Annotated in this window: 58 protein-coding genes, 3 tRNA genes and 1 pseudogene (1 of these 62 only partly in view); 41 read left to right on the top strand and 21 right to left on the bottom strand. The window is 64.7% G+C overall.

Annotated features, from left to right (window positions below):
* Window positions 1-45 precede the first annotated feature (45 nt).
* Window positions 46-894, top strand: coding sequence for a pyrroline-5-carboxylate reductase (gene proC / locus QMK22_RS05995; RefSeq protein ID WP_283496707.1), 849 nt, complete (start codon window positions 46-48; stop codon window positions 892-894).
* A 7-nt stretch (window positions 895-901) separates the two neighbouring features.
* On the opposite strand, the gene QMK22_RS06000 is transcribed toward proC, so the two are convergent.
* The 3 genes from QMK22_RS06000 to QMK22_RS06010 form a co-directional block, all read right to left on the bottom strand.
* Window positions 902-2,311, bottom strand: a complete 1,410-nt coding sequence (locus QMK22_RS06000; RefSeq protein ID WP_283496708.1) for a MinD/ParA family ATP-binding protein — start codon at window positions 2,309-2,311, stop codon at window positions 902-904.
* Window positions 2,312-2,431: 120 nt separating this feature from the next.
* Window positions 2,432-3,097 carry a potassium channel family protein gene (locus QMK22_RS06005; RefSeq protein WP_283496709.1) on the bottom strand — a complete coding sequence of 222 codons (666 nt, stop codon included), beginning with the start codon at window positions 3,095-3,097 and terminating at the stop codon, window positions 2,432-2,434.
* Complete coding sequence (locus QMK22_RS06010; RefSeq protein WP_283496811.1) at window positions 3,090-4,472, bottom strand: TrkH family potassium uptake protein; 1,383 nt, start codon at window positions 4,470-4,472, stop codon at window positions 3,090-3,092. The genes QMK22_RS06005 and QMK22_RS06010 overlap by 8 nt, the downstream gene beginning before the upstream one ends.
* Window positions 4,473-4,608: 136 nt before the next feature.
* Here QMK22_RS06010 and QMK22_RS06015 point away from each other — a divergent pair, with 136 nt between their 5' ends.
* From QMK22_RS06015 to QMK22_RS06030, 4 genes are all read left to right on the top strand, one after another.
* On the top strand, window positions 4,609-5,055 hold the full coding sequence (locus QMK22_RS06015; protein WP_283496710.1) for an ArsR/SmtB family transcription factor: 447 nt from the start codon (window positions 4,609-4,611) through the stop codon (window positions 5,053-5,055).
* Between the two features lie 143 nt (window positions 5,056-5,198).
* Window positions 5,199-5,297 (top strand): 30S ribosomal protein bS22, encoded by a 99-nt coding sequence (locus tag QMK22_RS06020; protein WP_003792170.1) that lies wholly within the window; start codon window positions 5,199-5,201, stop codon window positions 5,295-5,297.
* Window positions 5,298-5,468: 171 nt separating this feature from the next.
* A complete protein-coding gene (locus QMK22_RS06025; RefSeq protein ID WP_283496711.1) occupies window positions 5,469-5,738 on the top strand; it encodes a glutaredoxin family protein in 270 nt (89 codons plus the stop codon).
* Window positions 5,735-6,034: a Dabb family protein gene (locus QMK22_RS06030; protein WP_283496712.1), complete on the top strand. Its 300-nt coding sequence runs from the start codon at window positions 5,735-5,737 to the stop codon at window positions 6,032-6,034. Before QMK22_RS06025 ends, QMK22_RS06030 begins: the two co-directional genes overlap by 4 nt.
* A gap of 66 nt (window positions 6,035-6,100) precedes the next feature.
* On the opposite strand, the gene aspS is transcribed toward QMK22_RS06030, so the two are convergent.
* Window positions 6,101-7,414, bottom strand: a complete 1,314-nt coding sequence (aspS, locus tag QMK22_RS06035; RefSeq protein ID WP_502857192.1) for an aspartate--tRNA(Asn) ligase — start codon at window positions 7,412-7,414, stop codon at window positions 6,101-6,103.
* Between the two features lie 91 nt (window positions 7,415-7,505).
* On the opposite strand from aspS, the gene QMK22_RS06040 reads away from it, so the two are divergent.
* The 5 genes from QMK22_RS06040 (at window position 7,506) to ccsB (ending at window position 12,310) form a co-directional block, all read left to right on the top strand.
* Window positions 7,506-8,150, top strand: a complete 645-nt coding sequence (locus QMK22_RS06040; RefSeq protein ID WP_283496714.1) for a histidine phosphatase family protein — start codon at window positions 7,506-7,508, stop codon at window positions 8,148-8,150.
* Window positions 8,147-8,782 (top strand): TlpA family protein disulfide reductase, encoded by a 636-nt coding sequence (locus QMK22_RS06045; protein WP_283496715.1) that lies wholly within the window; start codon window positions 8,147-8,149, stop codon window positions 8,780-8,782. The genes QMK22_RS06040 and QMK22_RS06045 overlap by 4 nt, the downstream gene beginning before the upstream one ends.
* On the top strand, window positions 8,779-9,540 hold the full coding sequence (locus QMK22_RS06050; RefSeq protein ID WP_283496716.1) for a cytochrome c biogenesis CcdA family protein: 762 nt from the start codon (window positions 8,779-8,781) through the stop codon (window positions 9,538-9,540). Before QMK22_RS06045 ends, QMK22_RS06050 begins: the two co-directional genes overlap by 4 nt.
* Complete coding sequence (gene resB / locus QMK22_RS06055) at window positions 9,524-11,209, top strand: cytochrome c biogenesis protein ResB (RefSeq protein ID WP_283496717.1); 1,686 nt, start codon at window positions 9,524-9,526, stop codon at window positions 11,207-11,209. The genes QMK22_RS06050 and resB overlap by 17 nt, the downstream gene beginning before the upstream one ends.
* A 69-nt stretch (window positions 11,210-11,278) precedes the next feature.
* A complete protein-coding gene (gene ccsB, locus QMK22_RS06060; RefSeq protein ID WP_283496812.1) occupies window positions 11,279-12,310 on the top strand; it encodes a c-type cytochrome biogenesis protein CcsB in 1,032 nt (343 codons plus the stop codon).
* Window positions 12,311-12,409: 99 nt separating this feature from the next.
* Here ccsB and QMK22_RS06065 read toward each other — a convergent pair whose 3' ends face one another.
* Genes QMK22_RS06065 through QMK22_RS06080 form a run of 4 tightly spaced genes read right to left on the bottom strand, consistent with a single transcriptional unit; the run spans window position 12,410 to window position 15,102 of the window.
* Entirely contained in the window at window positions 12,410-13,387 is a 978-nt protein-coding gene (locus QMK22_RS06065; RefSeq protein WP_283496718.1) for an o-succinylbenzoate synthase, read from the bottom strand.
* 48 nt (window positions 13,388-13,435) lie between these two features.
* Window positions 13,436-13,747, bottom strand: a complete 312-nt coding sequence (locus tag QMK22_RS06070; protein WP_283496719.1) for a hypothetical protein — start codon at window positions 13,745-13,747, stop codon at window positions 13,436-13,438.
* A complete protein-coding gene (locus QMK22_RS06075) occupies window positions 13,744-14,079 on the bottom strand; it encodes a DUF7882 family protein (protein ID WP_283496720.1) in 336 nt (111 codons plus the stop codon). Before QMK22_RS06075 ends, QMK22_RS06070 begins: the two co-directional genes overlap by 4 nt.
* A gap of 36 nt (window positions 14,080-14,115) precedes the next feature.
* On the bottom strand, window positions 14,116-15,102 hold the full coding sequence (locus QMK22_RS06080; RefSeq protein WP_283496721.1) for a sigma-70 family RNA polymerase sigma factor: 987 nt from the start codon (window positions 15,100-15,102) through the stop codon (window positions 14,116-14,118).
* 220 nt (window positions 15,103-15,322) lie between these two features.
* Here QMK22_RS06080 and QMK22_RS06085 point away from each other — a divergent pair, with 220 nt between their 5' ends.
* The 3 genes from QMK22_RS06085 to QMK22_RS06095 are packed head-to-tail and all read left to right on the top strand — an operon-like array spanning window position 15,323 to window position 18,458.
* On the top strand, window positions 15,323-16,234 hold the full coding sequence (locus QMK22_RS06085; RefSeq protein WP_283496722.1) for a 1,4-dihydroxy-2-naphthoyl-CoA synthase: 912 nt from the start codon (window positions 15,323-15,325) through the stop codon (window positions 16,232-16,234).
* Between the two features lie 20 nt (window positions 16,235-16,254).
* Complete coding sequence (locus tag QMK22_RS06090; protein WP_502857193.1) at window positions 16,255-17,469, top strand: AMP-binding protein; 1,215 nt, start codon at window positions 16,255-16,257, stop codon at window positions 17,467-17,469.
* The gene (locus tag QMK22_RS06095; protein WP_502857162.1) at window positions 17,424-18,458 is read left to right on the top strand and encodes a 1,4-dihydroxy-2-naphthoate polyprenyltransferase; all 1,035 of its coding nucleotides are present in this window, start codon (window positions 17,424-17,426) and stop codon (window positions 18,456-18,458) included. The genes QMK22_RS06090 and QMK22_RS06095 overlap by 46 nt, the downstream gene beginning before the upstream one ends.
* On the opposite strand, the gene QMK22_RS06100 is transcribed toward QMK22_RS06095, so the two are convergent.
* The gene (locus QMK22_RS06100) at window positions 18,435-18,779 is read right to left on the bottom strand and encodes a DUF4229 domain-containing protein (protein ID WP_283496724.1); all 345 of its coding nucleotides are present in this window, start codon (window positions 18,777-18,779) and stop codon (window positions 18,435-18,437) included. The genes QMK22_RS06095 and QMK22_RS06100 overlap by 24 nt on opposite strands.
* Before the next feature lie 72 nt (window positions 18,780-18,851).
* Here QMK22_RS06100 and QMK22_RS06105 point away from each other — a divergent pair, with 72 nt between their 5' ends.
* Together QMK22_RS06105 and menD are read left to right on the top strand one after the other, a co-directional pair.
* Complete coding sequence (locus tag QMK22_RS06105) at window positions 18,852-19,295, top strand: PLD nuclease N-terminal domain-containing protein (protein WP_283496725.1); 444 nt, start codon at window positions 18,852-18,854, stop codon at window positions 19,293-19,295.
* On the top strand, window positions 19,288-21,006 hold the full coding sequence (menD, locus tag QMK22_RS06110) for a 2-succinyl-5-enolpyruvyl-6-hydroxy-3-cyclohexene-1-carboxylic-acid synthase (RefSeq protein WP_283496726.1): 1,719 nt from the start codon (window positions 19,288-19,290) through the stop codon (window positions 21,004-21,006). The genes QMK22_RS06105 and menD overlap by 8 nt, the downstream gene beginning before the upstream one ends.
* 39 nt (window positions 21,007-21,045) lie before the next feature.
* On the opposite strand, the gene QMK22_RS17530 is transcribed toward menD, so the two are convergent.
* Together QMK22_RS17530 and QMK22_RS17535 are read right to left on the bottom strand one after the other, a co-directional pair.
* On the bottom strand, window positions 21,046-21,321 hold the full coding sequence (locus QMK22_RS17530) for an HNH endonuclease signature motif containing protein (RefSeq protein ID WP_502857195.1): 276 nt from the start codon (window positions 21,319-21,321) through the stop codon (window positions 21,046-21,048).
* A gap of 235 nt (window positions 21,322-21,556) precedes the next feature.
* Window positions 21,557-22,651: pseudogene (locus QMK22_RS17535) on the bottom strand (DUF222 domain-containing protein); the annotation flags it as partial.
* Between the two features lie 138 nt (window positions 22,652-22,789).
* Here QMK22_RS17535 and QMK22_RS06120 point away from each other — a divergent pair.
* Entirely contained in the window at window positions 22,790-23,662 is an 873-nt protein-coding gene (locus QMK22_RS06120; RefSeq protein ID WP_283496728.1) for a DUF4190 domain-containing protein, read from the top strand.
* Here QMK22_RS06120 and QMK22_RS06125 read toward each other — a convergent pair.
* Together QMK22_RS06125 and QMK22_RS06130 are read right to left on the bottom strand one after the other, a co-directional pair.
* On the bottom strand, window positions 23,637-25,121 hold the full coding sequence (locus QMK22_RS06125; protein WP_283496729.1) for a sensor histidine kinase: 1,485 nt from the start codon (window positions 25,119-25,121) through the stop codon (window positions 23,637-23,639). The two genes, QMK22_RS06120 and QMK22_RS06125, sit on opposite strands and share 26 nt — an antisense overlap.
* Window positions 25,118-25,813, bottom strand: coding sequence for a response regulator transcription factor (locus tag QMK22_RS06130; RefSeq protein WP_283496730.1), 696 nt, complete (start codon window positions 25,811-25,813; stop codon window positions 25,118-25,120). Before QMK22_RS06130 ends, QMK22_RS06125 begins: the two co-directional genes overlap by 4 nt.
* A 121-nt stretch (window positions 25,814-25,934) precedes the next feature.
* Between QMK22_RS06130 and QMK22_RS06135 the strand changes: the two genes are divergently transcribed.
* From QMK22_RS06135 to QMK22_RS06150, 4 genes are read left to right on the top strand one after another with little or no spacing between them, the layout of a single operon-like run.
* Window positions 25,935-26,357: a superantigen-like protein SSL4 gene (locus QMK22_RS06135; protein WP_283496731.1), complete on the top strand. Its 423-nt coding sequence runs from the start codon at window positions 25,935-25,937 to the stop codon at window positions 26,355-26,357.
* The gene (locus QMK22_RS06140; RefSeq protein WP_283496732.1) at window positions 26,350-26,748 is read left to right on the top strand and encodes a hypothetical protein; all 399 of its coding nucleotides are present in this window, start codon (window positions 26,350-26,352) and stop codon (window positions 26,746-26,748) included. The genes QMK22_RS06135 and QMK22_RS06140 overlap by 8 nt, the downstream gene beginning before the upstream one ends.
* Window position 26,749: 1 nt before the next feature.
* Window positions 26,750-27,730 carry an FAD:protein FMN transferase gene (locus QMK22_RS06145; protein WP_283496733.1) on the top strand — a complete coding sequence of 327 codons (981 nt, stop codon included), beginning with the start codon at window positions 26,750-26,752 and terminating at the stop codon, window positions 27,728-27,730.
* On the top strand, window positions 27,727-29,244 hold the full coding sequence (locus QMK22_RS06150) for a 2Fe-2S iron-sulfur cluster-binding protein (RefSeq protein ID WP_283496734.1): 1,518 nt from the start codon (window positions 27,727-27,729) through the stop codon (window positions 29,242-29,244). Before QMK22_RS06145 ends, QMK22_RS06150 begins: the two co-directional genes overlap by 4 nt.
* 30 nt (window positions 29,245-29,274) lie before the next feature.
* Here QMK22_RS06150 and QMK22_RS06155 read toward each other — a convergent pair whose 3' ends face one another.
* Window positions 29,275-30,507 carry an isochorismate synthase gene (locus QMK22_RS06155; protein WP_283496735.1) on the bottom strand — a complete coding sequence of 411 codons (1,233 nt, stop codon included), beginning with the start codon at window positions 30,505-30,507 and terminating at the stop codon, window positions 29,275-29,277.
* Between the two features lie 78 nt (window positions 30,508-30,585).
* Between QMK22_RS06155 and ubiE the strand changes: the two genes are divergently transcribed.
* The 3 genes from ubiE to QMK22_RS06170 are packed head-to-tail and all read left to right on the top strand — an operon-like array spanning window position 30,586 to window position 33,838.
* A complete protein-coding gene (gene ubiE, locus QMK22_RS06160; protein WP_283496736.1) occupies window positions 30,586-31,296 on the top strand; it encodes a bifunctional demethylmenaquinone methyltransferase/2-methoxy-6-polyprenyl-1,4-benzoquinol methylase UbiE in 711 nt (236 codons plus the stop codon).
* A gap of 30 nt (window positions 31,297-31,326) precedes the next feature.
* Window positions 31,327-32,397, top strand: coding sequence for a polyprenyl synthetase family protein (locus QMK22_RS06165; protein ID WP_283496737.1), 1,071 nt, complete (start codon window positions 31,327-31,329; stop codon window positions 32,395-32,397).
* A gap of 58 nt (window positions 32,398-32,455) precedes the next feature.
* Entirely contained in the window at window positions 32,456-33,838 is a 1,383-nt protein-coding gene (locus QMK22_RS06170; RefSeq protein ID WP_283496738.1) for an FAD-dependent oxidoreductase, read from the top strand.
* Between the two features lie 108 nt (window positions 33,839-33,946).
* Here the strand turns inward: QMK22_RS06170 and QMK22_RS06175 are convergent, their stop codons facing one another.
* Window positions 33,947-34,435 carry a YajQ family cyclic di-GMP-binding protein gene (locus QMK22_RS06175; protein WP_283496739.1) on the bottom strand — a complete coding sequence of 163 codons (489 nt, stop codon included), beginning with the start codon at window positions 34,433-34,435 and terminating at the stop codon, window positions 33,947-33,949.
* A 180-nt stretch (window positions 34,436-34,615) separates the two neighbouring features.
* Between QMK22_RS06175 and QMK22_RS06180 the strand changes: the two genes are divergently transcribed.
* From QMK22_RS06180 to QMK22_RS06215, 8 genes are all read left to right on the top strand, one after another.
* The gene (locus QMK22_RS06180) at window positions 34,616-35,863 is read left to right on the top strand and encodes an efflux RND transporter periplasmic adaptor subunit (RefSeq protein WP_283496740.1); all 1,248 of its coding nucleotides are present in this window, start codon (window positions 34,616-34,618) and stop codon (window positions 35,861-35,863) included.
* Window positions 35,856-36,599 (top strand): ABC transporter ATP-binding protein, encoded by a 744-nt coding sequence (locus QMK22_RS06185; RefSeq protein ID WP_283496741.1) that lies wholly within the window; start codon window positions 35,856-35,858, stop codon window positions 36,597-36,599. The genes QMK22_RS06180 and QMK22_RS06185 overlap by 8 nt, the downstream gene beginning before the upstream one ends.
* On the top strand, window positions 36,596-37,828 hold the full coding sequence (locus QMK22_RS06190; protein WP_283496742.1) for an ABC transporter permease: 1,233 nt from the start codon (window positions 36,596-36,598) through the stop codon (window positions 37,826-37,828). The genes QMK22_RS06185 and QMK22_RS06190 overlap by 4 nt, the downstream gene beginning before the upstream one ends.
* Window positions 37,829-37,867: 39 nt before the next feature.
* Entirely contained in the window at window positions 37,868-38,737 is an 870-nt protein-coding gene (locus QMK22_RS06195) for a DUF5666 domain-containing protein (protein ID WP_283496743.1), read from the top strand.
* Entirely contained in the window at window positions 38,730-40,811 is a 2,082-nt protein-coding gene (locus tag QMK22_RS06200; protein WP_283496744.1) for an HlyD family efflux transporter periplasmic adaptor subunit, read from the top strand. The genes QMK22_RS06195 and QMK22_RS06200 overlap by 8 nt, the downstream gene beginning before the upstream one ends.
* 113 nt (window positions 40,812-40,924) lie before the next feature.
* Window positions 40,925-41,009 (top strand) — tRNA-Tyr (locus QMK22_RS06205).
* Window positions 41,010-41,078: 69 nt separating this feature from the next.
* Window positions 41,079-41,921 carry an inositol monophosphatase family protein gene (locus QMK22_RS06210; RefSeq protein ID WP_283496745.1) on the top strand — a complete coding sequence of 281 codons (843 nt, stop codon included), beginning with the start codon at window positions 41,079-41,081 and terminating at the stop codon, window positions 41,919-41,921.
* 187 nt (window positions 41,922-42,108) lie between these two features.
* The gene (locus tag QMK22_RS06215; protein ID WP_283496746.1) at window positions 42,109-43,272 is read left to right on the top strand and encodes a M23 family metallopeptidase; all 1,164 of its coding nucleotides are present in this window, start codon (window positions 42,109-42,111) and stop codon (window positions 43,270-43,272) included.
* A gap of 158 nt (window positions 43,273-43,430) precedes the next feature.
* Here QMK22_RS06215 and QMK22_RS06220 read toward each other — a convergent pair whose 3' ends face one another.
* Together QMK22_RS06220 and QMK22_RS06225 are read right to left on the bottom strand one after the other, a co-directional pair.
* Window positions 43,431-44,210: a GTP pyrophosphokinase gene (locus QMK22_RS06220; RefSeq protein WP_283496747.1), complete on the bottom strand. Its 780-nt coding sequence runs from the start codon at window positions 44,208-44,210 to the stop codon at window positions 43,431-43,433.
* Between the two features lie 5 nt (window positions 44,211-44,215).
* Window positions 44,216-45,907: a glycoside hydrolase family 13 protein gene (locus tag QMK22_RS06225; RefSeq protein ID WP_283496748.1), complete on the bottom strand. Its 1,692-nt coding sequence runs from the start codon at window positions 45,905-45,907 to the stop codon at window positions 44,216-44,218.
* A gap of 125 nt (window positions 45,908-46,032) precedes the next feature.
* Between QMK22_RS06225 and QMK22_RS06230 the strand changes: the two genes are divergently transcribed.
* Window positions 46,033-46,104, top strand: a tRNA-Thr gene (locus QMK22_RS06230).
* Between the two features lie 31 nt (window positions 46,105-46,135).
* A tRNA-Met gene (locus tag QMK22_RS06235) sits at window positions 46,136-46,209 on the top strand.
* A gap of 227 nt (window positions 46,210-46,436) precedes the next feature.
* On the opposite strand, the gene QMK22_RS06240 is transcribed toward QMK22_RS06235, so the two are convergent.
* Both QMK22_RS06240 and QMK22_RS06245 read right to left on the bottom strand, forming a co-directional pair.
* Window positions 46,437-47,531 (bottom strand): site-specific integrase, encoded by a 1,095-nt coding sequence (locus tag QMK22_RS06240; protein ID WP_283452603.1) that lies wholly within the window; start codon window positions 47,529-47,531, stop codon window positions 46,437-46,439.
* 129 nt (window positions 47,532-47,660) lie between these two features.
* Window positions 47,661-48,260, bottom strand: coding sequence for a helix-turn-helix domain-containing protein (locus QMK22_RS06245; RefSeq protein WP_283496749.1), 600 nt, complete (start codon window positions 48,258-48,260; stop codon window positions 47,661-47,663).
* Window positions 48,261-48,363: 103 nt separating this feature from the next.
* On the opposite strand from QMK22_RS06245, the gene QMK22_RS06250 reads away from it, so the two are divergent.
* From QMK22_RS06250 to QMK22_RS06270, 5 genes are all read left to right on the top strand, one after another.
* The gene (locus QMK22_RS06250; RefSeq protein ID WP_104131369.1) at window positions 48,364-48,573 is read left to right on the top strand and encodes a helix-turn-helix transcriptional regulator; all 210 of its coding nucleotides are present in this window, start codon (window positions 48,364-48,366) and stop codon (window positions 48,571-48,573) included.
* Between the two features lie 160 nt (window positions 48,574-48,733).
* Complete coding sequence (locus QMK22_RS06255; protein ID WP_283496750.1) at window positions 48,734-49,171, top strand: hypothetical protein; 438 nt, start codon at window positions 48,734-48,736, stop codon at window positions 49,169-49,171.
* 421 nt (window positions 49,172-49,592) lie between these two features.
* Window positions 49,593-49,955, top strand: coding sequence for a single-stranded DNA-binding protein (locus tag QMK22_RS06260; RefSeq protein WP_283496751.1), 363 nt, complete (start codon window positions 49,593-49,595; stop codon window positions 49,953-49,955).
* 61 nt (window positions 49,956-50,016) lie between these two features.
* Window positions 50,017-50,403 carry a hypothetical protein gene (locus QMK22_RS06265; RefSeq protein WP_283496752.1) on the top strand — a complete coding sequence of 129 codons (387 nt, stop codon included), beginning with the start codon at window positions 50,017-50,019 and terminating at the stop codon, window positions 50,401-50,403.
* Between the two features lie 65 nt (window positions 50,404-50,468).
* Window positions 50,469-50,939 (top strand): hypothetical protein, encoded by a 471-nt coding sequence (locus tag QMK22_RS06270; protein WP_283496753.1) that lies wholly within the window; start codon window positions 50,469-50,471, stop codon window positions 50,937-50,939.
* Between the two features lie 225 nt (window positions 50,940-51,164).
* On the opposite strand, the gene QMK22_RS06275 is transcribed toward QMK22_RS06270, so the two are convergent.
* Window positions 51,165-51,389, bottom strand: a complete 225-nt coding sequence (locus QMK22_RS06275; RefSeq protein WP_283496754.1) for a DUF2188 domain-containing protein — start codon at window positions 51,387-51,389, stop codon at window positions 51,165-51,167.
* A 250-nt stretch (window positions 51,390-51,639) separates the two neighbouring features.
* Here QMK22_RS06275 and QMK22_RS06280 point away from each other — a divergent pair, with 250 nt between their 5' ends.
* The 3 genes from QMK22_RS06280 (at window position 51,640) to QMK22_RS06290 (ending at window position 54,621) form a co-directional block, all read left to right on the top strand.
* Window positions 51,640-51,849, top strand: coding sequence for a hypothetical protein (locus QMK22_RS06280; RefSeq protein WP_283496755.1), 210 nt, complete (start codon window positions 51,640-51,642; stop codon window positions 51,847-51,849).
* A gap of 127 nt (window positions 51,850-51,976) precedes the next feature.
* On the top strand, window positions 51,977-52,714 hold the full coding sequence (locus QMK22_RS06285; RefSeq protein ID WP_283496756.1) for a hypothetical protein: 738 nt from the start codon (window positions 51,977-51,979) through the stop codon (window positions 52,712-52,714).
* Window positions 52,711-54,621: a type IV secretory system conjugative DNA transfer family protein gene (locus tag QMK22_RS06290; RefSeq protein ID WP_283496757.1), complete on the top strand. Its 1,911-nt coding sequence runs from the start codon at window positions 52,711-52,713 to the stop codon at window positions 54,619-54,621. The genes QMK22_RS06285 and QMK22_RS06290 overlap by 4 nt, the downstream gene beginning before the upstream one ends.
* A gap of 27 nt (window positions 54,622-54,648) precedes the next feature.
* On the opposite strand, the gene QMK22_RS06295 is transcribed toward QMK22_RS06290, so the two are convergent.
* Window positions 54,649-55,436: the 3' portion of a DNA-processing protein DprA gene (locus QMK22_RS06295; protein ID WP_283496758.1), read on the bottom strand. The gene runs 148 nt beyond the window's last position; only the last 788 of its 936 coding nucleotides appear in the window; the start codon falls outside the window, past its right edge; the stop codon is at window positions 54,649-54,651.

Below are 55,436 nucleotides of genomic sequence, written 5' to 3' on the forward strand. Positions count from 1 at the left end.
GGGCCGTTTTGGCGGCCCGATGCCTGAAAAAACTAGACTGGTCGGATGACTTCTTCCCAGAATGTGACTCTGCCCACGATCGCCTTCCTCGGCGCCGGTTCCATGGCCCGCGCCATCCTGGCCGGTCTGCTTAAACCGAGCGTGACCGTTGAGGGTGGCATTCGTGTCACCAACCGCACCGCAGCGAAGGCCGCTGAACTCGCCGACACCGAGGGTGTCACCGCCTATGCGACCGAGGTCGATGCTGATGCCAACCTCAAGGCGATCGACGGCGCCCAGATTGTGATTGTCGCCGTCAAGCCGTACATGGTCGCCGATCTGCTCGCCGAAATCGGTACGTCGCTCGCCCCCGGAACGCTCGTGTTGAGCGTCGCCGCCGGCGTGACGATCGACACCTTCGAGTCCCTCCTGCCCGAAACCGTGCACGTCATCCGCACGATGCCGAACACTCCCGCCGTCGTCGGCATGGCCGTCACCGGCGTCAGCGCCGGTACCCGGTCTACGGCGGCCGACCTCGCCCTCACCACCGCCCTGTTCGAGACAGTCGGCGACGTGATCGTCGTACCCGAGAGCAAGCTCGACGCCCTCAGCACCATTTCCGGCTCTGGCCCGGCCTACGTCTTCTACCTGATCGAGCAGCTCACCGAAACGGCCATCAGCAAGGGCTTCAGCCCCGAGGAAGCCGCCGTGATGGTCAACGGCACGTTCCTCGGCGCGAGCTCGCTCCTGGCCGTGTCCGACAAGTCGCCGAGCGAGCTGCGTCGTCAGGTCACCAGCCCGGCCGGCACCACCGAGCGCGCAGTCTGGGAACTCGAAAAGGGTGGCCTGAAGGAGCTCTTCGACACCGCAACGGATGCCGCCCTCGCGCGCGCCAAGGAACTCGCCGCTTCCTAGCGCGGGGTTACAAACCCTCAGCGATGGCGGCCGTCGCCTGCAGCCACGCGGCTCGGGTGCGGGGGGCCAGGGCGTCAACGTTGAGGGGGCCGCCGCCGACCAGCGACGCATCGTAGGGAACGTCCACGACGGTGCGCGTGAGCTGTTGAAAATGATCGTGCAGGCGTTTGGAAAGTTGTTCGTCGGCTGTTTTGGACGGCGACGCGAGCACGGTGACCGCCTGGGCGACCTTCTCGGCGTGTCCCTTCTGCCGCAGGCCGTCGATCAATGAGGCTGCGCCATAGCCGGTGTCTTCGCGAATGGTCGACACGATCACGAGCTGGTCTGCGGTATCCACGGCCGCTTCCCAGTTGCTGGCCCGCATGTTGTTGCCGGTGTCGATCACGAGCACCCGGTAGAAGCGGCTGAGCGTGGTGTGGAGTTTGCGGAAGGCGACGTCGTCGATGCTCGCCGCACCCGCCGGATCGAGGTCGGAGGCGAGGGCATCGAACTGGGCGTCGCCTTGTGATCGCACGTAATTGTCGAGATCGCCCACCCGGGAGCGGGCATCGCCGAACCGGTCGAGGTCGCGCAGCAGATCGACAGCGGTATTGGTGTGCCGGGCGGACTGGGCGCGAACACCGAGCGTGCCCATGGTCTCGTTATTGTCCCAGGCGAGGGTGTAACCGCCACGATAGATGCCAAACGTGGCGGCGATGAGCAGCGTCGCGGTCGTTTTGTGCGCTCCACCCTTGGGGTTGAGCACCACGATCGTGCGCGGGCCGTTCAGGCTGCGCTGTACGGCCGAGACGGCGGTACGGTGCCGTCGCTCGGTCGAGCTCGGCGTGGGCGACACCAGGCCACCACTGAGGCGGCGCACGGCGCCCTGCCAGCCCTGCTCGGCCGGTCCGGCGGGCGCCGGCGGTCGCGAGCTGAGAAAGTCGGTCAGATTCGGTGCAACGGGGGCGAGAGGTGCCGCGAGTACAGCGGGTGCGGCAACGATCGGTGCGGCAGCATCCGTTGCGGGTGTCAACAAAGACTCGAACAGGGCGCTCGCCGGCGCTGCGGCGGGCGGCTGGACCAGCGCGGCAAACGATGTGGCTTCGGCGCGTTGCGGCACGACCATGAGCGGCAGGGTGCTCGCCACGCTCTTGTGGTTGGCAACCACAACAGGCCCGGCCGACTCAACCCTGCCGTTGGGGTGCACGGTCAGTGGCCAATCACCCTGCTCATCACTGACGTGTAGCAAAACCGATTGCCTGCGACTGCGCGCGGTCTCCACGACGAGGCCGATGATCTCCTCGCGCACGCCGGCTTCATCGGCACCGGTGACGCCGTGCCGATAGCCATCGATGGTCACTTCGCCCGTCGTGTCGGTCTGCACGGTGGCGACAACGTCCGCCGGGTCAGTGGTGAGAGCGGGCGCGTCGTGCAACATGGTAGAACCTTTCCGTCCACGCACATGCCGCCGGCGTGCAGCCACAGGTGAGCTGCGGCGAGAAATGTCCGTAGTAGGAGAATAGCAAGTCGCGACCCCCGGGCAGGGGGCGCGCCAGGATCAGAGCGCCGCGAACCGCTCGATATCGGCCTCAGCGCCGGAGACGATAATGAGGTCGTGGTTGGAGACCACGGTGTCTGCGGTGGCGTAGGTGAACGGTTTCCCGGGACCTTTGACGCCGACCACGGTCACGCGGTACTTGCGGCGCACGGCAGAATCGACGAGCTTAAGCCCGCGGATGGGCTTGGGCGGGTACATCTTCACGAGGGCGAAGTCGTCGTCGAATTCAATGAAGTCGAGCATGCGCCCCGAGACCAGGTGGGCCACGCGTTCGCCGGCTTCGGCCTCGGGATAGATCACGTGGTTGGCGCCGATGCGTTCCAGGATCTTGCCGTGCGACTTGGAAATAGCTTTGGCCCAGATCTGCTGAATCTTCAGGTCCACCAGGTTGGCGACGATCAGCACGCTGGCTTCAACGGACGAGCCAACGGCACAGACGGCAACCGAGAAGTCCTGCGCGCCGATTTGTTGCAGGGCCTCGAGCGAGCGGCCATCCGCTTGAACGGCGTGAGTGACGCGCTCCGACCATTTCGATACGAGCGCCTCGCTCGTATCGACGACGAGTACCTCGCGGCCCAGCCGGTCGAGTTGGCCCGCCGTAGCCGCGCCGAACCGGCCCAGCCCAACGATGAGCACGGGGGCGTCGTGTTTGATGCGATCAACCAACGATGGGTCTCTCTTCCGGGCGCTTAAACAATTGCCTGCTGCGGCTCGCGGCCAGTGCTGCCGCGAGAGTCACTGTACCAACCCGGCCCATGAACATTGTTGCTGCCATCACATACACGCCCTCCGGTGGGAGGTCGGCCGTGAGTCCGGTCGACAGACCACAGGTTGCGAACGCGCTGATCACGTCGAATAACACCAGATCAAAGGGCTCTTTCGAGATGTGCAGAATCAGGATGCTCGCCACAGCGACGGTCGTGGCACCCCACAGCACAACGCTCACCGACAGGCGCAGAATATCGCTCGGGATGCGACGACCGAAGGCCTCCATCTCCTGCTTTCCGCTCGCCTCGGCGAATGCGGCAAGAAAGAGGATGGCCAGGGTGGTGACCTTGATACCGCCGGCGGTTGACGCGGACCCGCCGCCGATGAACATGAGCATGTCGCTGAGCAGCAGGCTGGATCCGTGCAGGTCGCTGACATCAATGGTCGAAAATCCACCGGATCGGGTCATGATCGACATGAACAGGGACTGAAAGATCGTGTCGCCGGCATTGAGCGACCCGAAGGTCTTTGGATTGTCGAATTCCAGAAGGATGTACAGCACCATGCCGATCAGCAGTAGCGCGGTGGTCGTGACGAGGGTGAGTTTCACGTGGAGCGACCAGCGGCGCGGTCGCCGCCAGCCTCGGGCGAAGGCGTAGATCACGGGAAAGCCGAGGCTGCCCAAAAAGACGCCGATCATGATCGCGCCGAGAAACCAATAGTCGTCGGCGAACGGGGTCAGGCCACCGGCGTTGGGGTTGAAGCCGGTGTTGGTGAAGGCCATCGCGGCGTAGTACGCGCTGTGCCAGATCGCATCGCCCAACGCCACGCCGGCCTGCAGCATGCGGGGGAAGAGCATTGCAGCGACGGCAACTTCGATCACCAGGGCGCTGACAGCGACGGTGACCAGCAGGCTGCCGACCTCGCCGAGGCGCACGGTCTGGCCCTCGTTGACCGGGCCGGCATGAATGCGGGACGGGTTCGAGTCGCTCGCCGCCATGAGCTTGGCTCGCAGGCCGAGTCGACGGGAGATGACCAGCCCCATGAGCGAGGCGAGGGTCAATACGCCGATGCCGCCGATATTGACGCCGATGAAAACGAGAATATCGCCGAAGGGCGACCAGTGCGTGGCCATGTCCACGGTGGTGAGACCGGTGACGCAGATGACCGACACCGCGGTGAACACGGCGTCGTGCAGTGGGGTCATCGTGCGGTCGGCGGCGGCGACCGGCAACGAGAACAGCAACGTGAACAGCATGATGAGTGCGGTGAACACGAGGATGGCGAACCGCGATGGTGATTTGTGGGCGAGCGAATCAACGCCGTCGCGCATGCGCACCAAAATCGAGATCGGGCGCGGAAAAAATGGTTCCGTTCCGGTTCTCGACAACACCTGGAACCCCCGATTGACCTACGACCTGTGCCAGTTTGACATGGTACTACCCCACGCTAATGACTACCCTGAGGTTATGGCAGACATTTTTACCGTGGTGGCGGACTCGGCTCGGCGGGACATCCTGCGCATTCTTTTGGAGCAGTACATACCCTCCGGTGAAGTTCGCGGTGAACTGAGCGTGTCCGACATCGTTGGTCACCTCGGCCTGAGCCAGCCGACAGTCTCCAAGCACCTCAAGGTTTTGCGCGAAGCCGGCCTCGTCACGGTGCGCGAAGAGGGGCAGCACCGCTACTACCGGCTGGAATATTCGCCGCTCGAGGAGATCGAGGACTGGTTGATTCCGTTCCTCAGCGTTGACTTTGACCAGGCCGTCAAGGACGCCGATCTGGAGGCCGAGGCCGGCCTGAAAGAAGAACAGCGTGCCTTTGCTTCGGCCATCGGCAAGGCATTCGCCGACGCCTCGCAAATGTCGCACGTGGTCAAGGATGCGACCGCAAAAAAGTGGCGGAGAAACGGCTGAAACGGCCCGGTTTGCCCGCGATTTACCCTCCGGTAGACCGCCCGATCCGGCCGCTGAGTAGTTGAAGCTGGTTTTGTCCGATAGAATGGTGTTTTCGTGTCAGTCGCGGGCCCCGCGACTAAACCAATACTTGTGAGGTCCGTGTGGGTTCTGTAATTAAGAAGCGACGCAAGCGTATGGCGAAGAAGAAGCACCGCAAGCTGCTTCGCAAGACTCGCCACCAGCGTCGTAATAAGAAGTAGTAGTACTAAGAATTCGAACGGCTTCGTAGTTCAAAAGCTCTGAGTCGTTCATTGAGCAAAGCGCCAGCCCCTCGGGACTGGCGTTTTTTGCGCTCTGGCATCGGGCGTCTGGCATCGGGCGGGTCTCCTGCGGCGAACGAAGCGCCCAGACTGTCGGCCTAGGCTGGAACCATGCCTACCGCACACCTGACCCTGATCGGCAAGCCCGGATGCCACCTCTGCGACGACGCACGTGACCTGGTGGGCAGCGTAGTGGCCAAGCTCGCCGGCGACACGGACGCCCCCACAATCACGTTCGAGGAACGTTCCATCCTCGATGACGCCGAACTGCACGAGCTGTATTTGGAGGACATTCCGGTGCTCCTCCTCAACGGCAAAGTACACAACTACTGGCGTATCGATCCCGTACGCCTGCGCACCGCCCTACTGGAGGTCTCATGACCATTCGTCACATCGTCTGCTGGAAACTCACCGCACTGACCCCCCGCAAGAAGGCCGATGACGCCGCAGCAATCGCGGCCGGCCTCGAAGCCCTGGTGGGTGTCGTTCCGGAGATTCGTGCATTGACGGTGGGTCCGGATGTTGCCGGTGACGAGAACTGGGACGTCGCGTTGATCGCCGACTTCGACGACCTGGCGGCGCTCGACCGCTACCAGAAGCACCCCGAGCACAAAAAGGTTGGGGCGTTCATTCGTACCGTCGTGGCAGATCGTCTGGCCGTCGACCTCGAGGTCTGACTTCGTCTGCCGAGCCGTGAGTGTGCCGCTAAAAGCGAGCAGGAACTCACTGCTCGATGACCGAACTTACGGCTCGAGGCGGGTCGGGCCGCGGAACAGGTAGGTGACCTCGCGAATGCTCGCCTGGTGCAGCATGAGCATCAGCACGCGGGCTAGGCCCATGCCGAAGCCGCCGTGCGACGGCACGCCGTAGCGGAAGAAATCGAGGTAGCCGTCGATCTCTTCCAGGGCAAGACCCTTCTCGATGGCCTGTGCTTCGAGCACCTCGATACGGTGCTCGCGCTGGGCGCCGGTCGAGATCTCGGTGCCGTTGAAGATGAGGTCGTAGCTCTTGGTGATCGAGTCGTCGCCCTCGTGACGCATGTGGTAGAACGGGCGGATGCTGGAGGCGTAGTCGGTGAGGAACACGAACTCGTGTCCGAACTTCTCGGCCACGTAGGCGGCGATCTGGCGCTCGCCCTCCGGGTCCATGTCGTCGTCGTCGCGGGGAACCTCGTAGCCGCGGCTCTTGACGATCTCCTTGGCCTCGGCGAGGGGGATGCGCGGGAACGGTGTGCTCGGAACGGTCACCTCCACGTCGAACAGGGCCTTGACCTCGTCGCCGTGCTTGGCCTTGACGGCCGTGAAGCCGGCGACCATGAGGTCTTCGTGCAGCTGCATGACATCTTCGTGGCTGTTGATCCAGCTGATCTCCGAGTCGACACTGGTGAACTCGGTGGAGTGGCGGCTCGTGAACGAGGGGTCAGCGCGGAACGCCGGCCCCACTTCGAAAATCTTGCCGAATCCGGCCGACTGGGCCATCTGCTTGAAGAACTGCGGGCTCTGCGCGAGGTAGGCCTTGGTGTCGAAGTAGCCGACCTCGAACAATTCGGCGCGCGATTCGCTCGCACTCGCCATGAGCTTCGGGGTGTGCAGTTCGATGAAGTCGTGTTCGATCCAGTAGGTACGCAGCGCGTGCTCGAATGTGGTCTGGATGCGAAAAATGAGGTTTTGCTTGGGGTTGCGCAGGTCGAGGAAACGCCAGTCCAGGCGCTTGTCCAGGCTGGAGTCGGCCGCGATCGGCGTCTCCGGAATGGCGGCGGACACCACGGTGAGGGTGTCCAGCTTGATCTCGATGCCACCGAGCTTGACGCGCTCGTCGTGTTTGAGCGTTCCGGTGATGGTCACGAACGTGCCCTGAGCGAGGGCGGAGATGCTCGTGGCCGGCTCGTCGGCGACCACGACGCCATCGGCATCCGTGGTGCGGGGATTAACCAGCTGCACGGCGCCGGATTCGTCGCGGAGAACGACGAATTGCACCTTTTTCTGGTCTCGCACCGTCTCGACCCAACCCGACACCGAAACGGTGCCGTCATCGAGAGCGGACAGGTTCTTGATCAATACGCGCGAAGTCACAGGTCGAGTTTAGCCGGAGCCGCCCGGCGGCGCTCTCACGGCAGTTTCCGGGGTAGCCCTTCCGTAGACTAGGCGGGTGGTAGCCAGTCAAGTGCATCTCGTGCGTCACGGTGAGGTTTTCAACCCCGAACGCGTGCTCTACGGACGGCTGCCGAATTATCGGCTCTCCGACCAGGGCGACCTGATGGCGACCACCGCCGCCGATGAACTGGTCGAGCGGGGCCGCGCGGTCGTGCGTGTCGTTGCCTCGCCGCTGCAGCGCGCGCAGGAATCGGCCGCTCCGATCGCTGCGGCCTATGGGCTGTCCATTGACACCGACGAACGCCTCATCGAACCGACCAATGTCTTCGAAGGCAAGCGGATGCGCGGCCCCGATGGCGCGCTGCGCGACCTGCGCAACTGGCCGGCCCTGATCAACCCGCTGCGACCGAGCTGGGGCGAACCGTTCCGCGCCGTATCGAAGCGGATGCTCGCCGCCATCGAGGACGCCTGGAACTCGGTCGATGAGGGTGACGTCGTGCTCGTCAGTCACCAGCTGCCGATCTGGATGGTACACCGCACGCTCGCTCACGAACCCCTCGCGCACGACCCGCGTAAGCGCCGCTGCGACCTGTCGAGCATCACCACACTCTCCTGGCACGGTGACCACTTCACCGAAACCGCCTACGTCAGCCCGGCGTTGGCCTACCTCGACCCGAGCAACGATGTGGGTGCCGTATGAACCAGGTCAAACGCCGCATCGCCCCCCTGCTTGCCGGTTTGGCTGTCGGTGCCCTTCTGCTCTCGGGGTGTTCCTCTGATCCGCTCGCTGAACAGTATCGGGAAGGCTCCAGCAAGGGTTTCATCGCCGGTGACGGCAGCGTCACCGAGATCGCCGTCGCCAACCGCGGACAGGCCATCGAATTCTCCGGCGTGACCGAAACGGGGGAGACCGTCACGAGCGCTGACCAGCTCGGTGAGGTTCTCGTGGTCAACTTTTGGTATGCGAGCTGCGCGCCATGCCGCGCCGAGGCATCCGATCTGCAGGACATCAACGAGCAATTCGAGAACCAGGGTGCAAGCTTTCTCGGCGTGAATGTGCGTGACCAGGCCCCCAACGCCATCGCGTTCAACGAAACCTACGGCGTGACCTACCCCTCGGTGCTCGACGTCGACGCCGGAGCCATGCAGCTCGCCTTCAGCGGCAGCATTCCGCCGAACGCTGTGCCGACCACCCTCGTGCTCGACGCCGAAGGCCGCGTCGCGGCGCGGATCCTCGGTCAGGTCTCCTCACCGTCAATTCTGGAAACTCTGATTCGCGACACCATCGCGGAGAGCGCCGGTACCAGCACTGACGGCGGCGCCACGGAGTGAACAATCCCTTCGGAGAGATCGTCTTCAGCGGCCAGCTGCTCTTCGCGATTCCCATCGCACTGCTCGCCGGGCTGGTGTCGTTCGCCTCCCCGTGCATCCTGCCGCTGGTACCCGGCTATCTCGCCTACATCGGCGGATTCACCGACGGACGTACCGGCAGCTCCAAACGTGACCGGCGCGGCCGAACCCGGCTGCTTGCCGGGGTTGGCCTGTTCGTGCTCGGTTTCACCGTGGTGTTTGTACTCACCGGCGTTGTTTTCGGCGCTGCGGGATTCTGGCTCAACTCCTATCGCGACCTGATCACTCGGGTCGCCGGCGTGGTGGTCATTCTGCTCGGACTGGTGTTCGTCGGCCAGTTCGGTGCCATGCAACGCACCATCAAGAGCAACTGGCGTCCCAAAATGGGCCTGGCCGGCGCCCCGGTGCTTGGCGCGGTGTTCGCGGTCGGCTGGACACCGTGCACGGGCCCCACCCTCACCGCCATTAACTCGCTCAGCCTCGGCACCGGTTCGCCCTGGCAGGGCGGCCTGCTCGCGCTGTTCTACTCTCTCGGCCTCGGGATTCCGTTTCTCTTGATCGCCCTCGGGCTCAACTGGGCCACCGGCTCCGTTGCATTCCTCAAACGGCATATACGTGCCATCAACCTGTTCGGCGGCGTTCTGCTCGTCGTCATTGGAGCACTCATGGTGAGCGGCATCTGGAACACCTGGCTCCTCGATCTGCAAGGGGTGATTGGCAACTTTGTCCCGGCCATCTGACCACTACGACTCCCGCCCGCAGACGCCGCAGTCGCTGCAGTCCGGTGTCGTGCAGCCCAAGCTCGGCTGGCGCGGCTGGCTGCGCTGGTTCTGGCGCCAGCTCACGAGCATGCGCACGGCGCTGTTCCTGCTGCTGATGCTCGCCATCGCGGCGATTCCCGGATCGCTCGTGCCGCAACGCAGCTCGGACCCGAACGGGGTGAGCCAGTACTTCGCCGACAACCCCGACCTGGCGCCGACCCTCGACAAGCTGCAGGCCTTCGACGTGTATACCTCGGCCTGGTTCTCGGCGATCTACCTGCTGCTGTTCATCTCGCTGATCGGCTGCGTCATCCCGCGCACCAAACATCACTTCCAGGCGCTGCGTGCCAAGCCCCCGACCACGCCGGCCCGCCTCGCGCGCCTGTCCGGTTTTACCGAACGCGAGGCCCCCGCCCACACGGATGCCGCCATCGCGATCACGCACGCCCGCACCCTGCTCAAATCCAGCGGCTACCGCGTCGCCCGCTTCGATTCCGACACCGAATCCTCGGTCTCGGCCGAGCGCGGCTACCTGCGAGAAACCGGCAACCTCATCTTTCACGGCGCCCTCGTGGCCATTCTCGTGACCGTCGGATTCGGCGGCGGCTACGGGTTCAGCGGTCAACGCGTGCTGGTCGAAGGCCAGACCTTCGTGAACACCCTGCTCGCCTACGACTCCTTCAGCCCGGGGCGCTTCTTCGACGACACCACCCTCGACCCGTACACACTGAGCCTGGACGACTTCTCGGTGTCATACGAACAACAGAACCTGCAGGCGTACGGCCAACCGATTGACTTCACCGCCGATGTGACCGTCACCCCCAAGGGCGGCGCGGCCGAGCCCGCCGCGGTCAAGGTGAACGGACCGCTGCGCACGAACGGCACGAATATCTACTTGCTTGGCAACGGGTATGCGCCGACGATCACAGTCACAGCCCCCGACGGCACGGTCGTGTTCTCCGACTCGGTGCCGTTTTTGCCGCAGGACGCCAATCTCACCTCGCTGGGCATTGTCAAAGTTCCCGACGGGTTGGCCGAACAGCTCGGCATGATCGGCTTCTTTTATCCCACCCAGGACAAAGCCGCCAGCGGTGCGAACTTTTCGAGCTACCCCGACCTCGAGTATCCGCTGCTCACCCTGAACGTGTACACCGGCGACCTCGGTCTGGATGACGGCGTGCCGACATCCGTTTATGCGCTGGACACCGACACGCTGACGCAGAAGACCGGCGGAACCACCGACGTCGACTCGATCGAGCTCAAGCCGGGCGAATCGGCCGAGTTGCCGGGCGACCTCGGAACGGTCAGCTTCGTCGACAACAACCCGGCCGCCTCGGCCGCCGGAGACTTCACCAAGTCGGTTCCACGGTTCGCCAGTTTTGATATTCACCACGACCCGACGCAGATCTGGTTGATCTCCTTCTCCATGCTCGTCTTGTTCGGCCTGTTCACCGGGCTGCTCGTGCCGCGTCGCCGGGTGTGGGTGAAAGCCACGACCGGGGCTGACGGAACGGTGCACCTCCAATACGCCGGCCTGGCCCGCGGCGACGATCCGGCACTGGAGGCGGCCGTCGCGACGCTGGCCGACCGCCACGTCAAACTGTTGAAGACCCACCAACCCGTCGTCGCCACACCCGAAACGACTTAGGCTTACATCGTGAATCTGACTGACTCCGCACTGCTCAACTCGTACTCGCTCTACGCCCTGTACTCGGCGATGGCCGTTTACGCCCTCGCGTTCATCGCGTTCGCGGTCGACCTCGCCCGTCGTTCCAGCGCGGTCGATGCGATCGAGACCGATGAAGCTGCCGAACTGGCCGGTGCTGCCCCGGCCGGTGCTGCCCTGAACGGCACGGCTGCGTCCGCTGGCGGCACCCTCACACTGAAACGGCCGGTGCTGTCGCGCATCAGCGCCCGGATGGACAACGACGCGGCGCTGCCGTACGGCCGGTCGTCCAGCCTGCGCGTGGGAGTGGCCCTGACCGTGCTGGCCTGGACGCTGCACCTCGCGGCCGCGATCATGCGCGGCTTCGCGGCTGATCGGGTGCCATGGGCGAACATGTACGAGTTCGCCATGACGGGGACCCTGCTCATCATGACGGTGTTCCTCATCGTGCTGCTCCGGGCCGACCTGCGCTTTCTGGGCACTTTCGTGACCGGTCTGGTGCTCGTTCTGCTCGGCGTGGCCGCCCTGAAGTTCTACGTGGAGGTGGCCCCGCTGCCGCCGGCACTGCAATCCGCCTGGCTGGTCATTCACGTCTTCGTGGCATCGCTGGCGACCGGAATGTTCGCGTTGGGCTTCGCTCTGTCGGCCGTGCAGCTACTGCAGGCGCGCCGAGAGAATATTGCGCTCGACGAACAGACCGCCCCGCAGCGGTCGGCGCAGCGCTCGACCGTCGCATCCGCCCTGCGCTTTCGTTTTCTGGCCACCCTGCCGTCGGCGGCCACGCTGGAGAACCTGGCCTATCGCATCAGCATTATCGGCTTCATTCTGTGGACCTTCACGCTCATGGCCGGTTCGATTTGGGCTGAGCAGGCCTGGGGCCGTTATTGGGGATGGGACACCAAAGAGGTGTGGACCTTCATTATCTGGGTCATCTACGCCGGTTACATCCACGCCCGAGCGACCCGTGGCTGGCGCGGATCACGCTCGGCCTGGCTGGCGATTATCGGTTTCTCCGCCGTGATGTTCAACTTCGGCATCGTCAACGTGTTCTTCAAGGGCCTGCACGCCTACTCCGGCCTGTAACCCCCGCCTCCCCCGAACCCTCACGCGAGAGCGGGAAAAACGTTGCTTCGACCGGGTTGAAGCAACAATTTTCCCGCTCTCGCGGGATGATTCTTGGGGCTATTCGGCGGCTAGGAGGGCGTGCGTGCGGGCTAGGCGGGCCAGCCACCAGTCGCGTCGCTCGGGGCTGGCCGCATGTTGCTCGAGCAGGTCGGGTACGACTCGACGCACGGGGATTGCCCCGTTGATCGGCAGCAGCGGCTCGCTCGTGACGTCCTCAGCGAGCAGCGATGCCGTGCCGAGGCCGCAATCGAAGTACAAGCCCGGAACGGATGCCGCGAGGTGGGCGCCCATCGACAGCCCGATCGATGTGTCGAGGGCGCTGGACACCACGACCGGAAGCCCGGTCTGGCCGATGATTGACAACGCGGCGCGGATGCCGCCCAGGGGTTGCGCCTTGATCACGAGAATATCGGCAGCGCCGGCCCGCGCCACGGCGAGGGGGTCGCCGCTCTTGCGCACGCTTTCGTCGGCGGCGATCGGCACGCTCAGATACGTGGTGCGGTGGCGAATCTCGGCGAGTTCGGGCACGGTCATGCAGGGCTGTTCCACATACTCAAGGTCGAAAGCGCCGAGCGCGTGAATGGCATGTTCGGCTTCGTCGACGTTCCACAGACCGTTCGCATCGATACGGATGCGTCCTTCCGGGCCGAGCACGCGGCGCACCTCGGCGACCCGGGCGACGTCGTCAGCAAGGGTCTGGTCTGGGCTGGCTACCTTCACCTTGGCGGTGCGGCATCCGGGAAAGCGTGCGAGTACCTCGGCCACTTTGGCTACCGGAACGGCCGGTACCGTGGCGTTGACCGGAATGCTCGTGCGCAGCGCGTGCGGTGTGCCCTGCCAGCCAAAGTCGATGGCGGCCCGCAACCAGTTAGCGGCCTCGGCATCGTCGTACTCGACGAACGGCGAGAACTCGGTCCAACCCTCCGGACCCTCCAACAGCAGTGCTTCCCGGCTGTCCAACCCTCGAAAGCGGTCGAACAGTTTCAGTGAGACGACATGCGCGGAACCGAGTAGCTCATCCAGTGCGGGAATCATGGTTCCAGTGTGTCAGTCTGCGGCTGGGTAGAAGGCCAGAGTCGGTCACTAATCCTGGTTGTAGAAGTCGCTGGTGTCATCCAGGGCACTGTCCACAGCGTCGCCACCCAACCGGTCATCGCCTGCGCTGTCGTCACCGGCGTGATCGACACCGTTCGGCTTGACGTTGATCATGGCCACGGGAACGCCGGGCGCAATGAGCAGATAGGCGTCTTCAAAACGACCCTCACCGCTGTTCACCTGCAACCAGTAGGGGAGCCCCGCAGCGATGGCACCATCGATTTCTACCTGGATGGCCTCTATGGATCGGCCGCCGAGGGAATAGGGCCTGCCGCCGTAGATAATGTCGATGCGATTCATTGGTCCTCCTTGGCGGAATTCGACGCTGCCGTTGGAAAGCCGGGTTCCGGCACAATATGCAGGCCACCCGAGGAGTTGGCCGTGGACATGAGCGCTTCGACCCATTCGCGGTTCAGAGTGGGTGAACGACTGCCGAAAAATTTGAACGCAATGGGAATGGCCGGATGGAGCCAGATCGTGCTGCGCCCGGCCCCGGACTGCGGGTCGTCTCGCCAGGTGAAGTAGAAGGATTCTCCGCGCCGAAGCTTGGCGCCGATGACAACCTGAATATGCGCGAGCACCCGATCATCGAAGTCCGCGGTGAGTGTCGAGTCGTAGGTCAGCTTTCCCATGTCCCGCTCCTGCTCGAGTGTCGTCGATGAAATCGTCTAGTCGCGGAGGTAATGCTCCAGTCGTGGCACGTGGAGCAGCGCCAGAGCGCGCTTCTCAATCTGGCGAACGCGTTCCCGGGTCACGCCCTCAATGTGAGCGATCTGGTCGAGGGTGCGTGGCTCGTTTCCGTCGAGGCCGAATCGTGCCCGCAAAATGGAGCGCTCCCGAGGGGGTAACGTGTCGAGAAAATAACGGATGTCTGCTGCCCGCAGAGTGAGCGTGGCGTGTTCGTCGGGCTGCGGCAGGTCGTCATCGATGATGAGTTCCGCCATGTCACCGGCGCCATCACCGACCGGTGTGTGCAGGGAAATCGGCTCGTTGTCGTACTGCAGTAGTCGCAACACGTCGCGCACGGCGATCTGGGCGGCCTCGCCGATCTCCCGCGCCGTGGGGTCGCGGTCGAGCACGCTGGTGAGATCGCGGCGAATGCGCTTGATCTTGTTGAGCTTCTCGGCGGTGTGTACCGGGATGCGGATCATGCGTGATTTGTCGGCCATCCCCCGGTGGATGGCTTGTCTGATCCACCAGGTGGCATAGGTGGAGAATTTGTAACCGGTCATGAAGTCGTACTTCTCGACGGCACGAACGAGACCCATATTGCCGTCTTGCACGAGGTCCATAATGGGAACCCCGCGACCGGAGTAGTGCTTGGCGATGCTCACCACCAACCGCAGGTTGGCCTCGATGAACTGATTCTTGGCACGGCGCCCATCGTGCACGAGCCAGGCCAGCTCACGTTGGTCGGCGGAGTCGGTGCCTTCATCACGCAACAATCGGGCTTCGGCGAAAAGCCCGACCTCGATGCGGCGGGCCAGATCTACCTCCTGCTCGGCGTTGAGCAGGGCCCCCTTGCCGATGCGGCGCAGGTAATCACCGAAGGCATCCGTTGATGCGGCGCTGTAGTTGCCCGGTGCTGCGGCGCGCCGAGGCGAGGATGCGACGGGCGATGACGGCGCGCGGGTCTCTTGAACTGTGGTCGTCATAATGGCTTGCCCCCGCAATACTTATTGCTGCCGTGCGTGAAATTCATGGCGACCTCCCCGTGCGTTCCAAGTCATTAGTACACCCCCTAATGGGGTGGGTGACAAGGGGTTGACTTCTGACTCGAATCACAATACCTGAGACATTTTCGTATTTCTGATCCCTAATATTACGAGTTTGAGACGCTGTTGAACAGTCTCTCGCTCCGCGTAGGCTGACAGCATGAGCGAACAGGTATCCGAAATCTTTGATGCGAGCCAGTGGAAGGCCGTTGCGGGCTTCGAGGAGCTCAGCGACCTCACTTACCACCACGATCGGAGTGGTCGCATCGCCCGAATCGCGTTCAACCGTCCCGAGGTGCGTAACGCCTTTCGGCCCCGCACGGTCGACGAGCTCTACGCTGCCCTCGAAGACGCTCGCACCAACTCGATGATCGGCGTGGTGCTGCTCACCGGGAACGGCCCCAGCGCCAAGGACGGCGGCTGGGCGTTCTGCTCTGGCGGCGACCAGCGCATTCGAGGTCGCGACGGCTACAAATACGGCGAGGGTGAGACGGCAGCGGGTATCGACCGAGGGCGCTCGGGGCGCCTGCACATTTTGGAAGTGCAGCGGCTCATTCGATTCATGCCCAAGGTGGTCATCGCGGTTATTCCCGGCTGGGCCGCCGGGGGCGGGCACTCGCTGCACGTGGTGTGTGACCTGAGCATCGCGAGCGCCGAACACGGCAAATTCAAGCAAACGGATGCTGACGTCGGATCCTTCGACGCCGGGTACGGCAGCGCCTACTTCGCCCGCCAGGTCGGCCAGAAAGCCGCCCGCGAGGTGTTTTTTCTGGCGCGGGAATATTCGGCCCAACGTGCCCTCGAGATGGGCGCGATCAACGCGGTCGTGCCGCACGCCGAACTCGAAACGGTCGCACTGGATTGGGCCCGCGAAATTTTGACCAAATCGCCCACTGCCATTCGCATGCTCAAGTTTGCCTTCAATGCCGTTGACGACGGACTGGTCGGCCAGCAGGTGTTTGCCGGGGAGGCAACTCGTTTGGCCTACGGCACCGATGAGGCCGTTGAAGGGCGCGACTCCTTTCTGGAGAAACGCGAACCCGACTGGTCTCCGTATCCCTGGCAGTACTGACTCGTGCCGGCACTGGGAAAATCGTGAGGTCGCTTCGGGTGGTCGTGCCGGGGTATCCGCTCGACTTTCTGGCCGCATTGCGCGACGCCCTCTCCGGCAGCGGGCCGGCGTTGCTGCCCGTGCAGGCCGGCGGGTTGCAGGTCGACGGGTTGCAGGTCGACGGGTTGCTGACCGGCACGGACTCGCCCGTTCTGCACGTGCCCAAACGCGTGGCCGTGGTGATCGAAACCTCGGGTTCGACCGGCGCGCCCAAACGGGTGATGCTCAGCACCAACGCCCTGCTGGCCGGCGCTGCCGCGTCGTCGGTCGCCCTCGGCGGTGCCGGACAATGGCTGCTCGCCCTGCCCGTGCACTACATCGCGGGGGTACAGGTGCTCGTGCGCTCCATCGCCGCCGACACCACCCCGCTCGTGCTGCCGCCGGGCCATTTCGACCCGCAGGCGTTCCGGAGCCTGGCCGAGAGCATGACCGAGCCGTTGCGCTACACCGCGCTGGTTCCCGTGCAGCTCGCCCGGCTGCTTGACGCAGCGGATGACCCGGCCCTGTTGGCCGTGCTGCGTCGCTTCAGCGCAATTCTGGTCGGCGGTCAGGCGATTCGCGGCGAACTCACCGCCCGGGCGGAGGCCCTCGATGTGCGGGTCGTGCGCACCTACGGGTCGTCGGAGACCGCCGGTGGCTGCGTCTACAACGGCGCTCCGATTGGTGACACCCGGGTGCGCGTCGTGCACGGGCAGCTCGAGCTGTCGGGTTCTGTGCTGGCCGAGGGGTACCTCGATGATGCGGCGCGCACGGCCGATCGGTTTGTCGTGGAGCGTGGTGTGCGCTGGTATCGCACCGGCGACCTCGGTGAGGTCGATGCGGGCACCGAACGCGTCACGGTGCTCGGTCGCGCCGACAACGTGATTATTTCCGGCGGGGAGAAGGTCTCACTCGATGCGGTTGAACGCGTTGTCCACTCCCATCGGGGGTTTGAGCAGGCCATCGTGCTCGGCGACGACGACGCAACCTGGGGGCAGGTTCCGGTCGTGGTGGTGGCCGGGGGAGTAGGCGAGGAAGCGGAACTGATCGCATCCGTTGTGGCATCGCTCGGGCGTGCGGCCCGCCCGGCGCGCGTTGTGCGGGTGCAGGAGATCCCCCTGCTTGCCTCGGGTAAGCCTGATCGTTCAGCGCTGGCCAGTAATATAGGGGCGTGGCACAAGGAGCTCGGCCGGTCAGGCCCAAACAACAACGACTAAACCCCGAGGCGAAGCTGGCTGGTGCTGGTTCACAGGCCAAGGGCACCGGTAGGTCCGGCCATCCGGCCTTCAAGAACGGTCCGCCCCGCAAGGGGCCGGCCAAGGTCAAGCCGGCCACGGCGTCCGACTGGATCTCCGGCGCACGCCTGCGCACCCTGCCGCTGGCAATCGCGCCCGTGCTGCTCGGTACCGGTGCCGCGATCGTCGCGAGCGGTCCCGGCGTTTACCACCCGGTGCGTGCCCTGCTTGCCCTCGCCGTGGCGCTCTTTCTTCAGATCGGCGTCAACTACGCCAACGATTACTCCGACGGTGTTCGTGGTACCGATGCCTTTCGCGTCGGCCCGGCCCGACTCACCGGCGGCGGCGTCGCCAACCCACGCACGGTGCTGCGCGTTGCTTTGGTCTTCTTCGGTCTCGCCGCCGTGGCCGGACTGACCCTCGTCGTCCTGACCCAGTACTGGTGGCTGTTGCTCGTTGGCGTGGTGGCGCTCGCTGCGGCGTGGTTCTACACCGGCGGGAAAAAGCCGTACGGCTACCTGGGGCTCGGCGAAGTATTCGTTTTCGTCTTCTTCGGTCTCGTGGCTACCGCCGGCACGACCTACGTGCAGGTCGGTAAATTCACCACCGAGAGCCTGCTGGGCGGTGTGGCCATGGGCCTGATCGCCTGCGCGGTGCTGATGGTCAATAACCTGCGCGACATCGTACCCGATAAGGCGGCCGGCAAGCGCACCCTCGCGGTCCGCATCGGCAGCACGGCCTCCCGGGTCGTCTTCTGCGTCTTTCTGCTGCTGCCGTTCGTGATCGCCGGGTTCTTCAGCCTGTTTTACCCGCTGGGAATGTTCACGTTCTTCGTGCTGCTTCTGGCCCTGCCCGCCTGCCTCATCACGATCACCGCGACGTCGGCCAAGGAACTGATCCTCGCCCTCAAGCTGACCAGCCTCGCCGCGTTGGCCTACGGAGCGTTGCTAGGACTTGCCTTCGCGCTCTGAGCTGGCCGGCTCTGAGCTGGCCGGCTCTGAGCTGGCCGGTTCTGAGCTGGGCTGCTGTTCGGCCAGATTAAGGGCGGAGTCCTCGATCTCGGAGTCGGCGTTCACCGGCTCCTTGTCGGGGTGCCGCGCCGTGTAGAGATCGCGGGCCACGCTTTCGCGCGACTTGCCGAGAAAAAGATAGGACAGGCACAGTCCGAGCAGGGCTGCGATCACGGCGGAGGCCCAGGGCCAGAATCCCAGCGAGAGCAGAATGGCCAGCGGGATGGCAAACATCAACACGCGCAACACGGAGTAGTACAGCCAGGGGGCCACGAATTTCATGGATCCAGCTTAGAATGCCGCGGCTGAGTATCTGCACATGTCTCTCACGGTCTGGCGGCTTACAATCAGTTCATGCCCAAGCTCTTGATCGGACTAGGACTGGCCCTGGTCATTCTCACTGTCTACACCCTCGTGGATTGTGCCGTGTTCGACCGCAAACGCATTCGCGGATTGCCGCGCTGGGTCTGGATTTTCGTCATCGTGCTGGTGCCGCTCATTGGCCCGCTGCTCTGGCTGCTCGTCGGTCACGGTCGGGCCACCCCCGCCACCCGTTCCTTTCGTTCGGTCGCACCCGATGACGACCTCGACTTTCTGCGCAGCCTCCGCGGCGACGGCGGCGTAAAAACCGACAGCGGCGAGAACCGCCCGTTCAATGAGAAAGACCAGCAGGAGCGTATTCGTCGCATGGAAGAGGACCTCGCGGACCTCGACAAGAACGAACCGAAACCGGGCGACGCGACGAAGAAGAAGAACGAACCGGGCGAGGGCGAACAGCCTGGCCGTCGGGATGCCTGAGCAGGTCAACAGCACCCGCACCAGCCCGGCGACCGATTTCAGCATTGCCCTCCTGAGCGAGTTCGTCCGACTCGGAGTGCGTGATCTGGTGCTCTGCCCCGGTGCGCGTTCCCAGGCGTTGGCTCTGGCGGCGGCGGAGTTGGAGCGCGCCGACAGTATTCGTTTGCACGTACGCACCGACGAACGCAGCGCCGGATTTCTCAGCGTGGGTCTCACCCTCGAAACCGGTCTGCCCACCCTCATCGTGGTGACTTCGGGCACCGCCGTCGCGAACCTGCACCCGGCCGTGCTCGAAGCGCACCATGCCGGGGTGCCCATGATTCTGCTGACGGCCGACCGCCCGGCGGAACTGCGCGGTATCCGCTCGAACCAGACCACCGTGCAGTCCGGACTGTTCGGCGTCGCCACCCGGATGTGCCTCGACGTGCCGGCGCCGGTCGGCGAACCCGACGAAGCCGGCATTGCCGTGGCGTTGGCCCGGCAAGCGATGGATGCCGCGACCGGCGTGCTCAGCACCGCTCCCGGCCCCGCGCAGCTCAACCTGGCCTTTCGCGAGCCGTTGTCCGCCGCCCTCCCGGCGGATTCGACCTGGGTGGCACCAACGCCCGGCGTTGGGCCTGCGCCCGCTGCGTCAACCGACGGCCCGACCATGCTGCTGGCTCCGGGACCGCGCACGGTCGTGATCGCCGGTGACGGCGCGGGCCCGGCGGCCGAGGAGCTGGCGCATGCCGGCGGCTGGCCGCTGCTGGCCGAGGTGTGCAGTGGCGCTCGGTTCGGACCCAACCTGATCGTGCACTACCGCGAACTGCTCGGTGCCAGCGATCTCGGTGGTGAGATTGAACGGGTGATCGTCTTTGGTCACCCCACCCTCAGCCGGGAGATCCCGGCCCTGATCGCGCGTGCCGGGGTGGAAACCATCGTGGTGGCCCCGACCGGACTCGAATGGTACAACCCGAGCCTCGCCGCGCGCGCCTTCACCCGCTCTATCGGAGCGGATGCGGCATCCACTCTGGCAGCCCGTACCCCGGCGGGCCGGGAGTGGCTCGGTCGCTGGGTCATGACCAGTCGTTCTCTCGCCGAAGCGGCAGCGGACGAAGGGCGCGCGCCAATTGACAAGCGCGGCATCACCCGGGCCGAATTGGCCGTGTTGCGCGCGCCGCTGACCCGCAAGCTGCTCGTGGACGCGGTGTGGCGAGCATCGTGGCCGCATGACCGGCTCGTGCTCGGCGCGTCACGTCTCATTCGCGAGGCCGACAAGCGCGTTCCCGGTAAGAAGATCACCGTACTGGCCAACCGCGGCCTGGCCGGCATCGACGGCACGATCGCCACCGCACTCGGTGTAGCCCTGGCCAGTCAGGCCGAACCGGCACCGCGTTCGGTGGGGGTGACCCGCGTTCTGCTGGGCGACCTCACCTTTTTGCACGATGTCGGTTCGCTACTGCTCGCCCCCGAAGAACCCGAGCCCCGGCTCCAGATCATCGTTGGTGTCGACGGTGGCGGCAGCATCTTCGATGGTCTCGAAGTGGCCGCGACGGCGCCGGCGCAGGCCATGGACCGCGTGCTGTACACCCCGCGCAGCGTCGATTTGAAGGCGCTCGCCGCCGCCTATGGCTGGGACTACGAGATGGCCGCCACTCGCAGCGATCTTGAGCGTGCCCTCACCGGGGCCCCCACGCGCCCCAGCATTCTTGAGGTTCCGCTCGTTCGATAGCGGTGTTCGCCTGCCAGCTTTCGCACCGGTTCCGGCTCGCTATTTCGGTGCGGTTTCGGTGGGCCAGTGGGTGTTGGGCCAGGGTGGTTGTGGCCAGGGTGGGTCGGTGCTGGGGGTGTTGGCGCGGTGGGTGTTGGCGGGGCGCCAGGTTTGGGTGGGGTCCCAGAGGAGGGGGCCGCGGATTTGGGGTTGGCCGTTGGTGATGCGGATGTTCCAGCCGGTGAGGTGGATGGTGTGGTGGTGGTACCAGCAGAGTAGGACTCCGTTGTTGATGTTGGTGGGGCCGCCGTCGGTCCAGGCGGTGACGTGGTGCACTTCGGTCCATTGTGGGGGGATGGTGCAGCCGGGGATGATGCAGCCGCCGTCGCGGGCGGCGATGGCGGCGCGTTGTTTGGCGTTGAAGCAGCGGAGTGTGGTGCCGAGGTAGAGGACGTCGCCGTCGGTGCCGAAGAGGACTTGTTGGTAGCCGCCGGCGCAGATGAGTTCGGTGACGCGGCGGAAGCTGAGCGGCGCGTCGATGCCGTCGATCCAGGCCGCGGCCGTGGTCGAGGTCGGCGGCGTTGATGTGCACCATGACGGTGGGGGCGGCGCCGCCCATGGTGGGGGTGTGGGGGTCGCGGGCGGTGGCTTCGAAGATGGCGCGGAGGATCTCGGCGCGTTTCTCTCCGCCGGTGCGGCGGTCGCCGTCGAACCGGTCGTCGCCGGTGAACGGCTCGTCACTGGACCGTTCGGTGTCCCTCGTAGCGTCGGTATCACGCTCGTTGCTGTCCGTGTTGCTGTCCGGGTCGGTGGGTCTGAAGCGGGGGGTGTGTGAGCGGGCGCTGAGGTAGGTGTTGAAGAGGGTGTCCATGATGCCGCGGAGTTCGGGGGTGACGTCGGCGCGCAGCGGGTAGAGGCCGTTGCGCAGCAGCCCGAACGACAGGGTGCTTCTGGCTTCGACGGCGTCGTCGTTGGGGGCGGTGCCGTCGGGGTCGAGTCGTGCCTGCCATTCCACGGCCTGGGCGCGGAGCAGGTCGGGCGCGAAGCGGATCCCCGCCCCGGGCAGCCCGACGGTTTCGGGGGTGAGGGCGCCGGTGGCGGAGGCGACCAGGGCGCGTTCGACCCGGTCGACGTCGTCGGGCCCGACGCGGCCGTGCAGGGCGGTGAGGGTGGTCGCGATGATCTCCGCCGCCTCCAGCCCGAGCTCGCCGCTGGCGAGGCCGTCGGCGATGACGGCGTACCGGGCCGGCACCGGCAGGCCCAGCGGGGTGCGTTCCACGGCGGTCTCGCCGAGTTTGAGGCGACGCCGGGCTTCACGGCTGGAGATGCCGGCGAGGTGGGTGATGAACTCCACCCGGGTACGGCATCCGTTGCGATACGCCAACGACCCGCTGCCGAGGTCGGTCTCGGCACGAGCACCGATGTCGGTGGTCGCTCGTAGTCTGGCCCCGTCCACCTTGCGCCCCAAATGTTCCAAAGCGGCCATGACCGCGATGGCCTCGGTGTCGTCAAGATGACCAAACCGCACCCCATCCAGCACGGAAGCCAACAACGCACCGGCATGAGCAATGACCTCAACCCGAGTGAACCCAGGATCTGGCAGGGAACCAGCTGCAGCGGGCGGGACGGTGAGGGTCATGGCGACGGTGCCTCCTTCACCCACCATGATACCCCGAAAAGCACTTAAAGACGAGAGAAACTCAGTACTAAGTTGATGTATTATAAGAGTTATCTCCGATTCACAGCACAGGCAGCGGACGGGAGGCTTGGTACCGTTGACCTACGCGGATGCCGGGAGGCCCAGATGACCATCGACTCACCCCACGACGACGCAGGGTCGGGCAGCATCCCCGAACAGGCACCAGATCCGGCGCCGCACCAGGCGCTCGTGCCGATGCCGCCCAAACGCACAGGCGGCGTTCCCCTCGCAGCGCTCATCGTGGGGATCGGCGCCTTCGTCACCGGATGGATTCCGATTCTGGGTCTGCTGCTGGGCGTAGCGGGAATCATTCTCGGCATCCTCGCCCTGCGCAAGCCGGGTGGAAAATCGTTTGGTCTCGCAGGTCTGATCGCGTCGGCCGTGGCCGTGCTCACCAACATTCTGGTGAGCACCATAGTCGTGATCTCACTCGTGAATTCCGGGATCGGTGCCGCGATCTTGACCGATGCCCAGCCCGTCATCACCCCGTGCTTCTCGTTCAACGGACCCGCCGACTACATCAACAACCAGTCCGCTGAGAAGACGGAGGGCTGCATCACGACCCTGCAATTGTGGGGCGAGTACGACGCCGACGGCGAGATCAACAACACCGGCGTAGGCAGCATTCTGGGCAGCGTGCTCGTGGAACCCGTGCCGGTAGCCAGCACCGACGAAATGGCCCCCAATGGCGGCCTTGATGACATGGTCGAATATCTGAACCAGAGCTACTTTCCCGATGCCGGCGAGGTGACGAGCCTGAAGGAAGCGGTGAGTCTCGATGGTGTCGATGCCAACCTGACGCGCCTGACGAGTACCGCCGAAAAGACCAAAACCAAGGCGTTCCTCACCGTTTTCGCACCAGACACCTATCAGTCCGCCGGGGATCCGGTGAAGTTCTTCGTGATCTCCTTCGTCATCCCCGATGACAACGGTGAGGAGATCATCGCCGCCGCTATCGATTCTTGGCGTTGGAAGTAGCCTGCGATTCAGGGGCAGTCGAGAACGTGGCCGAGGCGATGATTCCGCACGGGTCGCGCCGTGTCAGGGCGACCGTGGCACGGCTCGCCTTGGCCAACTGCGCGACGATGGCTAAGCCGAGGCCGCTCCCTGCGGTGTCTGAGCGTGCCCGCCAGAACCGATCGAAGGCACGCGAACAATCCTCGAGACTCAGCCCGGGACCCTCGTCGAGCACCTCGAGACGCACGGTCTCGGACGGCGCCGCACCGTGCGAACGGCCTGGCCGATCGGCCCGTGTCGCAGACCGCGCAGTGGGTCCGTTCACCGTGACCCGCACGACGATCGTACTGTTGTCGGGGCTGACCGACAGGGCGTTGTCGACATAGTTATCGAGAATTTGTTCGGCGGTGGTGGCTACCGCCGAGGCCGGTGCGGTGGCGGGTCCGTCGTAACGGAGGGTGACGAACGATTCCTGGGCGAGCGCTTGCCACTGCTCCACTCGTTCGCGAGCCATCTTTGCGAGGTCCACGTGCACGAGGGGAGCCGGCTGCCCCTCGGTTCGGCTGAGCAATAGCAGCCCCTCAACGATGGAGCCCAGACGGTCGGCCTCGGCCTCGGCGGCGGCGAGACGAACGGCTGCACCGGCCGGGTCGGTGGGCATCAGATCACCGGCCCGTTCGAGCTTGAGTCGCAGTGCGGTGAGCGGCGTGCGCAGCTGGTGGGAGGCATCCGCTGCGAAGCGCCGTTGTTCCTGGAGCAGCGTATCGAGCCGTTCGGCCATGTCGTTGAAGGAGCGCGAGAGGGAGCGCACTTCCGGGGCGCCACTGGTCTCATCGGCGCGGGCGGTGAGGTCCCCGCCGGAGAGGCGCTCGGTGGCGTCTTTCAGCAGTTTAAGCCGGCGGGTGACCGAGCTGGAGAAGATGTAGCCAACGACACCGGCGAGCAGCACCGTCGTCAGCGCGACGATGCCCAGTAGCCGCAGCTGATCATTGACGGCGTCGTTGACGACCTGTTCCGGATAGGTCAGCCGTACCGCGCCGAAGACCTGGTCGCCGCTCAGCACGGGCACCGTGACGTAGAGCAATTGCAACTGGAGGGTGTCGGAATATCGACTTCCCGACATGATGTCGCCGCCGAGGGACCCGGCGATTTCCGGCCGGGAGGCGTATTCGCTGCCGATGCTGGATTGGTCGTCGTCACTGGTGGCGATGGCCGTTCCGGCCGTATTCACGATGACGACTCGCGCACCGCCCGCATCGCGATAGGTGCGGGCTAGTTCGGTGAGCGCGACATCGTCGGTCGTTGTGGCCGATTCCAAGGCTTCTTCGCTGCGCCCGGCGAGCACGAAGGCGTCGCGCTCGAGCGATGTGACGATGCGATCGCGCTCAACCGTGCGCAGATAGTTGCTCAGAGGAACGTCTTGCACGAGCAGCATGAGGAGTGTGACGGAGATGAAGGCCGCCATGAGTCGCCATGTCATGCGTTCGGCTCGTTGGGTGTGGGCTGCTCAAAACGAAACCCGACGCCGCGCACGGACTGAATCCATCCGGGGTCGCCGAGTTTCTTGCGGATGGCTGCGATGTGGGCGTCGAGCGTCTTGGTGGTTCCGTACCAATTGGTGTCCCAGACGTCGTGCAGAATATCGGCCCGACGTAAGGCTGCACCGGGCTCGTTGCACAGGTAGACGAGCAGATCGAATTCTTTCGCGGTGAGGTGCACGGGCTCGTTCGCAAGGAGTACCCGCTGGGCCCGAATATCAATGACGAGGGGGCCGAAGCGGCGCTCGGTAGCGGGTGGAGCATCCGCTTCGATGGTGCCGGTGCGCCGCGATACCGCGCGAATGCGGGCGACCAATTCGCGCATGCCAAATGGCTTGACGACATAGTCGTCGGCACCGATTTCGAGAGCGATCACCCGGTCCATTTCATCGTCGCGTGCGCTCACGACGATGATCGGGATCTGCTCCTTCAAGCGGATGGCGCGGCACACGTCGGTGCCGTCCATGTCGGGCAGTCCGAGGTCGAGCAGTACGATTTCGGGGCGATAGGTCGTGATGGCTGCCAGCCCGGCGCTACCGGTTGTGACGTGCAGCGTCTCGAAGTTGGCATAGCTGAGCCCGTCGATCAGGCCGTCGGCGACGGCGGCATCGTCTTCGATAACTAGTACTCGCATAACCCTAGTCTGGCTCTATCGCAAGCGCCGGCTCGTCTCGGCCGTATCTGCGGGGATTTCTTGGACAAACCTTGGATATTCGCCGGATGGTTATTTACCGACGTTTTCGTAGTCTCGAATTATGAAATCAAAAACGATCATGGCGCTCTCGATCGTGGGGGTACTCGGAACTGCTGGCGCGGCGATGGCCGTGAACTCGGACACCCTTTCAAGTGCCCCCGTCGGGCTCGTCGGTCAGGCGACCACGGTGCTCAACCCGGTTTCCACGCCGAGCGCCACTCCAGCGGCCAACGCGCCGCTGCCCCCGGCGAATACAGCCCCGGTGCCCGATGTCGAATCCGACGGGCCGACGGCAGCTCCCGTGCCGACTGCGGGAACAAGCAACCCGGCGCCGACCGCGGTGCCGGCACCGCGCGCTCCCGTCGATGCCACGTCTGGTGGGTCCGGCTCAACCGGAACGTATGACGATGATGATGATGATGATCACGACGACGCCTCGCACTACAGCGACGACAGCCATGACAGCGGCGATGACGATGACTAAACGCCGCCGACCGGCCCGGCACGCGCGCAACATCACCGGGGTGGCGAGCGCTCTCGCGCTCGTGGGAATGGTAGCCGGATTTCAGATCGCGGCTGTGGCCACCGAGGCAACGCCGGCCCCGCCCAGTGCGGGCACGGCCGGAGCGGTCGTTGATTCGACCGGTGGCGACCCGTCCGTCGTTGATTCGTCCGGCGTTCATTCGACTGCAGTGAATTCGACCGCTGGTGATTCGACCGTTATTGCACCGGCCGTGCCCGCTCCCGAGGTGGTTCCGGTTCCGATCACGACGCCTCCACCCGCGGCGGCACCGATTCCGGCGGCCCTGGTCGCAGCGCCCGTTCCCGCTGTTCCGGCGCCGGTCGCAGCATCGTCCGGCGGGTCCGGCGGCTAGCGTGGCCGGCGAACCCGTTGCCGGCGACTCCATCGCCCGCGACGCCGTACGGGCGGTATTCACCGCAACGGGCACCCGGCCACAGGCACGCTCGCGTCGCCAGCCGCTGATGGGCGGCAGCGCCAAAATTACGCTGGTCGGGGCATCCGCTGCCCTGCTGGATGCGACGTTTGTGCTGGCTGACCGCCTCGAGCAGCTGTGGAGCCGATTCGTGAACGACAGCGATATCTCCCGCTTGAACTGGGCCGAGGGGCGTGCGGTCGATGTCGACCAGCTGACGGTGCGTCTCATTCGTGCCATGCAGTCGGGCGCCGAGCTGACCCGGAATGACTACAACCCCACGTTGCTGCCGGACCTGCTTGAGGCCGGCTACACAACGTCGACCGTGGACTCCAGCAGGGTGACCCGATTGCCGACGACGGCGCGTTCCCCGGGAGACCTTGCCGGAATCCGGATTGACGGAACGCGGGTGCTGCTGCCACGGGGCACGACCCTGGATGCCGGCGGCATCGGCAAGGGCCTCGCCGCAGACCTCGTGTGCGGACTGGCCATGAGCGAGGGCGCCAGGGGTGCGCTCGCCGAGATCGGAGGCGACATCGTGGTCTGCGGGGAGGGTACTGACGGCCAGGCCTGGCGGCTGGGGGTTGAGGACCCCTTCGACCCCGCCGGCCACTGCGACGTCGTTCGCCTCGGAACCGGAGCGCTGGCGACGTCCAGCCAGCGCAAACGGCGCTTCAAGACCGCGGCCGGTGAACGCCACCACCTGCTCGACCCGCGCACCCGCACCAGCGCGACCACCGGCATCCAAACCGTGTCGGTCATCGCGACCACCGGTGCCCGCGCGGAGTGCCTCACCAAACCCGGATTTCTCCGGCCCACAGCGGACTACCTGGCCTGGCTGCCGACGGTCGGCGCCGCCGGTCTGGTCGTGCACCAGACGGGCGCCGTCGCCACCTCCGCGAACTGGAGCCTGTACCGATGAACGATCCACACCTCTGGTGGTACATCTCGCGCGCCAGCGCCATGATCGCGTGGGCGCTCATGACCGCCTCGGTGCTCTGGGGCATTCTGCTGTCAACCAGGGTTCTGCGGCGGGTGGACAACCCGGCCTGGTTGCAAGACCTGCACGGTTATCTGGGCGGTACCGCGCTGGTCATGGTGGGCCTGCACATGGTGTCGCTCATGATCGATTCCTGGCTTGCATTTACCGCCGCCGAGGTGCTCGTTCCTTTCGCCACGGCGTTCAAACCGCTGCCGGTCGCCCTCGGTATTCTTGCTTTCTACCTGCTCGTGGCCGTGCAGGGTTCCTCGCTGATGCTGAAGCGGCTGCCGCGCCGATTCTGGAAGGGGCTGCACTACGCCAGCTATGCCGCGCTGCTTCTGGTCTCGTTCCATGCCGGCTTCACGGGAACCGACGTGGGGTCTCTCTGGTACAAGATCGTTTCGCTCGCACTCATTTCGATCGCAGCGGTCGCCGTGACACTTCGTATTATCGCGGGCAAGCGCGGCTCGCGGTCCGCCACTCGAACGGATGCCGACCCCGCAGCCACCCCGCTGCACCCGACGCAGCGGGACATGGTTGTGGCCAGCGCGACGGCCGTGGCCGACGGTGTCGTCGGCATCCGTTTGGAACGGCCGGACTGGGGGGTGCTGCCGGTCTGGCAGCCGGGTTCGCACATTACCCTGCACCTGCCGAACGGACTGCAGAAGCAATATTCCCTCTGTGGCGACCCCGCGAACCGGCACGAGTATGACGTGGCGGTTTTGCGTACCGCGGCATCGGCGGGCGGCAGTACCTGGATCCACGAGAATCTCGTTCCGGGGATGAGCCTGGCGGTCTCGGGGCCGACGAACCATTTCGGGCTGGAACCGGCGGCCGACTACCTTTTCATCGCCGGCGGCATCGGAATCACGCCCATTAAAGCAATGATCGAATCGCTTCCTGCCGGGCGCGACTGGCGGCTCGTATATGTTGGTCGGAGTCGGCAGGCCATGGCGTTCGTGGCGCAGCTCGAAGCAGATTACCCCGAGCGTGTGATCGTGCACGCTCGCGACGAAAACGTGGGTGGTCTCGACCTCGATGCGGTTCTTGGCGGCCCGGCGCTCACCGCCGTGCAGGTCTACTGCTGCGGACCGGAGTCGCTTATGGACGCGGTGGCGGCGCGGGTGCCTGCCGAGCGGCTGCACCTCGAGCGGTTCATTCCGGTGGCGCGTGCTGCCCGGCCGGCCGCGCCGATTCAGGTGCTGTGCCGGAAGAGCCGTCTGGAATTCACCGTGGCCGCCGACGAGAACCTGCTGGACTCCCTCGAAGCCCACGGCGTGCCCATCCTGGGCTCCTGCCGCAAGGGAATTTGCGGAACCTGTGAGGTGCGGGTGGCCGAGGGAACGCCCGAACACCTGGATTCGGTGCTCGATGACGCGGAGAAGAATTCTCTCGGCGTCATGTACCCGTGCGTCTCCCGGTCGCTGAGCCCGTCTCTCGTGCTGAACATCTAGGTCGACAGAGTGGGCCGCGGCGCCGGAGCGTTAGCCGAACGCCTCCACGATCGGGCGAAACTTCATCTTGGTCTCGGCTAGCTCGCGTTCGGGGTCGGAGTCCAACACGATGCCGCAGCCGGCATAGGCCGTGATTGCGCCGCTCGGGGCCACCTGCGCACAACGCAACGCGATCGCCCACTCGCCGTCGCCGTCGGCACCAACCCAACCGACCGGTCCGGCATAGCGACCGCGGTCGAACGGTTCCAGCTCGCGAATAATGTTCAGGGCGGCGTCGGTGGGCGTGCCGGCGACCGCGGCCGTCGGGTGCAGCGCCGCGATCAAGTCGAGCGAGGATGACCCGTCGCTCAGCGTGCCCTCCAGATCGGTGGCTAGGTGCCACAGATTCGGTAGCTTCACCGTGAAGGGGATCTCGCTCGAGGCAAGGGCCGATGTGTGCGGCCGCAGCGATTTAAGCACGCTCTGCACCGCGAACTCATGCTCGTCGCCGTCTTTCGACGAGGTCGCTAGGGTGAGGGCCGCCTCGCGGTCGTCTTCGGCATCCACGCCCCGGGAGATCGTGCCCGCGAGCACCCGGGCGTTGACCGAACCGTGGTCGGCGCGAATGAGGGTTTCCGGGCTCGACCCGATGAGGCCGTCGACGGCGTAGGTCCAGCAGTCCGGGTAACCGAGGGCAAGCCGGGTTATGGCACGGCGCAGGTCGGACTCGGCCGGCACCCGACCAACGAGATCGCGGGCCAGCACGACCTTGTTAACCTGTTGCGTACGAATGCTGTCGATTCCCGCGCTGACCGCCGTGCGAAAGTCGTCGGGCGGCAATTCTCCCGGCAGCAGGGCGATGCGATACTCGTCGCCGAGCGGATGCAGCACGAGCGGGTTCGTCGGTGCGCTCTCCCCGGTCGCCCAGATGCGGGTCACCCAGCACTGGCCGTCTTCGCGGCCGACGATGATCTCGGGCACGATCAGCACGCTGGTTTCGGCCGATGACTCATCGAAGGCGAATGCCCCGAAGGCGAGCAGACCGGTTCCCGTGCGCGCGAGCGGGTCGGTCACCGTGGCCAGCGCGACGACCTGTTTCCAGACGGCCGCGGCATCCGTCATGCGGGTGGGGCCGGAGAATTCGAGCCGCAGCGCGCAGCCGATGCCGGCCAGACCCTGGTTGCGACGCATCCAGAGCAACGGCGCGCGGCCGTCGAGCAGCAGAATGAGTTGGCGGATATCAGCTATCGGGGAGGTTTCGACCGTCAAGGCCTGCACATTCACTTCTCTAGCCTACGCCCGCGTGTGTCTGCCCCGGCAATCATGCAGTTTCGCTGGCCTCGCGCAACCTAGAATGATGGGGTGAATAGAGCAGACCTGAACAAACGGCCCGCGCAGGTGGCTGCCATGTTCGACGAGGTTGCCGCTCACTATGACCGCACCAACGCACTGCTGTCGGTCGGCAACGCCTCGCTCTGGCGCATTGCGACGACGAAGGCGGTCAACCCGCAGGCGGGCGAACGCATTCTCGACATCGCCGCCGGCACCGGAACCTCCAGCGCCGCCCTCGCCCACGGTGGCGCCCACGTCGTGGCCGCCGATTTCTCGGCGGGCATGATCGAGGTCGGCAAAGCGCGCCACGCCCACAACGCGAACATCGAGTTCGTGCAGGCGGATGCCACCGCGCTCCCGTTCGCGGACAACGAGTTCGACGCCGTCACCATCTCGTTCGGGCTGCGTAACGTGGTCGAACCGAAGAAGGCCCTCGCCGAGTTCTACCGGGTGACCAAGCCCGGTGGCCGGGTCGTCATTTGCGAATTCTCGACCCCGCCGCTGGCCCTGGTGCGCCAGAGCTATTTCGCGTACCTCAACCACATCATGCCGCGCGTTGTGCGCCTCGCCTCCTCGAACGCGGAGGCCTACGACTACTTGGGCGAGTCCATCGCGGCCTGGCCGACGCAGCTGGTGCTTAGCGGATGGTTGCGCACGGCTGGATATTCCGACGTCGCCTACCGCAATCTCACGCTGGGCATTGTCGCCCTGCACCGCGCTATTAAGCCCGCGGAATCCTGACCACCTGATCAACTCGATAGGCTGACTTAAGTGAAATCCAGAGCCCCCGTGATTCGACGCAGTGCGTCGGTGACCAGTCAAGCGGGACTCGGCGATCGTATTTTCTCGACCCCCGCCGATCGCGGCCTGGCCGCGAACATCGATGCCGGCATCGAGCAGGTTGAGGCCACCCTCATTGACGAGCTCGTCTACGCCAATGAAATTGCCACCGTTACCAGCCGATACCTGTTGAACGCGGGCGGCAAACGCGTGCGTCCCATGCTCGCGCTGCTGACCGCGCATCTGGGCAACGGCGTCGTGCCCGAGGTGGTCACGGCGGCGACGGCCATTGAATTGACCCACCTCGCTTCGCTCTATCACGACGACGTCATGGACGACGCCGACAAGCGTCGCGGCGTACCGAGCGCGCAGACCGTGTGGGGCAACTCGATTGCGATCCTCACCGGCGACCTGCTGTTCGCCCGCGCCAGTCAGTTGATGGCTCGGCTGGGCGAACGCGCCATCAAGCTGCAGGCGACCACCTTCGAGCGCCTGGTGCTCGGCCAATTTCAGGAGACCGTCGGCCCGCGCGCCGGCGAGGACCCGGTCGAGCACTACATTCAGGTGCTCGCCGGCAAGACCGGTTCGCTCATCGCTGCCGCTGCTCAGGGAGGCGTGGTCTTCTCCAACGCCCCGGCCGAGTACGAGCAGCCCGTCGTGGACTTCGGGGAGAAGATCGGCGTGGCCTTCCAGCTCATCGACGACGTGCTCGACCTGTCGCCGCAGCCGCAGGAAACCGGCAAGGTGCCCGGCACCGATTTGCGAGCCGGAGTCGTGACGCTTCCGTTGCTGCGATTGCGGGAACGGGCCGTGAGCGATGGGGCATCCGCTGACCTGCTTGTGCGTCTGGAACGCGACGTCATGTCGGCGGAAGCGACACCGGGCGAGGCCGCCGACGCGGCGATCACCGCGCTGCGCCAGCACGCGGCAACCGCCGAGACCCTTGCCGAGGCGCACGACTGGGCCCGAGACGCGGTCGCCGCCCTGGCGCCGCTGCCCAACGGCTCGGTCAAAAAGGCCCTCACTCGATTTGCCGAGACCATCGTCGAGCGTTCCAGCTAGACCCCATTCGAGAGCGGGTCGGGCTCTCCCGGCGTGCTCGCGCAGTAAGGAATCTTCAGTGACCAAATTGAGACTGGCCATCGTCGGCGCAGGACCGGCCGGCATCTACGCCGCCGATATTCTGCTCAAGGCCGAGCGAAACTTTGAGGTCTCGATCGACCTGTTCGACCACCTGCCCGCTCCGTACGGCCTCGTGCGTTACGGTGTCGCGCCCGACCACCCCCGCATCAAGGGCATCATTACCGCGCTGCGCGGCGTGCTCGACAGCGGCGACATTCGTGTCTTCGGAAACGTTCGGTTCGGCGTGGACATCACCCTCGACGACCTTAAGAAGCACTACAACGCGGTCATCTTCGCGACCGGCGCGGTGCAAGACGCCGACTTGAACATTCCGGGCGCATCGCTTGCGGGTTCTTACGGCGCCGCCGACTTCGTCAGCTGGTTCGACGGGCACCCCGATGTACCGCGTACGTGGCCGTTGGAGGCTCGCGAGATCGCCGTGATCGGCAACGGCAACGTGGCGCTGGACGTGTCCCGCATGCTCATCAAGCACGCCGACGACCTGCTTTCCACCGAGATTCCCCCGAACGTTTATGACGGGCTCAAAGCGTCACCGGTGACCGACGTGCACATTTTCGGTCGCCGGGGGCCGACATCCGTTAAGTTCACACCACTGGAACTGCGCGAAGTCGGCCAGCTCAACGATGTAGACATGGTTGTCTACGACGAAGACTTTGACTATGACGATGCGGCGAAGGCCGCCGTGGCGAGCAACAAGCAGGTCTTTGTGATCGACAAGACGCTGAACCAGTGGCGCGCCCGCGAGACCGGAACGGCCAGTCGTCGCCTGCACCTGCACTTCTTCGCCAAGCCGGTGGAGATCGTCGATGACGGTGCCGGTCGGGTGGCCGCGTTCCGCTGGGAGCGCACCATAACGGATGGCGCCGGCGGCGTTGTGGGCACCGGTGAAATCCGAGAGATTCCGGTGCAGGCCGTGTACCGTGCGGTCGGCTACTTTGGGTCGGAGCTTGCCGACGTGCCCTTCGACAAGAAACGCGGCGTCATTCCCAACCGCGAAGGCCAGGTGTTGCGCCGCGACCCCTCGGCCGGTACCGGCGGGCTGTTCAACCAGCAGATGTACGGCGTCTACGCCACCGGTTGGATCAAGCGCGGACCGGTGGGACTGATCGGCCACACCAAGAGTGACGCGATGGAAACTATCAAGCACCTCATCAACGACCTCGGCAACTGGTGGCGGCCCGAGTCGCCCTCGGAGGAGAGCATCGTGGAATTGCTCGATGCGCGCGGGGTGCAGTACACCGGCCTCGACGGCTGGCACAACCTCGACCAGCACGAGCTCTCGCTCGGCGAGGCCGCGGGTCGAACCCGCATTAAGGTCGTGGACCGCGACGAGATGGTAGCCGTCTCCCGAGCCGAGTAGCCCCTCCGCGCCCGCTCCTTCTTTTTCTGCCCGGGCCCGGGCCCGGAAACCGGGCCCATGATCTATCGCGGGCCCGGTCGCATAAGGTGGGCCCGGCGGGCCGAGCGGCTAGCGGAAGTTGGTGAACTGCAGGGCCACGTCGAGGTCCTTGCCCTTGAGTAGCGCCATCACGGCCTGCAGATCGTCGCGGCTCTTCGAGCTGACGCGCAGTTCGTCGCCCTGGATCTGGCTCTTGACGCCCTTGGGGCCCTCGTCGCGAATGATCTTGCTGATCTTCTTCGCGTTCTCCTGGTCGATGCCGGCCTTCATCGAAGTCTCGATGCGGTATTCCTTGCCGGAGGCGTATGGTTCACCGGCGTCAAGGCTGCGCAGGGAGATGCCGCGCTTGATCAGCTTCGCCTCGAACACCTCGAGGATCGCTTTGACGCGCTCCTCGGTGTTGGCTTTCATGAGCACTTTTTCACCGCTCATCGCGATCGAGGCGCCCACGTTCTTGAAGTCATAACGCTGTGCGACTTCCTTGTGCGCCTGATTGAGGGCGTTGTCGACCTCCATCGGGTCGACCTTGCTGACGATGTCGAATGTTGAATCTGCCATTCCCCCATGGTATCCGACCCGAGAGAGCGCAAAAAGTGCCCGATTGGACCCGCCAATCGCACACTTTCTGCGCTCTCGCTCATAGCCAATTGATAGGGCCTGGAGGCCTGGGGCATAGACGCGGTGCTTAGGTTCGGATTTGTGGCGCAGACATGGTGCGACATATCGACGAGGAGAGCGATGAATCTCAGGCAGTTTCGCACACGGATGGGCGGCATCCGTCGCATGAAAGCGCGCTGGTGGGTGCTCAGCGGCGCTGTCGCACTTGTCTTGACCGGCGGCGGTGCCTGGTGGATCATTGCCGCCCAGTCGACGAGCGCCGAGGCCACCCCGGTCGTTCAAACCGTCGCGGCCAGCCTGGAAACCATGGAACAGAGCGTTTCTGCCAGCGGCACCCTCACCCCGACAGTGCAGGAAGAAGTGTCATTCGCCGCTTCCGGAACCGTGACCGCGGTTAACGTGGTCGCCGGTACGGTCGTTGCTGCCGGTGACGCGCTCGCCACCGTTGACACCCTCACCGTTGACGCCGAGCTGCTCGCCGCCCGTGCCACCCTCGCCACGGCCGCCGCGAAGCTCGCCGACAGCCAGGATTCGAGCGACGGAGGTACGGCCGACCTGGCCCAGATCGCCGCCAACGCGGCGAGCGTGACGACCGCGCAGAACGGCGTTGACGATGCTGTGGCCGCCCAAAGCGCCGTTACGCTCACGGCTCCGGTCGCCGGACTCATCACCGCGGTGAACGTTGCCGTCGGCGACGTGGAATCATCCTCCAGCTCAACCGGAACATCCGGCCCAGCAGTCGGCGGTACCTCGGCGGCGGGATCCGGAGCCACCGCGACAACCAGCAGCGCTGCCTTCACGATCGTCGGAACGGATGCCTGGACCGTCGACCTCACCGTGGGCGAAGCGGATGTCGCCCTCATCGAAGCCAACGACCAGGTCGAACTCTCGCTCGATGACGGAACCGCCCTCTTCGGCACCGTCTCCGAGATCGGCCTGCTGCCGTCAACCACCACCGGCGTCGCCGCATACCCCGTCGTCGTCGCCGTCACCGGAACGCCCGAGGGGCTGCATGACGGTGTGACGGTGACCGCATCCATCGTCTACGAGCGCCGTACCGCAGTTCTCACCGTGGCCAGCGCCGCCGTGAGCAGCGTGGATGGGGCATCCGTTGTGACCATGCTCGACGCGGACGGCAACGAGGTGTCCACCCCGGTCACGGTCGGTGCCACCGCCGGCAACCTCACGGAGATCACCGAAGGCCTGGCCGAGGGCGATGAGGTCGTTGTGGCCACCTTCACCCCCGGCACTGGAAACACCGGTACGGGTACGGGCGCCGGCAACGACACCAGCACGTTCCCCCGTGACCGTGCGCCCACTGGAAACACCCCCACCGGCCAGGTGCGTGGCGGTGCGAACAATGGTTGACCCCAGCGCAACACGGCTCGCTCCCGAAGCGGATGTCGCCGCCCCCGTTATCGAGTTGCGCGGTGCCGGAAAGACCTACCGCTCCGGCAGTATTGAATTCGAAGCCCTCAAGGGCATCGACCTGGCCATCTACGAGGGCGAATACGTTGCCATTATGGGGCCGTCGGGGTCGGGAAAATCCACGATTATGAACGTTCTGGGTTGCCTCGACACCCTCACCCGTGGCGAGTACCGCCTCGGCGGAACCGATGTGAACGACCTCGACGAGGTCGAGCTCGCCGAGATTCGCAACCGTCAGATCGGGTTCGTCTTTCAGGGATTCAACCTGTTGTCGTCGCTGCCCGCCTGGCGCAACGTGGAACTGCCGCTGATCTACGGGGGAATTCCCCGGCACGAGCGCAAGCAGCGCGCCGAACAGGCACTCGACCGGGTCGGTCTGGGCGACCGCTTCGAGAACCGACCGGGTGAACTTTCCGGCGGGCAGCAGCAGCGCGTGGCCGTTGCCCGCGCCCTGGTGGGTGAGCCGACCATGATCCTGGCCGACGAACCGACCGGAAACCTTGACTCGGTGTCGACCCAGGACGTGCTCGAATTGTTCGATGAGCTGCACGCCCGTGGACGTACCATCGTGCTCATCACGCACGAGCTTGAGGTCGCCCAACGAGCCGCACGCATCGTCTGGGTGCGCGACGGCGAAGTCATCCGTGACGAACTGACCGAAGCGGCTGCCGCATGAGTTGGCTGGAATCATTCCGCACCAGCTGGAGCGCGGTCTACTCGCACGCACTGCGCTCGACCCTGACGGTGCTGGGCATCCTGATTGGAATTGCCGCGGTCATTCTCACCGTCGGCCTCGGCCTCGGCACCCAGAAAGACGTCAGCGCGCAGATCAGCTCGCTTGGCAGTAATCTGCTGATCGTCGCCCCCGGCAGCAGCACCGATACCGCGGGGGTGCGTGGCGGTTTCGGCTCCAGTTCGACGCTGACCATAGCGGATGCCGAAGCGCTCGAGTCGAGCGTGAACGCACCGGATATCTCCGGGGTCGCCGCCGAGAAGACCACGTCATTGTCGCTCGAAGCGAACGACACGAACTGGACGACATCCGTCACTGGAACGACCACCTCGTGGCTCGACGTGCGTGCGCGCACCCTCAGCACGGGTGAGTTCATCAGCGCCGACGACGAGGAGACATCGGCCTTGGTTGTTGTTCTCGGTTCGGAGACCGCCGACGAGTTGTTCGGCACCCAACGGGTGGTCGGCCAGTCCGTCGTGATCAGCGACAAAACCTTCCAGGTGATCGGCGTGCTCGACTCGGCCGGGTCGGACTCCTCATCCAATCTCGACGATGTCGCCATCGTTCCCTTCTCCACCGCCGCGAGCGTGCTGGTCGGTGGCACGGAGAGCTCGGCCGTGTCGACCATCTACTTGCAGGCTTCCAGCGACGGGCAGCTTTCCGCCGCCTACCAGGAAGCGCAAACCCTGTTGCTGAACCTGCACTCGATCGGTGACAGTACCGCCGCCGACTTCACCATCAGCAGCCAGGATGCCCTGGTCAGCACGGCGACGGCCGTCTATGCGACCCTCACGATTCTGCTTACCGGCGTCGCCGCGCTGTCACTGCTGGTCGGAGGCATCGGGGTCATGAACATCATGCTCGTATCGGTGTCGGAACGTACCCGCGAAATCGGCCTGCGCAAGGCGCTCGGGGCGCCGCCGGGTGCCATTCGGCGTCAGTTTCTGATCGAGGCCGCCATTCTCGGCCTCAGCGGCGGCCTGCTCGGCGCCCTGCTGGGCGTCACGGCAGCACTGGTACTGCCGGGGGTGATCGGCAGTTCGATCGTGGTCTCGCCGGCTGCCGTCGGTCTGTCGATCGGTGTCGCCATCGTGATCGGCATCAGTTTCGGCGTCTACCCGGCCACCCGGGCCGCCCGCCTCGCCCCCATCGATGCGCTGCGCAGCGAATAGAACCTTTTCCCTTCCTACGAACGAAATGAGACCACTGACATGACGAAATTCTCGCTCAAACACCGCGCGGCATTCGCTGGCGGGGCCCTTGCCCTCGGCGGTGTACTGCTGCTCTCCGGTTGCGCAGCCGCCGCCAGCAGTGCCGTCGCCACGCAGGCGGCCAGAGCCGACACGACCAGCGCACAGCAGGTCCGAGTCGTTCCCGGCGTGACCGGTGAGATCGCCGCCCTGGCCGACCTCACCTTTCAGCTGCAAGACACCGACTCGCAGACCGCGGTGACCTACACGGCCGATACGACCTTCACCTCAACCTTGGCCGCGACAATGGCAGATCTGAGCGTTGGCCAGTGTGTAAACGTTTCGAGCGCGGCCGCGGCCGATGGAACGGATGCCACGATGGTCGCGACGACCGTCGCCGTCACCGACGCGGTTGACGGTGCCTGCGCCTTGGGGTTGGGTGCCGGCAACGCCGGAGCGGGTGCCGCCGGACCGGGTGCCGCCGGACCGGGTGCCGGCACGCGGCCCGCGGGCGCCGAGGACACCGCTCCCACCGGAATGCCGACTGATTTGCCCACGGACCGGCCCGCGGATTCCGGCAGCGCCGCCGGGCGCACGAGCGGACTCGTGACGGCGATCACCGCGACCACCATCACGGTTGAGTCGACCGACGCCGACGGTGCCGTGGCGAGTGAATCGGTAACGGTCGACGATGAGACCACCTACACGCGGACATCCGCTTCGGATGCGTCGGCGGTAGCGGTGGGGCTGTGCGCGACCGCGCAGGGCGAGGCCGACGACAGCGGATCCTTCGCGGCCACAGCTGTGGCGCTCTCGACGGCGAGTGACGACGGCTGCGTGAGCGCGGTCGCCGGCCGCGGCGCGCGTGCGCAAGGCCGGGCAAATGAGTAGGCGCGCCGCCCAGCCGGCCTCCGGTGGGGAGGAGGCTGCCGCACCGGAGGTGGCCACTACACCGACCCCCGTTTCATCGGCGAAGAAGCTTCGGGCGAGCCGGCAGAAGCGCCGGCGATTGCTCGCCGTGGGAACGGTTGCGGCGGTACTGGTCGCATCCGGCGGCGGCGTGGCCTACGCCATGACCCGCACCGCGGGCGGCGACTACCGCACGGCCCTGGCCGCGCTCGGTTCGGTCAGTGAATCGCTCGACCTCGTGGGCAGCCTCGCCTCGGCCAGCCGCAGCGACGCGTCATTCTCGGTCGCCGGAACCGTGAGCGGTGTGGCCGTCAGCCTGCGCGACACGGTGACGGCCGGGCAGACCCTCGCCACCCTCGACGTAGCGAGCCTGAACGACGCGATCGACGCTGCCGAAGCGAACGTTTCGAGCGCCCAGCTGACGCTGGAGACCGACCTCGACTCGCAGACGGCGACGACCACGACGACGACCACGACGACGAGCACAACGGCGAGCACCACGACGAGCGTTTCGCCGAGCGTTTCGACAGCGGATGCCGCACCCACTGCGGCAATGTCAGCCGCATCGAGTACCGGGTCGGCTTCTGGATCCACCGAAGCAACAACCGGTGCTGGTTCTGGTTCTGGTTCGGCCTCTGGTTCGGCCTCGGGATCGACGGACGCCACCTCGGCTGCGGTCGTCGACGCCGTCAAAACGGTCGGTGCCGCGCAGACCGCCTTGCTGGCCCAGTACGACACCGCGGTGACCGCACTCGCCGCAACCCAGACTGCCATCGACTCCACGACCGACGTGTGCCTGCCCTTCCTCGAAGCCGCGCTCGACGATGCTGCTGCGGATGAGCCGGCTGACAACAACGCTGACGACACGGCTGGAGCCGCGTCTGGAGACTCAGCTGACGACACGGCGAGCGAGGCCGCCGGCGAGATCGCCGAGGCGCCCCTGACAGCGGCCGAAAAGCTCACGACAGCGAAGCTCGCCCTGACCGACTGCCAGAGCGCCATCACCGCTGTTCTGGCCGGCCAGAAGATGACCAGCGAGGCCCAGGCTGACGTGCTCACGCTCGTCGATGACCTGAACCAGGCCGTGGTCGCGCTGCAGAAGGCCGTGGCCGACACGAACGCCGCGGCGGGCGGAGTGGCCTCCGGTGCGGAGCCGAACGAAGTCGCTGCGACGGTTCCGACCGGTAGTGCGAGCGCCGGATCGACAACCGGATCTGCCGTCGCTTCGACAACCACTAGAGACGCGTCATCCGCTGCCGCAGCAACCGGCACCGGAACCGGCGCTGCGGCGGCGGGCGGCGGCACGGCAACTGTCGCTTCGGCCGAGACAATCCTGGCCGACCAGGCCAAGATTGACGCCGCCGTCGCCATGTTGGCGATCGCCGAGCACAACCTCACCCTCGCGACCCTGACCAGCCCGATCGCTGGCACCGTGGCGGCGGTTGCCCTCGCTGTCGGTGACACCGTCGCGGCATCGTCGTCGACCGCCGTGATCACGGTTATCGGTGACGACGGCTTCGTGGTGAGCACGACCGTCTCGCTCACCGACATTGACGGGGTGGCTGTCGGCCAGAGTGCAGCGGTCACCGTTGCCAGTGTGGACGGCGAGCTGTCCGGGTCGGTCAGCTCGATCGGCATAGCGAACGTGTCGACGTCCTCCACACCGTCGTACACCGTGCAGATCGCGCTCGATGAAACCGACCCCGCCCTGCTGAACGGCGCCGCGGCCGCGGTCACCGTTGCGGTGGCGAGCCTCGAAGACGTGCTGTCCGTGCCGACCTCAGCGGTTCACCGGGCCGACTCGGCCTACACGGTCGACGTTCTCCGCAACGGCGTGTCCACGAGCACCGAGGTGAAGGTGGGCGCCGTCGGCTCCGAGCTGACCGAGATCGCGTCGGGAATCGAGACGGGTGACACGGTGATCCTGGCCGATCTCAATGCAGCCATCGCCACCACCACCACCGAAACCGATAGTGGGCTCAGCGGGCTCGGCGGCGACACGTCGACCCAGACCCGCACCCCGCCGGCCGGTGGGGGCGGCCCGCCCGCCCGGTAGTCGACGCGCCGCACGGAGAACCCAGCACCCGCTGATTTCTCCGTGAGGCGTTTCGTCTTGTATTGTTAACCCCGCGTCTCCGGTTGAGTGATTACACCTGGTCGGGAGCGTATGGCGAGTTACCCAAGCGGCCAAAGGGATCTGACTGTAAATCAGACGGCGTAGCCTTCGTGAGTTCGAACCTCGCACTCGCCACCAGCACACAAGAACAGGCAGACCCTCGGGTCTGCCTGTTCTTGTTATGGGCGCTACCTGTAGCGTGAGGGCATGACGCATCCTGCCCCGACCGAGCTGCTCGACCTCGCGCGCACCGTCGCTCTCACGGCGGGGGCGCTCGCCCACCGGCGTCGCGCGGAGGGGGTGGAGATCGCCGCCTCGAAATCCTCACCCGAAGATATCGTCACCGCGGCCGACCGCGAGGTGGAGCTGCTCATTCGCGGGCTTCTCGCCGACGCGCGACCCGGCGACGGGTTTTACGGTGAGGAGTCCGACGCCACCAGCGGCACGAGCGGGCTCACCTGGGTGGTCGACCCCATCGATGGCACCGTCAACTACCTTTACGGAATCCCGTTCTACGCCGTCAGTATCGCCGTCGTGCAGGGCGACCCCGATCCGGCCAGTTGGAACGCACTCGCCGGTGCCGTCGTTAATCCTGCCCTCGGTGAGGTATTCACCGCCGCGGAGGGCTCGGGTGCTTGGCTCGGCGATCACCGACTGCACGTGAACCACGACGTGCCGCTCTCGCTGGCCCTGGCTGGAACCGGGTTCGGCTACGAGGCAACCCGCCGGGTGTGGCAGGCGAGCGTCGTGGGCGGTCTCATCGGCCAGGTGCGGGACATCCGTCGCATCGGTTCTGCTGCACTCGACCTGTGTTCGGTCGCCTGCGGGCGCCTCGACCTGTACTTTGAACGCGGCCTCAACCCCTGGGACTACGCCGCCGGCGCCCTGATCGCCCGCGAAGCCGGTGCCCGGGTGGGTGCATTACAAGCGGATGCCGAGGGTCGCGACCTGCTCATCGCCGCCGCTCCCGACCTCTACGATCAGTTCGAACCCGTTCTGGCCGCACTCTTCGACCGCTTCCCCGTAGCTGCAGAAAATTCGCGAAAGTAAGCCCATTTGCCCTAATCGGGTGTCAATGGCCATTTTCTGCTGATATTCACAGGGTTGCACGCTACCCTTAATCAATTCGTTATATTGGCCTGTCGTCATTTGGCGTTATCCAGTACGAGCAACAGATCCTGTCCCCAACGCCGAAAGCCGCCTTTTGTCACGTCACACTTCATACTCGGACACCTCTGTGCCCGACGAGAGTGACGGCAAGGTGAATGCCCCCGCCGCTCCGGCCGCCCTCACCCGTCGCGAATTGCGTGACCGCGAGCGTGCAGCTCTCTCAGCTGGCGAATCGGTCGTCGAGGACGTTGTTGATGTTGTGCGGCTCAGTCCCGCTGCGGACCTTTCCGTCGCCGTCGATCTGGCCGAACCCGACCGCGCGGCCGCCGTCGTCATTGAGACTGACCGCATCGTCGAGGCCATCGCGATCGCGGGCGCTCAGCCCACTGACTTTGAGAAGTTGTTGGCTCCCGGCACCTCCCAGTCGGTCCCGACCGTAATTCCGGCCGCGGGCGACCTGCCCCGCCGCCGACACCGCATTGAGCAGAAGCCGGGGGAGGCTTTCGCGCCCACGCGCGATTTCGTTCCCGCCAGATCGCTGCACCGTCGAGCGCCGCGCTCGCGACCGTCCGGCACCACCCTGCGCAAGCGCGCAGCCAAGGGCGCGTCGATCCTCGCCATGTCCTTCGTGGCCCTCATGACCGTCGCCACGTCCATTCCGGCGCAAGCACTGCTGTCCGCGCAAGATGTTCAGATATCCGCTCAGGAAGCGCACCGCGTTGTGCCCGCCGAAGACGCGCAGACCATGGAACTCGCCGGCGGCGACACCGTGACGGTGGAGCGCGACGGTTATGAGTCGAGCACCATTGCCGAAGTGGCCGCGGCCAGCGGTATTCGCTTGGAAGACACCTTCACCAACAACCCGAACGGCACCATTCAGTGGCCGTTCGCCGTTGGCGTGCACCTCAATAGCCACTTCGGCATTCGCCACTGCGCCGGCTGCTCAGTGAACCACGGCGGCCAGGACTTCAACCCCGGTCTCGGCGCACCGATTCAAGCCATCGCCGACGGCGTGGTCAGCTTCGCCGAGGACGGCGAAGGCAGTCTCGGCGTGCACATGATGATCGACCATATGATCGACGGTGAGCTCGTCACGAGCGTGTATGCGCACATGATCCACGGGTCGATGCTCTTCAAGGTGGGCGACGTCGTGAAGGTCGGCCAGGTCATCGGCAAGACTGGAAGCACCGGAATGTCGACCGGCCCGCACCTACACTTTGAAATTCGTATGGGCGGCATTAACGGCACCAAGATCGACCCGCTCGTCTGGCTCTACGCCAACACGAACTAACTCCAGCGCTCAGATGCGCTGGTCAGTGCGCGCGTAACTCCTGCAATTTCTTGCGCCTGAGGGTCTCACCCGCGCAAAGACGCGGGAGTTATTCTGTTCGCCCGCGAATTGCAGGAGTTGTGCGCATGGCCGGCTGAGATCCGGCCGGGGCACCGAAGCTATTCCGGCTCGCTGCGCCCGCGCATGAACGTGTCGAGCAGCCCCTTTGGCAGAGGAAACGGCGGCAAGCCATCGAAGCTGAACAGGTCGGCATCAGCATCGTCGACGGACTCCAGCGCCACGACCTGGTCGTGCAGCAGCTCCATCTTCACGTCGAGGCGGTTGGCGGCATCTGCTGCTTGCCTCAGGTCCTCGACGAGCGTGTCGGGCACCGCACCGTTGTACTTGTAGAAAATCTTATGCTCGAGACTCGCCCAGAAATCCATGGCGATTGTTCGGATCTGAATCTCCACGGTTACCGGCTGCACGCGGTCCGACATGAATACCGGAATCGCCACGATGAGGTGCAGGCTCTGGTATCCGTTGGCCTTCGGCTCCTGGATGTAGTCCTTCTCCAGCAGCACCGTCACGTCCCGTTGCCCCGCGAGCAGATCGCGGATGCGATAGGTGTCTGAGATGAAGCTGCAGGTAATGCGAATGCCCGCGATGTCCTGGATATTCTCGCGAATTCCGTCGAGTTCGAGCGGATACCCCTTGCGAATGGCCTTCTTGAGGATTCCTTCCGGCGTCTTGAGCCGCGAACTGACGTGCTCGATCGGACTATAGTCGTGGATCGAGCTGAACTCCTCTTTCAGAATGTTAATCTTGGTCAGCATCTCGTCGCTGGCGAACTTGTACGACATCATGAACCGGGTCAGCTCGCGCTTCAGCTCGCGCATGGCGGCGAGGGTCGTCAGGTCGGTGCCGTCGGCATCCTTCGGCCGATCGATTTCGGTCATGCAGGCTAGGCGCTCAACCAGGCCGTCGCGTCGCCCGGCAGGGTGCGCCCGACGAGTTCTTCGCTGGCCAGCAGCACGTCACCCTCGGGCAGCTGCACGGATGCCGCACCCGTGTTCGCCACAACGATCACGTCACCGTTGCGGTACGCCACCACCTCGGGGTCGAAACCCTCGACCCACTCGACCGTTCCGGAGGCGAGGGAATGCTTCCGGCGCAGGCTCAGGGCCAGCTTGTACAGCTCGAGCGTTGAGCCGGTCACGCCATTCTGCTGGTCGCGGGCCAGCGCGGCCCACTCGGCCGGTTGCGGCAGCCAGCTCTTGGCGCCGGTGCTGAAGCCAAAGGACTCACTGGCGGCTTCCCACGGAATCGGCACGCGGCATCCGTCTCGCCCGTAGCGTTCGCCGTTGGTGCGAAACCAAGTGGGGTCTTCGCGGGCGTGGTCGGGCAGGTCGACGGCCTCGGGGAGGCCGAGTTCCTCGCCCTGATACAGGTAGCTGGAGCCGGGCAGGCTCAGCATGAGGGCGGATGCCGCGCGCGCACGTCGCAAGCCCAGCGCCGTGTCGGGCAGCCCAACGGTCTTCGGCCCGATACCGTGACCCTGGAGGTTGTCGCCGGTGAGGGCAAGCCGTGAGGCGTGTCGCACCACGTCGTGGTTGGAGAGCACCCAGGTACTCGGCGCTCCCACGTTGCCAAAGGCCTCGAGGGACTCGTCGATGACACTTTTCAGCTTCGGAGCATTCCACGGAGTCTCGAGGTAGGCGAAGTTGAAGGCTTGGTGCATCTCATCGGGCCGCACCCATTTGGCCATCTGGCTGAGCGGGTCAACCCAGGCTTCCGCGGCGAGAACGCGGTCGCCGGGGTACTCGGCGAGCACCTTGTGCCAATCGCGGTAGATCTCGTGCACGCCGTCCTGCGCCCAGTACGGGGCGGTCAGTGGTGTTTCGGCCGCGATTCCCGGTTCCAAAGCGGATGCCGGGGCGCCGCCCATGCTGCCGCCCTCGGCGGGTGGGGTGTAATCGGGGAGGCCGGGAGCCTTGATCATGCCGTGCGCGACATCCACTCGAAAGCCGTCGACGCCGCGGTCGAGCCAAAAACGCAGCACCGCGCGAAACTGCTCGCGCACCCACTCGCTGTCCCAGTCGAAGTCGGGCTGGCTGCTGTCGAACAGGTGCAGATACCACTGGCCCGGGGTGCCGTCGGGGTCGGTCGTGCGGGTCCAGGCCAGGCCGCCAAAGACGGACTCCCAGTTGTTCGGGGGCAGTTCTCCGTTCTTGCCCTTGCCGTCACGGAAGGTATAGCGGGCACGTTCCTCGCTGCCCGGACCGGCGGCGAGAGCGGCCTGAAACCAGCCGTGGTCGCTGGATGAGTGATTGGGCACGATGTCGACGATGACGCGGATGTCGAGGTCGTGTGCCGTGCGCTGCAGGACCTCGAAGTCGTCGAGGGTGCCGAACAAGGGGTCAACGTTGCAGTAGTCGGAGACGTCGTATCCGGCGTCACGTTGCGGCGAGGTGTAGAACGGAGACAGCCAGATGGCGTCGATGCCGAGCTCTTTGAGCTGGGGCAGCCGCGCGCTGATTCCGGCGAGGTCTCCCATACCGTCACCGTTCGCGTCGGCGAACGATCGCGGGTAGATCTGATAGATAACGGCTGTGCGCCACCATTCGGTGCCAGAGGTCAGTTCGGTGCCAGTCATTCTAAAATGCTACGTCATCGTTGCGGGATGCCCGTAGCGGGCAAGTGGTCTCAAGTGCGCCGTGGGGGTGATAAAGTTTCTAGGTTGCCAAAAACGCGGCATTGCTACTGTTTTTTGGTTGCTCTGCCCCCTTAGCTCATTGGTAGAGCACTTCCTTGGTAAGGAAGAGGTAGTGGGTCCGATTCCCACAGGGGGCTCAGGCTTGGAAGCGAACAGCCCACAAGTCGCGGCGGGGTAGCTCAGTTGGTTAGAGCACACGGCTCATAATCGTGGTGTCGCGGGTTCAATTCCCGCTCCCGCTACAAGAACCCCGGATTTCTGCGGAAGTCCGGGGTATTTTTTCGCCGTTTTTAGGCCAACCCCGCATAAACCCCGCAGATTGAAATCGGGTGTACCCGACATCTGATCGTTTCAGTGGCCCAATTTCCGGCTTATTTCTCTGCTCGGCAGACTCCTGTAAGCGGGGGAAAATGCCTCCTGAAACCGTGGCTAATGCTCACCTCGTCGACCCCGCATAAACCCCGCAGATTCAATCTGTCGGCAGCAAGGAATTCATCGTTTCCGCGGCACGGATGCCGCCCGTGTTCTTGGCCATGTAGACATCCTGGGTCAGAGACGGGTTCGCGTGGCCGAGGAATTCCGCAATTTCTCGAGCGCTGAGTCCGGACTGGTCCAAAGCGGTGGCCACCGTTTTGCGGAAGCTGTGAGTCGTGACCGTCGGATACCCGATCCGCGTACGAGCCATGCGCCAGTCGCGCGAGGTATTGCGAGGATCTCGAATATTGCCACGTAGTGTCGGGAAGACCAGGTCATCATCGTTTTGAATTTTGAAATTCGACTGCCGATGCCGGAGGAGGTCGACGAGATTCTTCGGAATCGCGATCGTACGGACCCCGGCCTTCGTCTTGGTGTGATCCTGGAGGAGGACACCCTGACCACGCGCGCGGATCACGTTGGCGTTGATCGCCACAGTTCCGGCGGCGAGGTCGAGCGCGGACCATCGAACGGCCAGTACTTCCCCCAGCCGGCACCCCGTACCGGCGAGGAAAAAAATCACGTCCGCAGCGTCAACCTGGTTCAGTCGAGCGTCAGCGCGGACAGCAGCAAGTAGGCGCGGCAAGGTATCGAGAGGGATAGCGGTCGCGCCCCCGCGAAGGCGAGCGATGTTGTCGATCTCCCGTACGGGATTGACCTGAATCGCGTCGGAGCGCGCTGCCACGCCCATCATCCCGGAGAGCACCCCTCGACAAGCTTTCGCAGCCCCAGGCCCCTGCTTCTCGATGACCTCACTGATGAATCGCCCCAGGCGCTCTGTCGTGGCCTCCGACACGGAGAGCGACCCAATTTTTGGCTTGATGTGGTGCTCGATGGTCTGCCGATACGTGTCGATCGTGCGCGGAGCGCGGTCTGCTTTCGTCAGCAGAAAACGATCGGCAAGGTCCGAGAGCGTAGTTTCTCGTTTGACCGCGCTCACCGACGACGTGCGAACTGTGGTGAGGGCAAGCAGAAGTGATGTTTGCGCCCTCGCTTTCGTCGGCGCAAATCGTTCAATCTGACGAAGCGTTCCGTCATCAAATCGATAACGTGTGCGTGCCCGCCATGTGCCCGGCGTGATCTCTGACACGCTGATTGTGCCGTGACTTGTCACGGGCACGCGTGGCCTCCCCATGGAACACCTCCTTGAATTCTCTCGGAACCATTGTTGTTCTGAAGTGTTGAACGGCGGACCGGCGCGCTGCTGCAGGCATCGTGTTTAGTCGGTCCAACCGTCGAGGTCCCAGCCTGCCGAGGCGAGGTAGGACGTGAGCTGCGTAATGCGCCGACTGGACTCGGCGAGTCGTTCCTCAGTGGTGTCCCATTCTTGGGCTGTAGCGATCTCGCCGGCGGCGGCGTCCAGGGTGCGTTCGATGGCGAGGTTGGTGGTCAGGCGTTTTCGTTCGCGGATCTGGGCGTGTAGCTCTCGCATCGCTTGCAGTTGGGTGCGTTCGGTGCGTTCGTCGTTGGTGCTCCAGTGGTACGCGCCGTGTTCTGCGCCCGAGATCCAGGCATCGAACTCGACGACCGTCATGCCGTCGAAGCTGGAGCTGAGGTTGGCGATGTCGAGTTCAGCCCAGGGCCGGCCGATCGGCGTGAGCAGGAAGATCGGCGTGACGTTGAGAGCTTTTGCGATGTTCAAGAGCTGACTGACGGAGAGGTCGTGTTTCCGGCCGGCTTCGATGTTTTGCAGGATCGATTCGGTGACGTTGTTGCCCGGAATCAGGTCGGCGAGGTCCTTCGCTGAGCGGATGCCATGCTGTTTGCGGATGGCATGGATGCGGTTGCCGATCCCCGATTGCGCCAGAAAGTTTGTCACGCGGACATATTACAACTTAAACACTTGTCAACCGTTGCAAACCGTTCTACTGTGTCAGCAACAGATTCCGATAGTCGTAATCTGTCGACAATTGGAGACACTCATGGACGAAGAATTCATCCTCCCGGTACACGTGGCCGAACTGACCGGACTGCCCGTTGGCGCGCTCGCCCAGCTGCGCTACATGGGCCGCGGACCGCGGTTCTACAAGCCGACCCCGAAGAAGGTGCTCTACAAGCGGTCCGAGGTCATCGCCTGGGTCGAGGCGAGCGCGCAGACCCAGACCGGCCAGACCGCGCTCCTGGGCCGGTGATCCGGTCTGAACCGTCGCCCGCGAAACGAGCGGGTGAGAGTTCGCCCATGAAAAAGCCCCGGGGTGCAACCCGGGGCAAAGATCGAGCACCTGCGAAGGATCTGATCTATGACCAGACTACTGAAATTCCGCCATCTCGCAACGTCTCATCCCCGTGCGGGTGGGTGAGACTACGGTGGGCCTTTACGCGGCCAAGAGTGCCGTTCTGCTGGCCGCGCAGATGCGGCTGAGCAACGCGTCGTCTCGGCTGCTCCTGTACATGGCATTGGAGTGCTGGGACGACGCGAACAACCCACTCGGTCAGGCGCCGCGCCGCTACTTCGCCGGCCGCGAATCCTCCGCCATCGGGCTTGGGTACCTGGCGCCAGAGACCGCCTCGGTGAAAGCGCACACCGCCGTTAAACGCGCCGTGCACGAACTCATCCAGGCGGGCGCCATCACTCGAATTCGAGCCGGCGGCAATGGACTCACGGCCGAATACGAACTCCAAGTCGACAGTACGAAACCGGCGACGAGCCGAAATTCCCGGGTGCTGATCCTGCCGGTTCCCAGCTATCAGGGGGTCAATATGTGGACCCCTGAGGGGGCCAATTTCTGACCCCCTAAGGGGGTCAAAAACGGCACTTTCAGGGGGCCATTTCAGATCCCCCTTAACAGTACTTAAACAGGAAGAACAAAACAGTAACAGTACGCGCGCGCGAACTGACCTGTGGATAACTCGACGATGGAGCGGTTGAAACTCCAGCTATGGAGCCGCTGCTTTGCCCCGCCGACGTCGCTCAAACACATTTGTGACCTTTCCGGCCGATCACCGTAGCTCGCTGCGCGCCTACCGTTCCCAGATTCTCAGACGCGGTCGCAGGCTCCCTTATTTCGCCTGAGACTCCGGGCACTCGCGGCGCTCTCGCTCGCTATCAATTTCTCTCGCCGGAAGGCACAAAAAACAGTTGGGCGAAGAACTCAAGGCCAACGACATCCCCTAGCAATTCAACGCACCACCCATCGAAGGAGAAGCACTCATGTCCACACGCACCATCATCGGCAATCTGGCTTTCGACCCCGAGGTCGTCACAGCCGGCAGCATCCAGATCACCAAACTGCGCGTCATCGAGAACACCGGCGAATACCGCGGAGGCAAATGGCTCGCCCACGACGCCGCCACCACGCACTTCGTGGAAGCCAAGTTCGAGCTCGGCCAGAACGTCGCCGCCACCCTGCACAAAGGCGACCCCGTGATCGTTGTTGGCCGTGAGCACACCGACAGTTGGGGCGTCGACCAGTCACGCCAATACGGACGCGTCATCGACGCCGATAACGTCGGCCCCGACCTCAACCGGGCCGTCGCCACCGTGCGCCGCAACTCCAAGCCCGACACCGAGTAGGCATCCAGAGGTGGGGCCGCACTCGCGGTCCCGATAAACACATTCTGAAAGGAGCACCACCATGAACGACCACGACAGCGAACTGATCACCCGGGCCAACGAGCTGGCCGACACCGCACGCAGCCTGGCCCACGCGACTCGTGCGATTAACCACCCTTACGATTCGTACCTACTGCTCGGATGCCTGACCGCCACCCAGCGCTCCCTCGGCCAGGTCTACGACCAACTCGCCAACTGGCACAGCAACGTCATCGACGGCGTCGAATACAGCGGTGAAGACAGCTGCGGCGCCGGCTGCGCACCCGGAGTCGCCCGAGCTGAACTCGGCCTCCGCGACGCCGCCCAATTCGCCGGCATCGTTGAGGACGCCCTTCTGCAAGCTCACAACGCCAACAGCGTCGTCCGCTGGTTTGATGAAACCGCGATCCGCAAGAGTCCGAAATGTTGAGCCTGAAAACCGTGGGTACCCGGGATCAACTTGCGGGCTGATCAGATCTCTGCGTCAATGGACCCATGTTTGGATTTGGGGGTAAGCAGAACGCCGTTGTCGAACGGAAGATCTTAATCGCCGCTCTGGACCGTGAAGTGGATCTGCAGCGCGCCTCAGTTGAGGTTCGAGCTGCCGGACTAATGACTCGAGCTTCAATCCTTGTCGCTGCGGCAAGCATCCTCACAGGTGTGCAGTCCTTGGATCAAATGTCGGCTTGGTTCCTGTGGAGCACCATCGCGTCCGCGGCAGCCGCTATCTTGGGGGTGCTCGTCCTGCTTCCTCGGCTTGGCGCCGAGGTTGATATCGATTCTGCCGAATCGGACTACTGGAACGAGTTGGATACTGTGGCACTTCACGGATTCATGAAAGACAAATTGAGAGTGCTCAAAGAGGATGAGCACGCACTTATCTGGAGGCGTTGGGTCCTCCTCGTAGGGTTTGCATGCTTGGCCATTTCACTTCTCCTAGCCGCACTTCACCTCCTATTTCTCTAGATTCACGATCGGTTGACCATGTCTGAAAAACCAAAAACTCCGGGAACTCCACCAGCACCTGCGCAACGGGTTAGGCCAACCGTGCGAGTGGTCAAGGAAGCGGATCAGTTCCGCAACCAGCCTCCCAAGGTGACGCAGCGTCCAGATAAGTCCTGACGCGCCGCGGATGAATCCGCATGGATCCAACCCTGAAACGTCGGGCTGGATCCGTGCGGAATCTCCGTGCTATCCCTTTGGAGGGAATGCGTCGTTGCCGTAGGAGTTCTTTGCGCTGATCTTTCCGTCGAGGTTCGTCGTGACGTGCTCGACGCTCCTATCGACGGCCATGTTCCGCCCAATGGCGGCTTGGTCCGCTTTTGTTCCGCCGGTGTGAGCGGCGCGTGAACTGCCTTCGACTTTGCTTTTCCACACACCGTCTTCGTTGTACGTGCGAATATCGCCTTTAGCCATCTTTGAACCAATCTCATTGCGGTGGCAAGGATTGCCAACGGTGACATAGTCGCAGTGACCACCGACATTGGGACGCCTTTACTGGAAGCTTGGTAGGTCGTTTACCTCGGCAGGGGGCGCGCCGGGGTAAACGACGGGGTAGGGGGTCTCTTTCCCTGTCCCACCGCCACCCCCTCGCTGCGCTCGCTTCCCAACCTCCCACACCCATCGTTCCTCAGTGTGTAGGAGGTTGGGAAGTAAAGGGGTGGTGGTGGGACAGGGAAAGAGAAGAAAAAAAGTAGAAGAAAAAAAATACAGAAGTACAAGAACAAGAGAAAACACAGAAGAGAAAAAAGAGAAAGAACAAGACCAAAAAAGTAAGAGAAACGAAAAAGCAGAGCAAGAAAAAGCGAGCCAGAATGAGCAAGAACTGCGGCAGTTGGACGAGGCGAAGCAAGCAGCGAGCAGACCAGAAAAATGACGACGAGATGCGAGCAGGGATAGCCGGATTGAGTTGAAAAAGTGTGGTGTGGCATTACCGGTGGTGTCGGTGGCGGGGTGCAGAATCGTGGGTGTAGAGCTTGGAACGTTGTCAGTGCGGAGGCTGAATGATGGTGCAGGTGACAAGTCGCGACGAAGCGATGATCGACTGGCTGGACGTCGTCCGGCTCGCAGACATGAATGCCTTGCGGTGGGCGTTGGGCGCTCAACTCGGATTGGGCGAGCCGATCGGGTTGCGCAAAGCGCAGCACTGGGCCGCCCGGATGGAAGCGGTGGGCCTGGTGGGCCGCGACCGGCCGGCGTTCCTGGACGGGTCGGTCGTGTGGGCGACGTTTCAGGCGATTGGGAAGCCAGCGCCGAACCTGTTTCGGCAGACCACGCGGCATGAGATCGCGGTGGCGACGGTGTCGGCGCGCTATCTGGCGCAGGGGTTCACGTGGCGGCGGGATCGGAAGCCGGTGGGCCGGCGTGATCATCAGGCCGACGGGGTGGCCGAGCGTGACGGTGTGGTCGAGCTGGTGGAGGTGGAGCTGACGCCGAAGACGTGGCAGCGGTATCAGGCGATCTGCCATAACCACACCTACCGGCTGGTGCATGAGGGGGTGGATCGGGTGGCGTACTTTTGCACGGCGGACGCGGATCGGGCCATCAGTCGGGGTGCCGATAAGTACCTGGTCCGCACCGAACGACCCCGTCTCGTTTCCCAACACTCCTTCGACGCACGCGGGCACTGGACCGGCCCCGAGCTGGACGCCGGCGCTTACGCGGCCGCGCACGGCCGAGCCGACAGGGTGGTCGAGCTTGACGGTGCCAGCGGGTGGGGCGCGTCGCAGGTCAGCGCATGAGCGAAACTACGGCCCCGACAGAGTCGGACGCCGCCAGCGACATGATCGCCCGGCTCCTCGGCGCCGCCTTCGCCGTCGTTGTCGTGCTTGTGGCGCTGCCCCTGGTCGTGCCCGTCGTAGTGAGTCGGGTTGCCGGCGATGTGATCGCGACGAAGACCCGGTTCTGGGTGGTGTGGCGATGGCAGTGGATCGTGAACACCGTCGGCATCGTCCTGGTCACAGCGCTCATCGCCTGGGAGGCGTTTCTGCTGGCGGGCTGGATCCGCTCTGGAGCCGCGACGGTGTTCTTTGACGGAGCGGAGTGGTGGGAGCAGCTCTGGCCGATGTTTGGCCCGTGGGCGGTCGTGAACTTCTTCGCTGGGCTGCTGCTCTTGCCGACGGCGTGGTCGTTGCGGCGGCGGAAGATCGCCGAGCAGGTGCGGTCACGGCGGGTATCGAACGTGGTGCGGCAGGAGAAGATTGAGACGGCCCGGAAGCGTGCCGCCGACAGCAGCGTGGCCCGCCGCATTGGTGTGCGCCTCGAAACCGACACGGGCCGCATCATCGGCACCACCCGCCAAGCCGTCACCGTCCCGTTGCCGGTCGGCGACCAGCGGCAGGCGTTCGGGGTGACCAGCCGGGTCACGGTGCGGACGCTCGCTGACCGGTTCTATGACATGCGCCGGGTGCGCGATTGGGTCGACGCGACCGGCAAATACCTGGTGCTGCCACCGACAGCGTCCTCCGTTCGCGCGCTGATCATCGCCGAGTCCGGCAGTGGCAAAACCGTCCTGATCAACGGACTCGTCCTGTGCGCGCTGGAATACGGATGGCCCGTGTTCGTCATCGACGCTAAGGGCGACCCGGCCGACGCCGAGCACCTCGTCGCAGTTGCCGAAACCTACGGCCGCACCGCGACGACCGGTGGTACGTGGGACCTGTTCAACGGCACCGCGGATCAGGTCACAGCGAAGCTGATGCGGCTCATGCCCGTTCCTGACGGCGCGAACCAGCACTACCTCGACGAGATTCGCGGGGTGCTGCAAACGGTTCAGGAACTGTCGCCGCTCCGCAGTATTGCCGACCTCCGTGAACGGCTGACCAGCCCCACCCCGTTTGTTCGCGATCAGGACGATCTGGAATTGGTGATCAAGGCCGTGGACCGGGATGGCACCACGGCTGGTGAGCGAGCGTTGCAGAGCCTGTTGGTGGCGTTGCGGCCGATGCAACGGTGGATTGGCCAGGATGGCTGGTCCTACAACGCGCCCAAAGCCGACGTGACGGTCATTCCGCTGTCGCCCGTCGATGACGCCCAGGCCCGGCTGGGTGATCTGCTCCTGCTGGACCTGCGAAACTTCCTCGCCACCCGGTTGGAGCGGCGCGACAAGTCCCCGGTCGTCGTGATCGTTGACGAATTCCCTCAGCTGGTGACTGGGTCGCAGGACCCGGGCGACACCGCCGGGAGCTTGTTTGAGACGGCGCGCAGCGCCGGCGTCGGACTGGTCTTGGCGACGCAGAGCCCGGCGGGCTTGTCAAACGATGAGGTTCGTCGGCGTCGTGCGCTGACGAGTGGAGCGGCGCTGATCTTTGGCCGGTCGAAAGACCCGGAGGATGTGGTGAAGTATGCCGGGACGGTGATGCGAATGGAATCTGCCGGGCGCGCCACCGGTGAGGAGCTGGGGAGCGCGCGCGCCCAGCACACCTACGTCATCCCGCCGCAGGACGTGCGCGAAGCCGCCGATGGGGCGTTCTGGATTGTGCAGGGCGGTGCCATTGCCCCGTTTCGAGCCCTCCCGAACCGACAAATGCAGGCATCACCCGCGGCGGTGCCCGCCACGCCGCGATCGGCCGGCGTCGAGCCTGCAAGCGATGTTGCGGCCCGGCAGCTCGACCTGGTCGAGACAGAGGAACCTGGAAGCGCCGCCTGAACGAGGTGGGCGGCGCTCCACCAGCGTTTAGAGATAGACGATGTCGGAGCTGGTCGCGATCAGGCTTGCGCCGTGGTCGCGGATGAGCCGAGCGCAGCCCGCATTGGCTGCGCTGGAGGCGCGCCCGGGCACGGCGCCGCAGGGACGCCCGAGCTCGAGCGCGGTTGCCGCGGTGCTCAGCGCACCGGACTCATACCCTGCCTCGACAATGACGGTCTTACTGGCCAGAGCGGCCAGAAGTTGGGTGGAACGCTGGAACCGCCACGCCGAGGGCTCGCTGCCAGGTGGAATCTCGCTCACGACGACACCCCGCGTAGCGGCCGCGTCGACCAGCTCGCCGTTCTCAGCGGGGAAAGCAGTGTCGAGGCCGGTAGGCAGGACGAGCAGGTTGCGGCCGGTAAATGCTTGGGCCGTCATGAGGGCCGCGGTGTCGATTCCCCGAGCCGCAGTCGATGCGATCGCCCAGCCGTGCACGAGCAGCCCGGAGGCGAGATCCACGCAGACGTGCCGGCCGTGCCGCGTCGCAAACCGCGTCCCCGTCATCGCGACACTCGGCACAGTCAGGATCGAAGCGTCACCGCGCATCCACAGTGCAAACGGTGCCGCAGATCCAAGGTCGGCCACCGAAACCGGCCACCACGGGTGCGACGGCGTGAGCAGCTCATACCCACCGGCGACGGTACGGCGGAAAGCGTCTACGACCCGATCGACCGAGTAGCGAGGCAGGATGGTGGAGCGCAGCTGCCCGACAGTCCCGTCTCTGCCAGCGGCAGTATCGTCGTCGCCGTCGAGGAGTGCGGTCAGGGCTGTTTCGG

Source organism: Cryobacterium sp. PH29-G1 (assembly GCF_030063365.1).
Lineage (GTDB): Bacteria > Actinomycetota > Actinomycetes > Actinomycetales > Microbacteriaceae > Cryobacterium.

Coding starts and splice junctions, on each gene's coding strand:
- QMK22_RS06045 (WP_283496715.1), top strand. CDS start 8,147: ATGAACCAGGTCAAACGCCGCATCGCCCCCCTGCTTGCCGGTTTGGCT.
- QMK22_RS06190 (WP_283496742.1), top strand. CDS start 36,596: ATGAGTTGGCTGGAATCATTCCGCACCAGCTGGAGCGCGGTCTACTCG.
- ccsB (WP_283496812.1), top strand. CDS start 11,279: ATGGCCGTTTACGCCCTCGCGTTCATCGCGTTCGCGGTCGACCTCGCC.
- QMK22_RS06075 (WP_283496720.1), bottom strand. CDS start 14,079: ATGGGAAAGCTGACCTACGACTCGACACTCACCGCGGACTTCGATGAT.
- QMK22_RS06275 (WP_283496754.1), bottom strand. CDS start 51,389: ATGGCTAAAGGCGATATTCGCACGTACAACGAAGACGGTGTGTGGAAA.
- QMK22_RS06260 (WP_283496751.1), top strand. CDS start 49,593: ATGTCCACACGCACCATCATCGGCAATCTGGCTTTCGACCCCGAGGTC.
- QMK22_RS06285 (WP_283496756.1), top strand. CDS start 51,977: ATGATGGTGCAGGTGACAAGTCGCGACGAAGCGATGATCGACTGGCTG.
- QMK22_RS06080 (WP_283496721.1), bottom strand. CDS start 15,102: ATGACGACCACAGTTCAAGAGACCCGCGCGCCGTCATCGCCCGTCGCA.
- QMK22_RS06120 (WP_283496728.1), top strand. CDS start 22,790: ATGACCATCGACTCACCCCACGACGACGCAGGGTCGGGCAGCATCCCC.
- QMK22_RS06200 (WP_283496744.1), top strand. CDS start 38,730: ATGAGTAGGCGCGCCGCCCAGCCGGCCTCCGGTGGGGAGGAGGCTGCC.
- QMK22_RS06010 (WP_283496811.1), bottom strand. CDS start 4,472: ATGCGCGACGGCGTTGATTCGCTCGCCCACAAATCACCATCGCGGTTC.
- proC (WP_283496707.1), top strand. CDS start 46: ATGACTTCTTCCCAGAATGTGACTCTGCCCACGATCGCCTTCCTCGGC.
- QMK22_RS06100 (WP_283496724.1), bottom strand. CDS start 18,779: ATGAAATTCGTGGCCCCCTGGCTGTACTACTCCGTGTTGCGCGTGTTG.
- QMK22_RS06030 (WP_283496712.1), top strand. CDS start 5,735: ATGACCATTCGTCACATCGTCTGCTGGAAACTCACCGCACTGACCCCC.
- QMK22_RS06065 (WP_283496718.1), bottom strand. CDS start 13,387: ATGATTCCCGCACTGGATGAGCTACTCGGTTCCGCGCATGTCGTCTCA.
- QMK22_RS06180 (WP_283496740.1), top strand. CDS start 34,616: ATGAATCTCAGGCAGTTTCGCACACGGATGGGCGGCATCCGTCGCATG.
- QMK22_RS06195 (WP_283496743.1), top strand. CDS start 37,868: ATGACGAAATTCTCGCTCAAACACCGCGCGGCATTCGCTGGCGGGGCC.
- QMK22_RS06290 (WP_283496757.1), top strand. CDS start 52,711: ATGAGCGAAACTACGGCCCCGACAGAGTCGGACGCCGCCAGCGACATG.
- QMK22_RS06105 (WP_283496725.1), top strand. CDS start 18,852: ATGCCCAAGCTCTTGATCGGACTAGGACTGGCCCTGGTCATTCTCACT.
- QMK22_RS06085 (WP_283496722.1), top strand. CDS start 15,323: ATGAGCGAACAGGTATCCGAAATCTTTGATGCGAGCCAGTGGAAGGCC.
- QMK22_RS06025 (WP_283496711.1), top strand. CDS start 5,469: ATGCCTACCGCACACCTGACCCTGATCGGCAAGCCCGGATGCCACCTC.
- menD (WP_283496726.1), top strand. CDS start 19,288: ATGCCTGAGCAGGTCAACAGCACCCGCACCAGCCCGGCGACCGATTTC.
- QMK22_RS06015 (WP_283496710.1), top strand. CDS start 4,609: ATGGCAGACATTTTTACCGTGGTGGCGGACTCGGCTCGGCGGGACATC.
- QMK22_RS06225 (WP_283496748.1), bottom strand. CDS start 45,907: ATGACTGGCACCGAACTGACCTCTGGCACCGAATGGTGGCGCACAGCC.
- QMK22_RS06070 (WP_283496719.1), bottom strand. CDS start 13,747: ATGAATCGCATCGACATTATCTACGGCGGCAGGCCCTATTCCCTCGGC.
- QMK22_RS06210 (WP_283496745.1), top strand. CDS start 41,079: ATGACGCATCCTGCCCCGACCGAGCTGCTCGACCTCGCGCGCACCGTC.
- QMK22_RS06175 (WP_283496739.1), bottom strand. CDS start 34,435: ATGGCAGATTCAACATTCGACATCGTCAGCAAGGTCGACCCGATGGAG.
- QMK22_RS06185 (WP_283496741.1), top strand. CDS start 35,856: ATGGTTGACCCCAGCGCAACACGGCTCGCTCCCGAAGCGGATGTCGCC.
- QMK22_RS06130 (WP_283496730.1), bottom strand. CDS start 25,813: ATGCGAGTACTAGTTATCGAAGACGATGCCGCCGTCGCCGACGGCCTG.
- QMK22_RS06220 (WP_283496747.1), bottom strand. CDS start 44,210: ATGACCGAAATCGATCGGCCGAAGGATGCCGACGGCACCGACCTGACG.
- QMK22_RS06250 (WP_104131369.1), top strand. CDS start 48,364: ATGGACGAAGAATTCATCCTCCCGGTACACGTGGCCGAACTGACCGGA.
- QMK22_RS06135 (WP_283496731.1), top strand. CDS start 25,935: ATGAAATCAAAAACGATCATGGCGCTCTCGATCGTGGGGGTACTCGGA.
- QMK22_RS06140 (WP_283496732.1), top strand. CDS start 26,350: ATGACTAAACGCCGCCGACCGGCCCGGCACGCGCGCAACATCACCGGG.
- QMK22_RS06265 (WP_283496752.1), top strand. CDS start 50,017: ATGAACGACCACGACAGCGAACTGATCACCCGGGCCAACGAGCTGGCC.
- QMK22_RS06000 (WP_283496708.1), bottom strand. CDS start 2,311: ATGTTGCACGACGCGCCCGCTCTCACCACTGACCCGGCGGACGTTGTC.
- QMK22_RS06150 (WP_283496734.1), top strand. CDS start 27,727: ATGAACGATCCACACCTCTGGTGGTACATCTCGCGCGCCAGCGCCATG.
- QMK22_RS06125 (WP_283496729.1), bottom strand. CDS start 25,121: ATGACATGGCGACTCATGGCGGCCTTCATCTCCGTCACACTCCTCATG.
- QMK22_RS06270 (WP_283496753.1), top strand. CDS start 50,469: ATGTTTGGATTTGGGGGTAAGCAGAACGCCGTTGTCGAACGGAAGATC.